Here is a 47,808-nt window from a genome sequence, read left to right on the forward strand (position 1 = left end):
CCTCCACTCCCCGACGCCACCACGCATACCGAGATCATCCCGCACCAATGATCACGAACGCAGGCGGGTTGCCGGTTACTGAGACACGCTCCTAGCCCGCAGCCTCTTCTTCCTGTGCGAAGTCTTCCTGTACGAACCGCAGAACGCCCCACATACTGTGCTCATCGGGGACGCCCTGCGGTCCGTTCGCTACGCAGGCCCCCAACTCCTTGCGCAGCGCACCCGCGTCGACGCCTGAGCCGATGAGCACCAGCTGGGTGAGGCGCTGCGCACCGCGCGGCCAGGGCTCGGGGTAGAAGCGCAGAAAGCGGCCGACCGCATGCACGGCGTATCTGTTGCCCGCGTCGGCCGCGCCGAAGTCGACGAAACCCTTGATCCGGTAGAGCCCTTCGGGCCGGGAATCGAGGAAGTCCATCAGCCGGCGCGGGATCATGGGCTCCTGCGCGGTGAAGTCGGCGCTCTCGTAGGCGGCATGCAGATGGCCCGCGTGATCCTGACCGTCCGCATGGTCGTGGTCGTCCTCGCGCAGGTCCTCGAAGGAGAGCTGGCGCACCTTCTCGTCCTGCTCCGGACGCACGGCGGGGTCGAAGAGCACCTCCGGGTCGACCCGCCCGTACGCCGCGGTGATCACGGGCGTACCGCCGCCGATCTTGCCGAGCGTCCCGAGCACGCGCTCAAGACCGGACTGCTCCACCCGGTCCGCCTTGTTCAGGACGACCAGATCGGCGACCGCGAGGTGCCTGTCGATCTCGGGATGCCGCTCCCGGGTGGCGTCGAACTCGGCCGCGTCGACGACCTCGACGAGTCCCCCGTACACGATGCGCGGGTTGTCGCTGGCAAGCAGCATCCGTACGAGCTCCTGCGGCTCGGCCAGGCCGCTCGCCTCGATGACGATGACATCGATCCGGGCGGCGGGCCGGGTGAGCTTCTCCAGATAGTCGTCCAGCTCGCTCGCGTCGACGGCGCAGCACAGACAGCCGTTCCCGAGGGAGACGGTGGAGCCGACCTGCCCGGCGACGGTCATGGCGTCGATCTCGATGGAGCCGAAGTCATTGACGATCACGCCGATCCGGTTGCCCCGGTTACGCCGGAGCAGATGGTTGAGCAGGGTGGTCTTGCCCGATCCCAGAAATCCGGCGAGGACGACGACAGGGATCTGCGGCTTGATCAAGGCGGCACCTCTGGGGATTCTCAACTGCTGCGGCGGTCCCCAGGATATGGCGGCCGGCCGACGGCCCCCGCCCGCCCAGGGCCGTTGCCATGAGCGGGCGGGAGCGTACGGGCATCTGTGACGCATCACGGACGCATCAGGGAGGCATCAGGAGCGGTAGGCCTCCACTTCACTGAACTGCGCGGCCGGCCAACCGGTGTTGGCGGTTACCGTGAGCCGCAGATGACGGGTGGTCGTGCCTGCGGGGAGCATGACCGAGACGGCGTTGCCACTCGCCGGGTCGAAGCGGTAGCCCTTCGACGCCACCAGGGTGGAGTACGCCGAACCGTCCGTGCTGCCCAGCACCGACAGTGTCTGGGTCCGCGCCTGCCAGGCCGTGGGTGGGGGCAGTTTCAGCACCAGCCGGGTGACCCCGGTGGCCGCGCCGAGGTCGACCGTCAGCGACTGCGGGAAGGCGTTGTTGGTGCTCTCCCAGTACGAGTTGGCGTCGCCGTCGACCGCCTTGCCGGGCGTGTAGACGTCGACGGAGCCAGTCGCGGTGGCCGGGCGGCCCTTGGCGAGGTTCCGGGCCGGGTCGGGCGGCGGTGTGGTGCTGGGATCCGGCGACGGGCTCGGGTCCGTGCCGCCGCCGTAGTCGGGTGCCGGCCAGGGCCCGCAGTAGGTGGCCGGGAGCTTCTCGTTCCAGCCGGAGTTGCCCCCTCCCTGGGTGAGGTTCAGCTGGCTGCCGAGGCAGCTGTGGACGGGCTCGGTGAATCCGATGTGCTTAGCCGTGACATTGGTGAACGAGGCGACGGCGGGATCGTTGAACTGGAGGGCGAAGGTGCCGGTCCCGTCGATGTTCACCCGGTTGAAGTGGACACCCTTGGTGGTTCCTGAGACGAAGTGGATCGCCGCGTAGGAACTGTCGAGGATGTCGGTGTCGGTGACATTTATCGTCGCCTTGTCGATGGAACTGTTGCGGGAGTCGAACCAGATCGCGCCGATCGGGAAGGGCCAGCCGTAGTCGGTGTTCCCGGCGCGGATCGTGGTGTTGCGGGCGAGCGTGAAGGTGCCCGAGACATCGGTGCCCTGGCCGGGCGTGACGCCCGGGTAGCGATTGCCGACGTGCAGCCCGCCGCCGTTGGTCAGCGATTCGGCCACCACATTGTCGGTGACCGAGATGTCCTTGCCGCCGTAGATCGCGATGTTGTTCGCGAGGATCGGCAGCACCACGGTGTTCTTGGTGAACGTATTGCCGACATTGGGCTTTGTGTCGGCCCACATCGCGAGGCCGTCGTCGCCCAGATTGCGCAGGAAGGTGTTCTCCACCGAGGAATTGGTCACTCCCCAGTGGAAGTTGACCCCGTCGGCGGTCTGGTCGAGGATCCGGCTGTTCTTGATGTGGAAGTTGTCCATCGGGCCGTCCATCCAGGCCCCGACCTTGGTGTGCTGCATCCAGACGTTGTCGACGACCGAGTCGCTCATGGCTCCGCCGATGGCGTTGACCTGGTCCTCGTCGACGCGCTCGGCAATCTCGCCAATGATCGCGAAGTCCTTCACCGTGACATTGCGGCTCGGCCCCCCGGCCTCGTGCGGGCGGATCTCACCGCTGTAGCCGCCGCCGGACACGTACTTGCCGTAGATCCCCGCGGCCCGCTTACGGTCGGTGGGGTGCCTGCCCGTCAGCACGCTGTACCAGGGGCCGGCGCCGCGCAGGGTCACCCGGTCGACCACGACATGGTCGGTGAGCTTGAAGGTGCCCTGCGGGATGTACACCTCCTTGGCCTGTGCCTGGCCGGCGTCGACGGCCCGCTGGAAGGCTGCGGTCGAGTCCGCGGCCCCGCTCGGGTCCGCCCCGTAGTCCGTCACGGAGAGCGAGCCGGCGGGGCGGCCGACCGGGGCGGCGACCTGCTCGAAGTCGGCGAGGTCCACCGCCGCCCAGGGCGTAGCACCGGTGGACGCCAGGGTGATCCTTACCTTCGATCCGGCGGGCAGGGTGCGGCCGAAGAGCGTTCTGGTCTCGTCGTAGAAGTGGTGCGGCTTGTCGCCCGGTGCGTTGGTGAAGGGGTAACTGCCGTAGAACCAGCTGTACTTCGAGGTGAAGTCGAGGTCCTTCAGCTTGGCGCCGTCGAGCCTGAGCTCGACCGGGGCGCTGATGCCCGTGCCGGCCGCGTTGTCCGGGACGGCGTAGCGCACGGTCATCGCGTTGGCCGGCTGGGTCAGCGTGAACTCGACGTACTCCCCTGCCGCGTCGAGGCGTACCGCCCGTCGGCCCGAGGCCTCGGAGGGCAGTGTGGTGTACGTACGGTCGGGGCCGATGACCGAGCCGCTGGTGACAGCGGTCTCCGCCTCCAGTTCGGTGAAGGGGACCGTGGCACCGCGCCCCTCGACGGCCAGCGGGGACAATGCCTGCCCGGCCGCGGCGGCCGGGGCTGAATCGGTCACGGCGGCGGCCGTACCCAGCGAGACGGCGCAGGCCAGTGCGGCCAGCAGGGCGATTAGTCGGCCACGTGGTGCGGCAGGTGCGCCAGGTGCGGCTCTTGTTGCGCTCATGACACTCAGACCTCCTGAGGTGGGGGGATCGATGACCGGCGGCGCCGGCCGCGGCGTCAGCTCCGCAGCCAGGCCGCCGTGTCCTGGGGGAGCCGGCCCTCGTCGTCCAGGGGGCCGCTCGTCAGCAGGACGCTTGTGTGGCCGGGGAGTTCGGCAGGTTCCCCGGCGAGATTGACCACGCAGATCAGGCCGTCGGTACGGGTGAAGGCCAGGACCCCTTGGGCGGACGGCAGCCATCCCAGCGGTCCGTCGCCGAACCCGGGCTCGGCGCGGCGGATGCGCAGCGCCTGCCGGTAGAGGGTCAGCATCGAGGTGGGATCCGTGGCCTGCCGGTCGGCGGCGTACGAGGCCCAGCCGCCGGGCTGCGGCAGCCAAGGCTCCGTGTCCGAGCCGAACCCGTAGTACGGCGCGTCCGCGGCCCACGGAAGTGGCACCCGGCAGCCGTCGCGTCCGGGGTCCACGCCCTGGGAGCGGAAGTGCATCGGGTCCTGGATGCGGTCGAGCGGAATGTCCGCCTCGGGCAGCCCGAGTTCTTCGCCCTGGAACAGATAGATGCTGCCGGGCAGGGCAAGCGAGAGCAGGGCCGCGGCCCTGGCGCGCCGGGTGCCGACGGCCAGGTCGGTGGGGGTGCCGAAGCGCTTCTTCGCGAAGTCGAAGCCGGTGTCTTCGTCCCGCCCGTAGCGGGTGACCGTCCGTGTCACGTCATGGTTGCAGAGCACCCAGGTCGCGGGGGCGCCAACGGGGGCGTGGTACGCGAGCGTGGTGTCAATGGATGCGTGCAGCTCCGCGGCGTCCCAAGGGCGGGCCAGGAAGTCGAAGTTGAAAGCGGTGTGCAGCTCGTCGGGGCGCAGGTAGCGGGAGAACCGGTCCGGGTCGGGCACCCACAGCTCGCCGATGAGCACCCCGCCGTACTCGTCGGCGACGGCCCGCCAGTCGCGGTAGATCTCGTGCAGCTCGTCGCGGTCGACGTAGGGGGTCGTGTCGTCCTGGTCGGCGTCCGGCAGCGCTGGGTCCTTGGCGCACAGCGCCGCCGAGTCGATCCGTACACCCGCCGCGCCGCGCTCGAACCAGAAGCGCAGCACGTCCTCGTGCTCCCTGCGTACGACCGGGTGGTTCCAGTTGAGGTCGGGCTGCTCCGGCGTGAACAGGTGCAGGTACCACTCCCCGTCGGAGACCCGGGTCCAGGTCTCCCCCGCGAACTGCGACGGCCAGTTGTTGGGCGGCAGTTCGCCCCCGTCACCACGCCCGGGACGGAAGTGGAACAGCTCGCGCTCGGGGCTGCCGGTTCCCGCGGCGAGGGCCGCCCTGAACCACACATGCTGGTGGGAGACGTGGTTCGGGACGATGTCGACGATGGTGCGGATGCCCAGTTCGCGGGCCTCGCCGATGAGCTTCTCGGCCTCGACGAGGGTGCCGAAGGCCGGGTCGACGGTGCGGTAGTCGGCCACGTCATAGCCGCCGTCCGCCATCGGCGAGAGGTACCACGGGTTGAACCAGATCGCGTCGATGCCCAGTTCGGCAAGGTGGGGCAGCCGGGCTCGCACCCCGGCGAGATCGCCGGTGCCGTCACCGTCGCCGTCGGCGAAGCTCCGTACGTACACCTGGTAGATGGCGGCGCTGCGCCACCAGTCGTCCGCTTGATCCGAATGAGGGGCTGCCACGTGACGGTCCTTTCGGGCAGGGTGGGACTCCGCCGCCGGCCCGGACAGCGGGGCGCCGGAGAGAGGCCGGCGGCGGAGGCGTGAGGCATGAGCGGTGCGTCGGGCCGTCGGGCGGCGCTCGAGGAAACTGGCCCCTTGGGAGCCGGCCCCTGAGGCGTCAGCCCTTGAGGCCGCCCGCGGTGAGACCGCTCATGATGTTGCGCTGGAAGATCAGGAAGATCAGCAGCGTCGGTACGGACGCGATGGCGAGCGCGGCGATCAGCACGTTCTCGGGCACGCCGTTCGCGAGGGAGTAGATACCGACATTGAGTGTCTGCTTGGCCGGATCGGGCAGGGTGAGCATCGGCCAGAGGAAGTCCTTCCAGACGCCGACGACCGCGAAGATGGAGACGACGCCCAGGATCGGCCGGGAGATCGGCAGCACCACGGACCACAGGGTCCGCACACGGGAGGCCCCGTCGATGGAGGCGGCATCGAGGAGTTCGCGCGGGATCGAGTCGAAGAACCGCTTCAGCAGGAAGATGTTGAAGGCGTTGGTGACGGACGGAAGCCAGATCGCCCAGGGTGAGTTGAGCAGATTGCGCTCCACGATCGGGACGTCGAGCACGGTCAGGTACTGCGGCACGACCAGGACGGTGGCCGGAATCATCAGCGTGACCAGCATCATCGCGAGGATGGCCTTGCCGAACACCGGCCGCAGCTTGGAGAGCGAGTAGGCCGCGGCGACGTCGAGGACCAGTTGGAAAGCGAGCGCCCCGAATGCGTAGTAGAGCGTGTTGAACAGCAGCCGGGACAGGTCCATCACGTCCCAGGCCCGGGAGTAGTTCTCCGGGTGGACCGTTTCGGGCACGAACGTCGGCGGTGACTGGACGATCTCCTGAGTGGTCTTGAGCCCGCCGGAGACCATCCAGTAGAGCGGGCCGAGGAAGACCAGCGTGAAGAGGCCGACCACCAGGGCGAAGACGACCCAGTAGAGGAACTTCCCACGCGGTCTGGCGAGTTGGGCCGGTGAGATGAGTGTGCGTGTACTGCTCATGTCCGTCTCCTCCGTCCTACTCGTCCTCGCTGCCGCGGCTGAGCCGTACGTACGCCGCGGAGAACACCGCGAGCAGTACGAGCAGGACCAGGCCGAGCGCGGCCGCGCTCCCGTAGTTGTTGAAGTTGAAGGCGTACTGGTAGATGAGGTAGACGACGGTCGTCGTGGAGCCCTCCGGGCCTGCGCCGCCCGCGAGCAGGAACGGCTCGGTGAAGACCTGCATCGTGGCGATGATCTGCATCAGCAGCATCAGCGAGAGGATCAGCCGGGTCTGTGGGATGGTGACGTACCAGATCTTGCGCAGCACTCCCGCGCCGTCGAGTTCCGCCGCCTCGTAGAGCTCCCCCGGTATGCCCTGTAGCGCGGCGAGGTAGATCAGCGTCGCGCCGCCCATGTTCATCCAGGTGGCGGCAATGACGACGGAGAGCATGGCGGTGTCGGGGTCCTGGAGCCACTGCTGCTGCGGGAGGTGCAGCAGTTCCAGGATCCGGTTGAACAGTCCGTATCCGGGGTCGTACAGATACTTGAAGAGCAGTACGGATGCGACCGGCGGGAGCATCACGGGCAGATACACCAGCAGTCGCAAGTAGCCCTGGGCGTGCCGGAATTCATTGAGGACCAGCGCCACGACGAACGGGACGGCGAAGCCGAGGAGCAGCGCGAGGCCGGTGAACAGCAGCGTGTTGCGCCAGGCCTGCCAGAAGGCCGGATCGTTGAAGACGGTGGTGAGGTTGGACCAGCCGGCCCAGGTGGTCTGTCCGCCCTCGGTCTTCTGGAAGGCCAGGATGAACTCCCTGACCATCGGATACCAGGAGAAGAACGAGAAGCAGAGCACGGCGCCGATCAGAAAGCCGTGCGCCGACAGATTGCGGCGCAGGGCCCGTACGAACGCCTCCCTCGATGCGTTCGTACGGAGCCTGGCGCCGTGCCCTGGGGGCGGTGCGGCCTTGCGTGGGGAGAGCGTGGGGGCCGACATCTGCTACTGGTTCGCCAGGATCTGGTTGACCTGCGTCTCCGCGGTGGAGAGCAGCCCCGCCACGTCCGCGTTCTTGTTGGTCAGGACTGCCGACATCACGTTGTCCAGGACCTTGTAGATCTCCTGGGCCTTGGGCGGCTCGGCCTTGCCCTTGACGGGGTTGTCCATGTAGGCCTTGAAGTTCTCGACCGGCATGGTGGCGCTGGCCGCGCGCGCCGCGTCGTCCTTGGTCTTGCTGGCGTTCAGCCAGAAGTTCGGCTGCGGGACGCCGACGGGGAGACCGTCGGCCTTGGTACGGGCCCAGTCGAACTGGCCCTTGCCCACGGTGAGGTTCTTGAAGTTCAGCCAGGCAACAGCGGCCTTGATCTTGTCCGGGGATATCCCCTTCTTGATCATGTAGCCGTTGCCGCCGAAGAGGGTGTTCTTCTCGCCGGGGATCGGTCCCATGCCGAAGTTCTCGTACTTGGCGCCGAGTTGCTGGACCATGTACGCGATGTCGTCGGGCGCGGCGAGGAACATCCCGAGCTTGTCGCTGGCGATCTGCTTCTGCAGGTCACCCCACTTGAGCAGCTGGGTCTTGCCCATGCTGTCGTCCTGCCAGCGCATGGCGTGGAGGTTCTCGGCGACCTGCGTGCCCAGGTCATTGTTGAAGGCGGCCTTCTTGCCGCTCGCGTCAACGATGTCCCCGCCGAGGCCGTACATGGTGGCGGTGAAGTGCCAACCGCCGGTGTTCCCTGCGCTGTACTCGCCGTAGCCCGCGATTCCACTGCCGAGTCCGGCGATCTTCTTGGCGGCCGCGCGGACCTCTTCCCAGGTCCTCGGCGGGTTGTCGGGGTCGAGTCCGGCCTGTTCGAAAAGCTTGCGGTTGATCAGGAGGCCCATGGAGTAGTTGCTGGTGGGGAGGCCGTAGAGCTTGCCGTCGTGCTTGAGGGAGTTCATGACGTCGGGGTCGATGTCCGCCATCGCCGGGACGGTCTTGGCGTTCACGTACGCGGAGATGTCCTCGGCGCCCGCATTGTCCAGCACCTGCTGAAGATCGGTGAAGTACGTATAGAACACGTCGGGCTGGGACTTGGCCTTCAGCATCGCGGTGAAGCGCGGCGGCTCAAGACACTGGCCGGGCGTCGAACGTCCCGCGATCTTGATGTTCGGGTAGGTCTTGTTGAACTCCTTGACGTCCTCGTTCCACTCCCTGAGCTCCGCGGCCTTGGCGGCCGGCGGCATGCAGTCGATCGTGAGCGTCAGCTTGGTCTTCGGGTCCAGCGGCGCTGACGGGTCGGAAGAGCCGCCGCCGGAGCCCTCGTCGTTGTTGCCGCTGCTGCTCGTGCCACAGGCGGCCAGGGCGGTGAGGGCGAGCGCGGAGACGAGGGCGGTCGCGGTGCAACGACCGGTACGGCGAGTACGACGGAACCAAGCACTTGTCATCGGTGGTCCCCTTCGGGCAAGAGCGTGGACGACCCGCGGCTGACACGCAGCGGGGGCGCGGCACACTCAACCACCGGCGACAGGAGGACGCAATATCTCGCGCCGATTTCGTAAATGTTTGACAGTCGCTGCACGCCGGGGGCGACAACCGGCGCCGGGCGGGGCCAGGGCCGACGCGGGGCGGGCGCGGCGCTAGCGCGGAGCCTGGGCCGTGGAGCCGCGCACCACCAACTCCGGCTCGAAGAGCAGCTCGCCGGGCGGGACCTCGCCACCCTGGATCTGCGCGCAGAGCAGCTCCACCGCGGCCCGCCCCATCGCCTCGATGGGCTGGCGAACGGTGGTCAGCGGCGGCTCGGTGCAGTTCATGAAGGCGGAGTCGTCGTAGCCGACGACCGACACGTCGCCGGGGACGGACAGACCGCGCCGGCGTGCCGCTCGTACCGCTCCAAGAGCGAGCGGATCGCTGGCGCAAATGAACCCGGTGACACCCCGGTCGAGCAGTCGAGTGGCCGCCGCCTGCCCGCCTTCCAGCGAGAACATGGAGCGCTCGATGCGTTCGTCGGGCAGCTCACGGCCGGCCGACTTCGCGGCCGCGTGGGCCGCCGCGAGCTTGCGGCGGGACGGCACATGGTCGGGCGGGCCGAGGACCAGGCCGATGCGTTCATGGCCGAGCGAGACCAGATGCCGCCAGGCCTGCTCCACCGCCACGGCGTCGTCGCAGGCGATGCAGGGGAAGTCGAGATTCTCGATGGAGGCGTTGATCAGCACCACCGGAATCTTGCGTTCGGCAAGCTGCCTGTAGTGGTCGTGCGGGGCGTCCGCCTGCGCGAAGAGCCCTCCCGCGAATACGACCCCGGACACCTGCTGCTGCAGCAGCAGCTCGACGTAGTCCGCCTCCGAGACGCCGCCCTTGGTCTGGGTGCAAAGCACGGGGGTCAGCCCCTGCTGCGCCAGCGCCCCGCCGATCACCTCGGCGAACGCCGGGAAAATCGGATTCTGCAACTCCGGAAGGACCAGACCGACCAGTCGCGCCCGCTCGCCGCGCAGCTGGGTCGGGCGCTCGTAGCCGAGCACGTCCAGGGCTGTCAGCACGGACTGCCGGGTGGCCTCGGAGACTCCCGGCTTACCGTTGAGCACCCGGCTGACCGTGGCCTCGCTGACCCCTACCTTCTTCGCCACCTGAGCAAGTCGTCGCGTCATACACGCAAGACTAGCGCAAGCCTTGCAAGCGGCTTGCGCTAGTCCGCGCTTATGGCGGCAAGTCGCCTAGGGGTTGATATTGATCTTGAAGGTGGAGGTCGTGTTCTTCACGTCCTGCACGTTGTTGCTGAACCTCAGACCGTTGAAGGTGACCTCACCGACCGCGGGCCCCTGGCCCGCCTCCGGCATCTCGTTCGCCCAGAGCCCGAAGCCGGACTTGGCGTCGTACGCGTCCCCGCTCTTGCGAGCGCCGGAGATCGAGATGTCGCTGAGGATCGTGTCCTTGATCGGGTACTGCGGCTGTCCTCCCACGTAGTTGGTCTGGAACATGATTCCGCTGTACGTCGGATCCACGATGTCGACGTTGTTCACCCGGATCCCCTGGAACACCTTCGAGGCCGAGAAGAGCCAGATCCCGGGGAAGGTCTGGGATCCCCAGAAGTGCCCGCCGGCCCGGACGATCGACACGTTCTCGACCGTCGTCGGCTCGGTCCCGAAACCGTTCATCGGATAGCCGAAGTCCAGCGAGCTGATGGTGATCCCGGAGTAGACGAGCGTGTCCGCGATATGGATGTTGCGGAAGGTGTTGTTGTAGCCGCCGTAGACGGCGATGCCTGCCGCACGCCAGGTGAGGATCGACGTCAGATTCTCGTAGACGTTGTTCTTCATGTCCGCGCCCCCGGCGTCGATCGCCGAGAAGAGCGCGAAGCTGTCGTCCCCGGTGGCCCGCGCCTCGTTGTTGGTCACGAGGTTGTCCGTCGACCCGTTGGTCATGTTGATGCCGTCGGCGAACATATTGCGGATACGGGAGTTCTTGATGGTGATCTTGTCGGTGTTCGCGCCCCAGTAGAGGCACACCATGTGCTCGTTCCAGATGTTGTCGATCACGATGTCCGAGACATTCGAGAAATCGAACACCTTGCCCGGACCGTCGATGCGCGAGGTGTAGTTCCCGAAGTACGCGAAGTTCGCGAACGACGAACCCTTCGCGGACGCCTCCGCGCGGAAGCCGACATCGGTGTTGTCCTGTGTCGACGGCGCGTTGAACCGGGTGTACCAGGGCCCGGCGCCGACCACCTTCACGGCCTTGCCGTACACCTGGAACTTGCTGGACGTCTGGTAGTCACCGGCCGGCAGATAGACGCCGACCAACGCGCCGGTCGTGTCCATCCGCACCTTGTCCAGGGCGTTCTGGACGTCCTGGTGAGAGAACCCGGCCGGCACGGTGTACGTCGCCGGATCGGGGTTGGCGATGGGCGCGACCTGCTCCAGGCTCACGAAGTCGATCGCGTACCTGGAGCTGTTGGCCGCGTCCTTCTGCAGCTTGATCTTGCTCCCCGCCGGGACGGAATCGCCCAGCATGATGTGCGCCTCGTCGTAGATATGGCGCGGGGCGCCGGATCCCGGAGAGTTCCCGGGACTGGCCTCCGCCCCGTACAGCCAGGCGTACTTGGAGGTAAGGTCGATCGCCTTGCGGAAAGCGCCGTTGACGTAGACGTTGAGCGTCGAGTCGATGCCTCCGCCGCCCGGCGAATCCGGGATGGAGAACCGCGTCACCAGGGTGTTGGTGCTGGCCCTGGCCGTGAACTCCACATAGTTACCGGTGTTGTTGAGGGTGACGGCCTTGCGGCCCGACGCCTCGCCCGCGACGTCGCCGACGGTCCGGTTCGGTCCGACGACCTCTGCGCCGCCGCCCGCCGCGCCGTCCTCCGCCTCGTACATGTCGTACGGCATATTGGCACCACGGCCGACGAAGAGCGCCTGGGTGCTGGTGTTGTTCTCGCGCTTGACCGGCAGTTCATTGGCGTCGTCCGCGATGACGACCCTGACGGTGTACGAACCATTCGCGGCCGTCCAGCTGCCGAGGTGCACCGGCGTGGTGGTGGCGCCCGCGGCGATGATTCCGCTGTGCGCACCGGTCAGGGTCTTGATCGTCGCTCCCTTGGAGTCGATCAGGGAGAGGGTCAGACCGTGGCTGCCGCCCGCGGACGGCTGTGTGCCCTGGTTCTTGACGGCCACGGAGAAGGTGACGCTGTCGCCGTTGGCCGGGGCCGACGGCGAGGTGCTGACCGCGGCGGCGACCAGGTCCGAGCTGGCGACCGGCTTCACCACTAGTGAAGTGGCGCTGGTGTAGGTGTTGTTGGTCTCGTTCTGCTCGATGACGGCGTTCGCCTCGTCGGCGACGGCGCTGAGCTGGTACGTGCCCGCGTCACGCGCCCCGATCGTCGCGCTGACGGTCGCCTGTGCCCCGGCGGCCAGAGCGCCGACCTGCGCCGTGGCGACCTTGGTGCCGCCGAGCCGGAGCGCGACCGCGCTCGCGGCGGAGGCGTCGGGTCCGCTGTTGCGTACGGTGGCTGCCAGGGTGATCGGGTCCGACTCGACGGGCGCTGCGGGCGACGCCGTCAGACCGGTGACCTCCAGATCGGGGTTGGGCGCCGGAACGCCCAGGACCTGGAACTCCGCCACCTGGCCCGCGGTCGCACCGGTGTTGGAGGTGAACTTCAGCTGTACGTCGGCGACTCGCGCCTCGACCGGGACGGTGACCGCGTTGCCGCTCGCCGGATTGAAGGTGTAGTCCTTCGCCGCGGCCAGGCTGGTGAAGCCTTGCGCGCTCTGCTCGCGGCCGAGCACCTGGATGTTCTGCGTACGGGCGCCCCAGCTGCTGTCCGGATTGAGCTTGACGACCACGCTGCTCAGGTCGGCGTTGGCGCCCAGCTTCACGGTGAGGGTGCCCGGGTAACTGCCCGCGGCGCCCTCCCAGTAGGTCGTCAGACTGTTGTCGTTGGCGTTCTCCGCGACAAAGGTGTGGATCACGGAGGAGGCGCTGATCGGCTTGCCGACCGCGAGGTTGGATGCCGAGCCCGTGGATCCGTTGCGGGTCACTGTGTTGCTGTTGCCGGACTCGTTCCCGGCGGCGTCCTTGGCGCGTACGAAGTACGAGACCGTCGCGCTCGCGGGCTGCGTGTCCGTATACGTCGTGAGATTGCCCGCCACGCTCTTGCGCAGCGTGTTGTTGGCGTAGATGTCGTACCCGGCGATGCCGGTGTTGTCCGAGGACGCGCCCCAGGTCAGCTTGATCTGGCCGGCGGCGGGCTCGGTGAAGGCGAGAGAGGCGGGTGTGGTGGGCGCCTGGGTGTCGCCGGTGTCTCCCTTGCGGGTCACGGTGTTGCTGTTGGCCGACTGGTTCCCGGCCGCGTCCTTCGCGCGTACGAAGTACGCCACCGTGGCGCTCGTGGGCTGCATGTCCGTGTACGTCGTGACGTTCCCGGCGACGCTGGTGCGCAGTTCGTTGTTGGCGTAGATGTCGTAGCCCGTGACGGCGGTGTTGTCGGTGGACGCGTCCCAGGTCAGCTTGATCTGGCCGGTGGCCGGCTCGGTGAAGGCGAGCGCCGTGGGAGCCGTAGGGGGCTGGGTGTCGCCGGTCGCCGGGCCATAGATCTCGAATTCGGAGACCTGGGCGGCTGCCCGGCCGGTGTTGGCGGTGACCAGGACCCGCACGTACCGCGTGGTGGCGGCGTCGAAGGAGATCGTCACCGACTGGCCGCCGGCCGCGTTGAACTCGTACGCCTCGGACGCGGTCAGATCGGTGAAGTCTGTGCCGCCCGGGCTGCCCTGGATCTGCAGGGTCTGCGTTCTGCCTGCCCAGCCGTCGGGCAGGCGCAGGACGACCCGGTCGATGCGGACGGAGGAGCCCAGGTCGGCCTGAATCCACTGCGGGAGATCGCCGTTACGGCTCTCCCAGTAGCTGGCCCGGTTGCCGTCGTTGGCGCCCGCGGCCGTGTAGACCTCGGTGTGGCTGCTGGCCGTCAGAGTCTTGCCGCGGGCGAGATTGACGGAGGACTCACCGGCCGCGTGGACTTCGAGTTCGGACAACTGGGCTGCCTGCCAGCCGGTGTTGGCCGTGATGTGCACGCGCACGAACCGAGTCTGGGCGGCCGGGAAGGCGATGGCCACCGTATTGGCCTGGCCAGGGCTGAAGGTGTACGCGGCCGAGGTCTTCAGGGTCGTGAAGCTGGTGCCGTCGGCGCTGCCCTGGACGGAGAGGGTCTGCTGCCTGCTCTCCCACCCGGCGGGGAGCTTGAGGACCACTTCGTCGATCCGGCTGGTGCTGCCGAGGTCGGCCTGCACCCATTGGGGGAAGCTCGTACCGGCGCTCTGCCAGTACGTCGCCTGGTTTGTGTCGGTGATGTTGCGGGCGACGTACTCGCTGTGGGCGCTGCTCGCCGCCGCGGGACGGCCCGCGGCGATGTTGGGGCCGTCTGCCGCCGATGCGGTGAGTGACGGCCAGGCGATCATCAGAAGACTGGCGGTGATCACGGCGGAGAGCACCCGCCAACTCCAGCGTTGCGGTCTCATATGTCCCCGATCTTCGGCCCCGTGCGCTGACGCAACGAAGCGCGGCTCTGTCGGCGTACCTGTGCGACTGGCGTTTGTGCACTGTCGGACTGAGTCTTTTGCACGTGGCGGTCAGAGAGTTGCAGAGTTATGCCAAGTCGTCTACTGCCATGACCGCGCCAAGTGGCCGGCGCTCGCTCGCCCGGAACCCCGGAATCCGGCGGCACCAGCGGCTTTACCGCCGACTTCCAAGAAAACGTAAGTAGACTGCAAAATGCGCAAGTCATTTGCGCAGAAATGGAAGTTTCGGAAAGGCCGCTCGGCCATCTACCGTTCCTAGGCATGAGCCCCGTTCCGACCACCCCCGCCCGGCGTCGGCGGTTCGGCTGGCCGCAGCGGGTTTTCTCCCAGGTCCTGCTGATGCAGCTGGCCATCGCCACTGGTGTCACTGTGCTGGCCACCGGTCTCTTCCTCGCGCCGCTCAGCGCCCAGCTCGACGATCAAGCGATGCGCCGGGCGCTCGCCATCGCCGAGACCACCGCGTCCCCGGAGGTCGCCGACGAGCTGCTCGGCTCACGGCCAACGGCCGCCGGTTCGGTACAGGCCGAGGCCGAGCGGATCCGAGAGGCCACCGGCGCCGAGTACGTCGTGATCATGGACAGGCGCGGGGTGCGCTGGTCCCACACCGCCCCCCAGGAGATCGGCCGCGTCGTCTCCACCGACCCCAGCGAGGCGCTGGCGGGCAATGAGGTGATGGAGATCGACAGCGGAACGCTCGGCCGTTCCGCCCGCGGAAAGGTGCCGCTGCGCGACGACGGCGGCAGGATCGTCGGCGCGGTGTCGGTCGGCATCGAGTACGACAGCGTTCGCGCCCGGCTGCTGGCCGCGATCCCCGGGCTGCTCGCGTACGCCGGCGGGGCACTGGCCGTCGGGGCCCTGGCCGCCTATCTGATCTCCCGCAGGCTCCAGCGGCAGACGCATGACCTGGCCTTCTCCGACATCTCCGCGCTGCTGGCGGAGCGCGAGGCGATGCTGCACGGCATCCGGGAAGGGGTCGTGGCCCTCGACAGGTCGGGCCGGATCCGGCTGATGAACGACGAGGCGCAGCGGCTGCTCGGCCTCGGCCACGAGGCGATGGGGCGGCCGCTCGACGAGGTGCTGGGCGAGGGCAGAACCACCGACGTACTGGCGGGCCGGGTCACCGGCGAGGACCTGCTGACCGTACGGGGCAGCCGGGTGCTGATCGCCAACCGGATGCCGACCAACGACGGCGGCGCCGTCGCCACCCTGCGCGACCGCACCGAGCTTGAGCAGCTCGGCCGCGAGCTGGACTCGACCCTGGGACTGATCGACGCCCTGCGCGCACAGGACCACGAGCACGCCAACCGGCTGCACACCCTGCTCGGACTCCTCGAACTGGAGATGCACGAGGAGGCGGTGGAGTTCGTCACCGAGGTGGTCGGCGTGCACCGGGCCACCGCCGAGCAGGTCACCGAGAAGATCCATGATCCGCTGCTGGCCGCACTGCTGGTGGGCAAGGCGACGGTAGCGGCGGAGCGCGGCGTCTCGCTGCGCATCGCGCCGGGGACGCTGCTGCCCGACCGGCTGGTGGACCCGCGCGGTCTTGTCACGGTCGTCGGCAACCTCGTCGACAACGCGCTGGACGCGGCCGCCGGTTCGCAGGACCCGCGGATCGAGGTCGAGCTGCGGGCCGAGGGCCGTACGGCCGTCCTGCGGATCGCGGACAGCGGCCCCGGAGTCCCGTCCGAACAGCGGGAGTTGATCTTCACCGAGGGCTGGTCCACCAAGGAACTCCCGGCCCATGGCAAGCGCGGACTCGGCCTGGCGCTGGTGCGCAGGCTGGCGGAACGGCAGGGCGGCAGCGCACGGGTGCGCGAAGCGCCGGGCGGCGGCGCCGAGTTCACCGTCGTACTCCCCGAAGCGCTGACCGAGCCGGGGCTGGCCGCTGTCGTGGAGGCACGATGATCGACGTACTGGTGGTGGACGACGACATCCGGGTCGCGGAGATCAATGCGGCCTATGTGTCCAAGGTGCCCGGCTTCCAAGTCTGCGCGAAGGCCTACTCGGCGGCCGAGGCGCTCGCCCGGATCGCCGACAGCCCGGTGGACCTGATCCTGCTCGACCACTATCTGCCGGACGGGAACGGGCTCGCGGTCGTACGGGAGCTGCGCAGGCTGGGCCACCAGACCGATGTGATCATGGTGACCGCGGCCCGGGATGTGGCCACTGTCCAGGCGGCGATGCGCCATGGCGCGCTCCAGTACCTGGTGAAACCGTTCAACTTCGCGGGCCTGCGCGCCAAGTTGGAGGCATATGCCTCGCTCCGCCGCACTCTGGAGGGCGGCGGCGAGGCGGAGCAGGCCGAGGTGGACCGGATCTTCGGCGCACTGTCGGCCGGCTCGATCGCCCCGGACCTGCCCAAGGGCCACTCGCCGACGACCGCCGAGCTGGTGCGGCAGGTGCTGCTGGCCGCCGAGGGACCGCTGTCCACCCAGGAGATCGCGGAGCGCGCGGGGGTGAGCCGGCAAACGGCGCAGCGCTATCTGAAGCTGCTGGAGCGGGCGAGCCGGGTGCAACTGAGCCTGAAGTACGGCGAGACGGGCCGCCCGGAACACCGGTACCTCTGGTCGGCGAGCATCTGATTTCAAGCCCGTCCGCGGGCGGCTTTCGGCCGGCCGCGAGCTTCAGACCGCTCCCGCACCCGTGAGCGCCCGCACCTCCGTCTCCGCGTACTTCGCCCCATCCGGCGGCTCCGTAGAGGTGACGGTGCCGAACCAGCCCGCCAGGAAGCCCAGCGGGATGGAGACCAGCCCCGGGTTCTGCAACGGGAAGACATGGAAATCCACCCCCGGGAAGAGCGCCTCCGGGCTGCCCGTCACGACCGGCGAGAACACCACAAGCAGCACCGCCGGAATCAGCCCGCCGTACACCGACCACACCGCGCCGCGCGTGGTGAAGTTCCGCCAGAACAGCGAGTAGAGCAGTACGGGCAGATTGGCGGAGGCGGCGACCGCAAAGGCCAGGCCCACCAGGAACGCGACGTTCAGATCGCGGGCGAGCAGGGCGAGCGCAATGGCGGCCGCCCCGATGCCGACAGCGGCCACCCGGGCGACCGCGACCTCGCTGCGCTGCTTGGAGTGGCGGCGCTTGAGTGAGGCGTACAGATCGTGGGCTACCGAGGCCGAGGAGGCGAGGGTGATACCGGCGACGACGGCGAGGATCGTCGCGAAGGCCACGGCCGCGACCACCGCGAAGAGAACCGTGCCGCCGGTCGATCCGGCGCCCCCGCCAAGATTGAGGGAGAGCAACGGAACCGCCGTGTTCCCGGCGGCGTTCGACGCGCGTACCACATCGGAACCCACCACCGCGGCCGCGCCGAAGCCGAGCACGATCGTCATCAGATAGAAGCTGCCGATGAGGCCGATCGACCAGACGACCGAGCGGCGGGCGGCCCGCGCGGTCGGCACGGTGTAGAAGCGGGACAGGATGTGCGGCAGCCCCGCCGTGCCCAGGACGAGCGCCAGGCCGAGGCTGATGAAGTCGAGGCGCGCGGTCCAGTTCCCGCCGTACTTGAGGCCGGGCGAGAGGAAGTCCTTGCCGTGGCCGCTCCGTTCGGCGGCGGAGTTCAGCAGCTGGTTGAAGTCACCGTGGAAGCGTGTCAGTACGAGCACGGTCATCGCGATCGCGCCCGCCATCAGCAGCACGGCCTTCACGATCTGGATCCAGGTGGTGGCTCGCATCCCTCCCAACGACACATAGATCACCATCAGTGCACCCACGCCGATCACGGTCCACGAGCGCGCGGCTTCGCTCGTACCGCCCAGCAGCAGCGCGACGAGGCTACCGGCCCCCACCATCTGTGCCACCAGATAGAGAACGGATACGGCAACCGAAGAAGTTCCCGCCGCAATGCGGACCGGGCGCTCGCTCATCCTCGATGCGACGACGTCGGCGAGGGTGAAGCGGCCGCAGTTGCGCACCAGTTCGGCGACGAGGAGCAGGACGAGGAGCCAAGCGACCAGGAAGCCGACGGAGTAAAGCATTCCGTCGTAGCCGTAGAGGGCGATGAGGCCGGAGATGCCGAGGAACGATGCGGCGGACATGTAGTCGCCGGCGATGGCAAACCCGTTCTCCATGGGGGAGAAAAGCCGACCGCCCGCGTAGAACTCCTCTGCGGAACCACGCCTGTTGCGGCTCACCCAGGTCGTAATGGCGAGGGTGAGCGCGATGAACGCACTGAAGAGCAGCAGCGCCAGAGTCTGGTGGTCGCCGCTCAACGCTCGTGCCCCCGCGTCGTCTCCTGTGCTCTCGCCTGCTCCTGGGCCCTTGCCTGCTCCTGTGCTTTCGTCTGCTCCTGCACCCTTGTCTGATCGAACACGGCCCAGCGCAGATCGAGCGCGGCCCGGTCCCGGCGCAGCCGCGCATGGCGGGCATACGCCCAGGTCAGCAGGAAGGTGGTGAGGAACTGTCCGAGCCCGGCGACCATCGCCACATTCACCGCGCCCGCCACCGGCCGGGCCATCAGCCCGGGAGCCGTGGTGGCCGTGACGACATACGCCAAGTACCAGGTGAGAAAGGCGAGCGCGGCGGGGACGACGAACCTCCTATAGCGGCCGCGCACCTCCTGGAAGGCGGCGCTGCGCTGCACTTCAAGATAGATGTCGGCCGCGCACGGCCCGGCGCCCTTCCGGTCCGCGGACTGCGGCGGCAGGACGGGCGCGGGGGCGCCTGTGCCGTCCAGCTCGCCCCAGCCGGAGGCCAGCGCGTCGTACCACGGGTCGTCGAACCGTACCCCCGCGGCGTCCCGCCCTTCCTGCTTCTCCACCGATCAACTCTCCTTGTCGGCGAACCGTTTCGGCCGCGTGTACAAGGATGGACAGAGCAGGAAGATCCCGGACGCATCTCCCGCCGGTCTTCACCCCATCAGGTGATCCCCGACCCGGGTGGCTGCGCGAGGCCTTCCCGGTAGGCGTACCGCACCGCACGAGCTGCACGGAGAGGCTGTGCCCGAAATCCACAGCACCGCCGAGGGAACGTCCGCCCCGGCGGCGTACGCGCCAGCCCCCACCGCCGCGACTGCTGCGAGCAGTCCCGAGCGAGGGCAGCAGCCGGTTGGCCAGGGTCGTCTCGTGGGAGCCGAGCATTGCCACGGTTCAGAAGAGCAGGCCGAGCGGCGGAAGCACCGCCCGCCAGCCGTGGAGGGCCCAATGCGTACGCGCTGAAGACGGCCCACGCCGCCATGGAGGCCAGCAGGGCGATGTCGAGGGCGGTGCGGACGCGCGGTACCCCCAACCGGGACAGCGCTTCCCGCGTGGGCCACGCGGTCCACTGGCTGCTGGGCGCGTCGGGACCTCCTCCGTCGCCCTCGATGCTACGGAGTGGGACCCTGGCCCGGGATCAGGGGCGGAGCCGACGGCTCCACCCCTGAGTGGGCGGGGACGTTGTCAGGCGTCGATCCGCGAGCGGTCCAGCGTCGCGGCGGAGCTGGTGATGAACTCCTTGCGGGGCGCGACCTCATTGCCCATGAGCAGGTCGAAGACCTGCTCGGAGGTGTCCAGGTCGCCGATGTTGATCCGGCGCAGGGTGCGGTGGCGCGGGTCCATCGTGGTCTCCGCGAGCTGATCGGCGTCCATCTCGCCGAGGCCCTTGTAGCGCTGGATGGCGTCCTTGAAGCGGACCCCCTTGCGCTGGAACTCCAGCAGCGTCTGGCGCAGCTCGCTGTCGGAGTACGTGTACACGTACTTGTCCTGGCCCTTCTTGGGCTGGACAAGCTCGATCCGGTGCAGCGGCGGCACGGCGGCGAAGACCCGGCCCGCCTCGACCATGGGCCGCATGTAGCGCTGGAACAGAGTCAGCAGCAGAATGCGGATGTGGGCGCCGTCGACATCGGCGTCCACCAGCAGAACGATCTTGCCGTAGCGCGCCGCGTCGATGTCGAAGGTCCGCCCCGACCCGGCCCCTATGACCTGGATGATCGCGCCGCACTCGGCGTTCTTCAGCATGTCCGAGACGGACGCCTTCTGTACGTTGAGGATCTTTCCGCGGATCGGCAGCAGCGCCTGGAACTCGCTGTTCCGGGCGAGCTTGGCTGTGCCGAGCGCGGAGTCCCCCTCGACGATGAAGAGCTCGCTGCGCTCCACGTCGTCGCTGCGGCAGTCGGCGAGCTTGGCGGGCAGCGAGGAGGTCTCCAGGGCCGTCTTCCTGCGCTGCGCCTCCTTGTGCTGGCGGGCCGCGATACGCGTACGGGCGGCGGCCACGGCCTTCTCCAGCACCGCGCGGGCCTGCGCCTTGGCGTCCCGCTTGGTGGAGGTCAAGAACGCCTTGAGCTCCTTGGCGACGACACTGGCCACGATCCTGTTGGCCGCCGAGGTGCCCAGCACCTCCTTGGTCTGACCCTCGAACTGCGGCTCCGCCAGCCGGACCGTGACGACCGCGGTGAGGCCCTCCAGGGCGTCGTCCTTGACGATGTCGTCCTCGGCGACGCGCAGCAGCTTGGCGGAGCGCAGCACCTCGTTCACCGTCTTGGTGAGGGAGCGCTCGAAGCCGGTCACATGGGTGCCGCCCTTGGGGGTGGCGATGATGTTCACGAAGGACTTGACAGTGGTGTCGTATCCCGTGCCCCAGCGCAGGGCGATGTCGACGCCGAGCTCCCGGGTGACCTCGGTGGGGGTCATGTGGCCGCGGTCGTCGAGGACCGGGACGGTCTCCTTGAAGGTGCCCTGCCCGGTCAGCCGTACGACGTCGCAGACGGCCTTGTCCTGGGCGAGGTATTCGCAGAACTCGCTGATACCGCCGTCGAAGCGGAAGATCTCCTCGCTCTTCCCCTCACCCTCCAGGTCCCGCTCGTCGCGCACCACGATGGTCAGGCCGGGCACCAGGAAGGCGGTCTGGCGGGCGCGCTGGTGGAGGTTCTCCAGGGAGAGCTTGGCGTCCTTGAGGAAGATCTGCCGGTCCGCCCAGTACCGCACGCGCGTGCCGGTACGGGTCTTGGGCACGCGCTTGCCCTTGAGCAGCCCGTTCGCCGGGTCGAAGGGGGCGTCCGGGCCCGACTCGGTGAAGATACCGGGGACCCCGCGCCGGAAGCTGATCAGGTGGGTCGAGCCGCCGCGATCCACCTCGACGTCGAGGCGGGCGGAGAGGGCGTTGACGACGGAGGCGCCCACGCCGTGCAGCCCGCCGGACGCGGCGTACGAACCGCCGCCGAACTTGCCGCCGGCGTGCAGCTTGGTCATCACGACCTCGACGCCGGAGAGGCCGGTCTTGGGCTCGACATCGACGGGGATACCCCGGCCGTTGTCCTTGACCTCGACGGATCCGTCTTCGTGCAGGATCACCTCGATGTGGTCGCAGTGGCCCCCGAGGGCCTCGTCGACAGAGTTGTCGATGATCTCCCAGAGGCAGTGCATCAGACCGCGGCTGTCGGTGGACCCGATGTACATTCCGGGGCGCTTGCGGACCGCCTCGAGCCCCTCGAGTACGAGCAGGTGCCGCGCGGTGTAGTTGGAACCGTCACGGTCTGCGGTCAGCACCGCTGTGGACGGCACGGACGTTTCGGCGGTCACGCGGTTCGCTCCTCGCTGAATTTCAGATGTGGCCCAGTGGGGTATAGGCCCGGCGTCGGTCGCTCGGTCAGAGGGTACAGAGGCCTGGTAGAGCCGATGTAACGCCACCCTCGTGATTTCTCATGCTAGTCCAGCCTCGCATACATGTTCGATCCCTCGATGGAGTGACGTGCACATCACGTTCCCTTCCAGGCATGAACCATTTAGGCTCCGGGCACGTCCTCATGAACAACCGGCAACCCAGCCGGGAGGGCCAAACGAGACAAGCAACGCGAAATCCGTAGAGCGAAGCAATACGGCTCATTCGCCGCCAACCGCCAGCAGACAGCCACCTCGAGAAGAAGTTTCGAGGAAAAGCCCCGAGCGGGAACGTTTTCGGGCTGGTTGGATGTTGACCCTGGTACGACAGCTCGTCGAGCTAGAGAAGAGGCGACGTGACTACTGTTCTGACCCCCGCGAGCCCGCTGACGGCCGCTGATCGGTGCGACCGCTGCGGCGCCCAGGCGTACCTGCGTGTCGTCCTGACCAGCGGCGGTGAACTGCTCTTCTGCGCCCACCACGGGCGCAAGTTCGAGCCGGAACTCAAGAAGATCGCCGCGGAAATACAGGATGAGACCGACCGACTCACGGCCGTGCCGGCCGCTGTTGGTGAAGAGGAACACTGACACCTCGCATCCGACTGACGAGCCAAGGGCCGGTCACCAGGACCGGCCGACGGGCGGCTACCCCTGAGTACCAGGGGCGGCCGCCCGCTCTCATACGGTGACCGCGGCGGTGGTGGCTGAGGCGTCTTGCGGCCCTCAGTCGCCGACGTGAGACCTCATGCCTCAGTTCGGCTGCCGGACCACGGCCGAGATCCGCGTATACACCCCCGGGCTCTTCGCCTGCCCGCAGCCGCTGCCCCACGAGACGAGGCCGATGAGCTTCCCGCGGGCCACCAGCGGCCCTCCGCTGTCCCCCTGACAGGCGTCCCGCCCGCCCTTGGCGTCTCCTGCGCAGAGCATCGTGGACGCCACGTAGCGCGCGCTCAGGCCGCCCGGATAGGCCTGTTCGCAGGCCTGGTCCGGCAGGACCGTCACCTGGGCGGCGTGGAGGGAGGTCGGATAGCTGCCGTCCCCTTTCGTGTCGCCCCAGCCGTAGACGGTGGCGCTCGTCCCCGGCTGGTAGGCCGGGTCTCCGGGGCCCGCCAGACCGATCACTTGGGAGGCGGGCAGCGCCTTGGCCAGCGTCAGCACCGCCAGGTCCGCGTTGTTCGTCGTGGGGCTGTACTGCGGCGCGACCTCGGTGCCACTGACCGCGATCTCCTGGCCTCCCGCGCCGACCAGCTCCGAGCGCCCGGACAGAACGCGCAGGTCGCGGATCTCGCTCACATCCTGGCCGAGGACGGCCCGGTTCAGGCAGTGAGCGGCGGTCAGCACCTTCGTCGGCGCCACCACGACACCTCCGCAGAACTGACCGGCGCGCGTACCCCCGAACCGGTGGCGGCTGGCCAGCGCAACGACCCATGGGCTGTCGGCGACACGTGCCGGATAGCCGCCCACGACCACTCCGTCCGCGGCGGCTGGTACGGGCGATGTCACTGGCGCCACTGCCACCGCGGTAATCAGGGCCAGTGCCCCGGTCAGGGCTCGAGTGAGGGAACGACGCATAAGGGCCTCCTGACTCAGCGTGCAACAAGTCCACACTCAGAGTCAGCCAGCAGACCACAGCCCGCACCCGGGCACACACGATGCGCGCACGCGTGTCCACGCAGGGCGCACGACGAAGGGCCCGCTCCCCTGACGGGGATGCGGGCCCTTCGTCGACGTACGACCGCGACCTAGTCGAGGTAGTCGCGCAGAACCTGCGAACGCGACGGGTGACGCAGCTTCGACATGGTCTTGGACTCGATCTGCCGGATGCGCTCACGCGTCACGCCGTAGACCTTGCCGATCTCGTCCAGGGTCTTCGGCTGGCCGTCCGTGAGACCGAAGCGCATGGAGACCACGCCCGCCTCACGCTCGGACAGGGTGTCGAGCACCGAGTGCAGCTGCTCCTGCAGCAGCGTGAAGCTGACCGCGTCGGCCGGGACGACCGCCTCGGAGTCCTCGATCAGGTCACCGAACTCGCTGTCGCCGTCCTCACCGAGGGGGGTGTGCAGCGAGATCGGCTCACGGCCGTACTTCTGGACCTCGATGACCTTCTCGGGGGTCATGTCGAGCTCCTTGGCCAGCTCCTCCGGGGTGGGCTCACGGCCCAGGTCCTGGAGCATCTGGCGCTGCACGCGCGCGAGCTTGTTGATGACCTCGACCATGTGCACCGGGATACGGATGGTGCGGGCCTGGTCGGCCATGGCGCGGGTGATCGCCTGACGGATCCACCAGGTGGCATACGTGGAGAACTTGTAGCCCTTGGTGTAGTCGAACTTCTCGACCGCGCGGATCAGACCGAGGTTGCCCTCCTGGATCAGGTCCAGGAAGAGCATGCCACGGCCGGTGTATCGCTTGGCCAACGAGACGACCAGGCGGAGGTTGGCCTCCAGCAGGTGATTCTTGGCGCGGCGGCCGTCCTCGGCGATGATCTCCAGTTCGCGCTTGAGCTTCGGCGCGAGCTTGTCGGAGTTCGCCAGCTTGTCCTCGGCGAACAGACCCGCCTCGATGCGCTTGGCGAGCTCCACCTCCTGCTCTGCGTTGAGGAGGGGGACCTTGCCGATCTGCTTGAGGTAGTCCTTGACCGGGTCGGCGGTGGCGCCGGCGACGGCGACCTGCTGCGCAGGCGCGTCGTCCTCGTCGTCGTCGGAGAGAACGAAGCCCTTGTTCTCGCCCTCGGCCTCTTCTTCCTCACCCTTGCCACCGGGCTGGACCTCATCGAGCAGCTCTTCGCCCTCGGCTGCCTCGTCGGCGTCCTTCTTGCCCGTGGCCTTCTTGGCCACGGTCTTCTTGGCGGCGGTCTTCTTGGCCGCCGTCTTCTTGGCTGCCGTCTTCTTGGCGGCAGCCTTCTTGGCAGGCGCGGTTGCCTCGACCTCGTCGGCCGGGACGTCGACGGTCTCGGCCGTCGACGCCGCGGTGGCCGCGACGGTCTTCGCCGTGGCGGTCTTGGCCGCGACAGTCTTGGTGGCGGTGCGCTTTGCCGGGCTCTTCGCTGCGACGCTCTTGCGGGCGCGCTTCGGCGACTCCGCGGCACTGACCATCAGCGTCACACCCTCTTCCTCGAGGATCTGGTTGAGGCTGCGCAGAACATTCTTCCACTGGGTTGGCGGAATCTGGTCAGCCTCGAAGGCCCGACGCACGTCATCGCCGGCGATCTGCCCATCAGCCTTTCCCCGCTCGATGAGCGCCATCACAGACTCGGACTCGGCGATCTCCGGCGGGAGCGTACGGGATGTGCTGGCCGACACGAACAACCTCTCGGAACGATGGAAACGGCTTCCGGCCCCGCCCATGATCGGGCCGGAGCCGACGACCACCAGGCTGCGGATGTGCCGGTGGCGCGGGCTGAGCCTCGGATTTGCACAGCGCCCTGACTGGCGGCTGTATTCCCTCCTCGGCTGTCACCTCTTAGGTCATCGCACTGTTTCGAGGAGTGTTACGCCCAATCCACGTGGCCCGAGTCACACCTCATTTACGACGAAACGACCAGAGGGGGCGTTCACCACACAATCGTGCCGCCGGACCCCCATGGATCCGGCGACACGCGATGCGTACGCCTCCATACTCCTGACCGCGCCCTGCGGTCAGTGCTCGCGCGGCGCGGGCACGACCCGCTCCACCTCCGGGTGAACGGTGAGGAGTTGACGCATGGCCGACTCCGCGGCGTGCGAGTCGCCGGTGGCGAGGGTGTCGACGATCCGCGCGTGGTGGGTCAGGGAGACCTCGGTGGGGCGGTCACAGCCGGTGACCGGGCCGCCGGAGACCTGGAGGGCCGCGGAGACGATGCCCGAGAGGTGCTCCAGCATGCGGTTGCCCGCGAGCTGGATCAGCAGGGAGTGGAACTCCGCGTCGGCCCGCGAGAAGGTGATCCCGTCACCCTGAGCGAGCGCATGGCTCATGATCTCGACCATGTCGGTGAGCCGCTGCTGGACGTCCTCACGGCCGTGGCCTGCGGCGAGGCGGGCGGCGAGCGGCTCGATGGTCCAGCGCAGCTCGCTCAGCTCCCGGCGCTGGTCATCACGCTGCGGACCGAAGGCGCGCCACTCGATGATGTCGGGGTCCAGCAGATTCCAGTCGCTGACCGGACGGACCCGGGTGCCGACATTGGGGCGGGCGCTGACCAGGCCCTTGGCCTCGAGGACGCGCAGCGACTCCCGGACGACGGTGCGGGAGACCTCGAAGCGCTGGCCGATCTCCTCAGGGACGAGCGGGCGGTCGGCTCCGAGGTCTCCGGAGACGATCATCTGGCCAAGTTGCTGGACGAGTTGGCCGTGCAGTCCGCGGCCGCGGCTGCCTGCTGTACGGCGGCCGACCCGGCCCAACTCGGCGTCGGAGCCGTCCCATGAGGGAGGGCCGACGCGGTCGGCGCCGGGCGACTCCACGTAGGGGTATCGGTCGAGTTCGCCCGGGCCGGCGAGGCCGGACTCGGCGGGGCGGGCGGCGGTCATCATGGTGTGCGCAAGGGTACTCACGCATCCTTTGTCGGCTTGGGTTCAGCGGCCCTTGAGGTCTTTGGTGAAAAGCACACGAAAGGGTGATCGGCGCTGGCCTCACAATTGACGCCTTATCGGAAAGAAGCGCGCGTACTCAAGGGAGTTGTGAGCAGTTCGCCGAGACCCGGTCGATCATGATCGCCAACGGGCGCTACGACGAAGGCCCGTGAACAGATACGCGCAGATCAGGGCCGACAACGACAACGTCATTGCCGCGCCGAAAGGTTGGGCTAGGAGACTCCCCCCGGCCGCCAGCCAGTCGTCCGCCTGCAGCGGCAGCTGCACCCAGGCCAGGTCGCGCAGCCTGTCCGGGAGTCCGACGATCGAACGGACTGACGGAGAGATGAGCGCCGTCTGTACGAGGGGGGCGATGAGGACCGGTACGGCGAGTACGGCGGCCACTCCAGCGGCCGTGACCCGGAAGACCCCGGCGGCGAGCAGCCCCGCCCAGGCGCAGCCCACCGCGAGCCCACCCCAACTGGCGGCCAGGCCGGGCCAGTTCCGCAGGACTTGGGTCAAATCGCTTCCGTACACGAGGCGGAGGGCCTGGACGTCGGCCGCCACGGTGAGGAACGCGAGCAACAGAGCGGCCATGGCGGTCACCGCGAGCTTGGCCAGCAGGAGGCCGAGACGGCGGGGCACGGTGCCGCGGGCGGCGGCGAGCGCGGGGTAGCGGTACTCCTCGCCGAAGGAGAGCGCCCCGAGCAGTCCGGCGCCGAAGGCCGCGGGCGGCAGCGGAAGGAACTCGGGCCAGGCGGCGAGCGCGGTCGGGAGGGGGGTGGAGCCGGTGCGGGCGAGCAGGACGCACAGGGCGGCGGAGGCGACGAGCACGGCTGCCGCGATGAGGAGGGCGGTACGGACCCCGAGGAGGCGGCGTAGTTCGTACCGCAGGGGCCAAAGGGGGCTGCGTGCGGGACACGGCTGGCGCCGGACCGGGGGTGGGCACGGGGGCGGATGGGGGTCGGGGTGTTGCGTGGCTCGGGGGGCGGGCTGGGCGGAGGGCTTCTCGGCGTCGGCGTCAGGGGCGGGCGAGGCGGAGGCGGACGGGGCCGGGACCGGCGCGGAGGCGGACGGGGCGGGAGCGGACGGGGCGGGAGCGGACGGGGCGGGGGCCGACGCGGTGGCAGGGGCCGGCGCGGGGCCCGTGTCACCGACCTCCTCGGTGAGCCGGTAGACGAGTACGCCGTGCCGGAAGGCGGTTTCGCCGATCTCGGCGCAGCTGCTGCCGTAGACGGAGAGGAGGCTGCCACTCTCGGCGACAACCTCGACGGAGCGCCGGGCGGCGCGCGCCTCCCGGGTGACGGCGGCGGCCAGGCGGGCGGCGTGCGGGGTACGGACTGCGACGCGGGGGCGGAGCCTGGTGCGGGAGAAGGCTGCTGCGTCCTGGTCGGCGACGAGGCGGCCCGCATCGAGGGTGACGACGCGGTCGGCGAGGCGCGCGGCCTCCTTGGGGTCGTTGGTGGTGCAGAGGACGGTGCCGCCGCGGGTGGCGTGGGCGCGCAGCAGTCCGTACAGCCAGCTGTTCTCGCGGGGCGAGAGGCCCTTCGCGGGCTCGTCGAGGATGAGCGTCTGCGGGTCACCCAGCAGCGCCGAGGCGAGCCCGAGCCTGCGGTCCATGCCGAGCGAGAGCGTGCCGAGACGCCGGCCGCCGAGGCCGGTGAGACCGACGACTGCGAGCAGCTCGTCGGCGCGGGAGGCAGGCACTCCGGCGGCGGCGCAGAGCATCCGGAGCTGGCCCCGGGCGGTCCGTGCCGGATGGCCCGGCACGTCGCCGAGTAGCACTCCCACCTCGCGGGCGGGGTGGGCGATGCGGTGGAGCGGGTTGCCGCGGAAGTAGGTGATGCCCCGGCCGGACTCGAGTTCGAGCATCAGCCGCAGCACTGTCGTCTTGCCGGCGCCGTCGGCTCCGACGAGCGCCGTGACACCGCCAGGCCGGGCCTCAAAGGTGAGGTCGTCGACGGCGGGCGGGAGGTCTCGGCGGGGGGTGCTGGTCAGTCCGATGGCCTGGAGCATCGCTTCTCTCGCGGAAGGTGAGACCGCTCGGCGGCAGGGCAGGTACCCAGCAAGATAACGCGACATTTCCGACTTTTCGCGCAACGGCCAGGGCCCGGGTGTCAGCCCTCGCCGACGTTCGGCCCGGAGCCCGGTCCAAACGCGAGGGCGGGGTTCGACCGGGCTCGGGCCGGACAGTGCGGCCGAGCTTGCCCGGGGCCGCGCCGGCTTCGGTCAGACTTCCGGGCGCAGCATCGGCGGGTTCAACAAGGTCGCGCCGCCGGCCCTGAACAGCTGCGCGGGCCGGCCGCCCTGGCGGGTGGTCGTGCCGCCCGCGGGCACCAGGAACCCAGGGGTGCCGGTGACCTTGCGGTGGAAGTTGCGGGGGTCGAGCGCCACGCCCCACACAGCCTCGTACACCCGTCGCAGCTCGCCGACCGTGAACTCCGGTGGGCAGAACGCGGTGGCCAGCGAGGAGTACTCGATCTTGGAGCGGGCCCGTTCGACGCCGTCCGCCAGGATCCGCACATGGTCGAAGGCAAGGGGGGCGGCCTGCTCACCCTCGCGGCCGAACCCGTGCTCCTGGCCCAGGAGATCCTCGACAGATGCCCACCGCGCGCTGTTCGCGTCACCGCCCGCTCGGGGCGCGGGAAGGTCGGGCGCGAGCACCAGATGGGCGACGCTGACGACTCGCATACGGGGGTCCCGCTTGGGGTCGCCGTACGTGGCCAGCTGCTCGAGATGCGCGCCGTTTCCCGGTGCCGGGGAAGCCGGATCGTGCACGCACAGCCCGGTCTCCTCGGCGAGCTCGCGCGCTGCTGCCGCCGCCAGATCCTCGTCAGCCCTGACGAAGCCACCGGGCAGCGCCCACCGGCCCTGGAACGGCGGCTCTCCGCGGCGTACCACCAGCGCACAGAGCGCATGACGACGCACGGTGAGCACGACCAGGTCGACGGTGACAGCAAAGGGCGGAAAGCCCGACGGGTCGTAGGGCGACATGCCGTGATCATAGTCGTCTGCCTGACGATAAACACTCCCTTCGCCACCTCCCGCAACTGTTTCTTCACCCACTCCCCCGCCCCGCCACCCACCCCACTCACACCCCCAACTGGAGGCCGTCGGCGGCCTCCTCCACCATCCCCAGGCCCAGCCTGCTGACCCGTACAGCAAACGGCTCTCCCGCGACCCACAGCCCGGAGATCTGTACAGCACCGAGGGGGGCACAGCGCAGTGGGTGCAGGGCGACCGTACGGCCAGGGGCGTCGGGGCGAATGCCGACGAGGGTCGTCAGAAGCTGGATTCCGGCGGCCGCGGCCAGGGCCGACGGGCGGCAGGCAGCCGGGTGCGGCACCGGAACGCCGTCCGCCGTCCGCTGCTCCCCCGCGTACATCTCGGGCAGCCGGTACCCGAAGGCCTCGGCTGCGTCGAGGACCCCTCGCAACAAGGCCACAGCCTCCTTCTCGTACCCGGCGGCTGCCAGCCCCGTGACCGCGACGACCGTGTCGTGCACCCGGACGGCTCCGGCGCGGTGGCCGAACGGGTTGTGTCCCGGCTCCTTGGCCCCCAGGCTGCGCAGGCCCCAGCCGGAGTCCAGTGCGGGGCCGCCGAGCAGCCTGGCCAGCTGCCCGGTCTGCGCCCTGTCCAGTAGCCCGGGGGCGTACCGACCGCCGCCGAGCAGTCCGGTGTCGAGAAGGTGTGCGGCACCACCGCCCAGGTGAGGCACGGGCCGACCGCCGGCCAGCCGCCCCGCCGCGGGACGGCCACCCGCTCTGTCGTCCATCCAGAATTCCTCCCGGAAACGGTGGCGCAGTTCGCTTGCCCACTCGCGCCAGGCGTCGGCTCCCGGACGGCCGTAGGCCTCCAGCAGATCGGCGCCCAGCAGTGCGGCACGATGGGCATGGGCCTGGGTCTCGGCGCGCTGGACTCCGGACGGTCCGGGCTCGGACAGGATTCCGTCGTCGCCCGCGGCCTGCCGCAGCCAGTGCAGACACCGCTCCGCCACCGGCAGCAGCCCCACCAGCTCCTGCTCGGGCAGTCCCCAGCGCCACGCCTCGGCAAGGAGCACGGGGAACGCGAGGGTCGCCTCGACGCCCGTACAACTCGGCGGCAGATGCGGGCCCGCATCCCTCATCGGGCCGGGGACGCGCCCGAAGTCCGGTCCCGGACCCAGAAGTTGGGTGCGGGCGAACGTACGCAGGGTGGCCGAGGCAAGCCGGGTGGAGAGCGGCAGCGCCATGCGTGCGGCCCACAGCGCTTCGGCGGGTGCCGGCCCGCAACGCCAGGGCACCCCGGCGGCCAGACACACATCGGCGGATCCCCCGGGGTCCCGCAGCAGCAGCGCCCTGAGGTCGCCCAGGCCGGCCCTGAGCAGTGCCTGCAGCCTGGGGTCGTCCCCCTCCGCCCGCGCCTCGGGCAGGGTATGACTGCTTGTCCGGCCGGACGACCGGGCCGGGCGGTCGGAGCGGAGGCGCAACTCGATCGTGTGGGAGGCGCCGGGTGCAAGCTCCACCTCCCAGCGCAGCATTCCCGCGGAGGCGAGAGCGTCCTTCGGGGGCGGATCCGCGGTGACCACGACATGGGCGCCCTGGCCGGCGGACCAGCGCATGCCCGAGTCATGGACGCTGGCGCGCAGTTCAGGGCCGGGCCGTCCCGCCGCGACCGCGCCCAGGCCCGCGAGATCGGTACCGAGCGCGATCTCCACCGGGAGCCTGAGGGGTCTCCCCGCAGCGCTGCGCAACGTGATCCGTTCCGTGCCGTCGGCGTCCCGCGAGCGCTCCACCCAGACCTTCGGATCGGGTCCGGTGTCGGCGGGCGTGCGCACCGCCGCGATGAATCTGGCCCGGTCGGCGGAGACCAATCTGCCCTGCACCGCGACCGGTTCGCACCCCGCGACCCGCAACTGGCATCGGGAGAGCAGCCGTCGACCCGACTGGTAGACGCCTTCGAGCCCCGTCCCGGTGAGCTGGCCGTGCTCGGGAGAGATCGCCAGGCACGGCAGGTCGGCGCAGATGAGCATGGTGTGCACCGGCGGCAGATCACCGGGCCGTCCGGCTGCGGGCGGCGCCGAACCGGTGCCGGAGCTCTGTCCCGTCTGTGGCAGGTGAGGCGGGCGAGGGGCGGTGATGGCCATGAGGATTCTGCTGTGCCTTCCGTGCGCTCCGGACAGCCGCTGCGAAAAATACGACGGCACGGGTCGTACGACTCCGCCACAACGGTGAACGGCGACACGGGCGCCCAGGTCACGGCCGTCATCGCCCGCTCCTGGTGCCACGTTGCCCGCTGCGCCTGCTTCCCCTGCTGCGGTTCCCCGACACCGACTTTTCGGGACGCGTCCCGGCAGGCGGCAGACCCTTCTTGCCTGCGGGCGGACGGACCTGCTGAGAACGCGGGCGGCGCGGGCGCCCGCCTGCCCCGCGGGCAGCGGCGGACGCCCCCGAGCCGTGCTCCTTGCGCAGACAGCTGCGCAGAGCCTCCGGATCCAGTCCCTCGTTGCAGGCCTGGTGCAGCAGGCGGGCGAAGACATACTCCGGGTCGACGCGCAGGGCGCGTCCTAGAGCGACTCTCGCGCCGGGTTCGTCGCCGGTGGACCAGGCGACCCAGCCGGCGAGCGTGAGTGGTGCGGCGGCGTGCTCGCAGTAGGGGCCGACGCAACGGCGGGACAGCGCCCGCCAGAGCCGCAGCGCGGGATCCGCGTCCGCTCCCTCCATCCATTCCGCGGCCCGGTCCCGGGTGTCCCGGTCCTGTAGCCCGAGGATCACGGCGGCGGCCTCGTCGTGAGTGATGAGCCGGTCGTCCGCAGCATCCGTCTCGGCCCAGTTCCCGGACCGAAGGGTCTCCGCGATGCGTTTCATCAGTCGGCGGGCCAGCGCGAGAGTCTCCGCGGCGACCTGTTGACGCCCCTCTCCGTCCAGGACCCTGGGCACCAGCGCGGCGCCCGCGGTGTCCAGCGCCTTCTCCTGGTCGGCCGCGGACGGAGTGGCCATCGGCTCGAGCCGCGCCTCCATCTGCCGCAGGGTTCCGCGTACTTGGATGCCGGCGTATGCGGCTGCCGCGGCCATCACCGAGGTGCCGGGCAGAGCCAGGGCACTGCCTTCGGGCGGACAGCAGCGCGAGTCGGGGCAGCAGTATGACCAGAAGCGGCCGTCGGAAATGCAGAGCGCCTCATGGACGGGTACGTCGAAGGTGCCGCAGGCGGTCCTCAGCCGTTGTGCGAGGGGGCGCAGCCGCTCCATGACCCGGTGGCTGGTCTCGCCTTCAGCTGGGTCCTGGCAGAGGAAGACGACGATGCCGTCGGGGCGGGAGCCGCGGCGTTCGCTGCCTTCGATCAGGCACTCCGCGAGCTGCTGGGCCACGGGCGACCATTCGCGCGGCGAGCGCGGAATGCCGAGCCGCAGCCGCCCGCCGAAGCGGCCGCGGGTGCCGTGCAGCGCGACGAGCACAATCGAATCGTTCGGATGGAAGCCCATCATGTACGGGAGGGCGTCGGCCAGTTCGGCTGGGCCGCGCAGGGTGATCTGTTGCTCGTCGGCCGGACCGGTGGGTTCGTGGTGCCTGTTCATGGCACGACCGTCTCGCGGCGGCCATGGCTCCGCGACCCCTGTGGATAACGTTATCCACAGGCTGGCGGGCTCATTCGCGCAATGTCGGCGGCATCGGGTTGCATGGGGGCATGACCAACGCAGACGTGGCAGATCCCGCAGACCTCAGGGCTTCGGCCGATTCCGTACTCGCCCGCCTCGTCTCGGACACCACGGGCAGCGGCCCGACCATGATCGTCTCGCCCCTGCTGGCGCTCATGCGCAACCAGGTGGAGGCCGCGGCCCGGGCCGGCATCCGTGCCCGGACCATCAATTCCTCCAACACGGAGGACTGGGACACGGTCCCGTCTTCATCAGCGGCAGCAGCAGAGGAGACAGCTTCCCGTCCTCATCGATCAGACCGCAGTCCAGCAGCTCCTTCCGGGCCTCCGCGAACTCGTCGGGCACCTCGTCCCCTGCCGCCAGCTCGGAGAGCACGATCACATGCTCGTCGGCCAGCCGGAAGCGGGACCGGGAAATGTCGAACGAAGGCATACACACTCACTTGGTAGTCGCTCAGGACTGGGACTCGGCCCAGAAGTTGAAGATTCTTGAGAAGCCCGCCCGTACGGCGCCGTGCCGCGTGAGCACGGACCGGTCGACTCCGGAGAAGAGAGCCGCGAGGGAGACGTCGGCGGGCAGGACCCGGCCCGCCGCCTGCACGGTTACTTTCCTGCCTCTTCCGAGGCCTGACTGCCGCACCGTGATGACGACACCGGGGTCTTCGGCGTCGGGCTGCCGGGACAGCTTGTACGCCCGGCGGTTGATCGCCGTGAGCCTGTACGCGTCGCCCAGATACGTCATGTGCAGGGAGCGCCCCCGGTGCGTCTGCGCCCACCGGTTCCGGCTCATCCGCACGAGCCCGTCGCCCACCCGGAGCGTCGCGCGGTTAAGGGTCGGCATCGACACGACGTCCGTGTGCACGCCACACCTCTCGAACGTGGCCGTGGGGATCAAACCACCGTGCACAGCCGTGACGATCGCGTTCGGCACGTGCCGACCCGCCGGGTACACCACTCGGATGTCGCCGAGCTCCGGAGAATTGCCCTGCCAGCCGAACTTCGTGCGCCCGGCGGGCTGTTTCTCCTTCCAGTACGCGAGCGTGAACGGGCTGATGGTCGTGTGCATGTCTTTCCCTCGCTAGTCGAACGGGTTGAGGGCGCTGCCCAGCTTCTTCACCCCGTCGGCGATACCGTCCCCGATATCCGAGGCCTTGTCGCCCATCCCATCCCCGGCCCTTCTCGATTCCGTCGCCGATGGCCTCGTGGTTGTCCCAGATCAGGCAGCCGGCGTACCCCACGCCTGTGCCGATCGCCAGGCCGGCCGTGACCGGGTTGGGCGCCACGGTCAGCGCGGTCATCGACGCGCTGAACGCCGTTCCGCTGAGGTCTGTGGCGAACTTCGAGGTGATCACGGCCCGGAATGACCGGCATCGCTCGGCCAGCGGCCACCCGGGCGCCTACGCGATGCGGGAGATCGTGAACGCGATCCTCTACCAGAGCCGGACAGGCTGCCAGTAGGCCCACCTCCCGCACGACCTGCCGCCGAGGAGCGCGACGTGCTACTACTTCGCCGCCTGACGCTACGACGCGACCGACCAGGTTGTCCATGAACTCCTGCGCTGCCAGGTCCGTGAGAAGGCCCGCCAATGAGAGGACCCGACCCTGGTGGTGCTGGACACGCAGAGTGTCCGCGTCGCTGCCGGGGCCCCCGCCTCCACGACCGGCCGGGACGCCGCGGAACGAGTGTCGGGCCGCAAGTGGGGCCTGGCCGTGGACATGCTCGGCCTGGTCATCGCCGTCACCGTCCTTGGCGCGAGCGCGCACGACAACGCCGCGGGCGTCGCCCTGCTGGACCAGGTCGCCGAGAACGCCCGCGCAACTGTCCGCAAGGCCCTGGTCGGCCAGGGCTTCAAGAACCAGGTCGCCCTGCACGGCAACCGCCTGGACATCAGTGAGCACAGGCGTCGTCAGCTGGGTCGAGCGCCAGCTCAACCTCTGGAACGTGGCCATCACCCGGGCACGCAGCCACCTCATCGTGGTGGGGGACGCCACCTACTGGCGGCCCCGGAAGAGCATCGCTACCGACCTGCTGGCGGCAGCCGACGAGACCGTCCAGACTCGTGGTGACGTCGCCCCAACTGAACTGCTCAAGCGGCTCTACCAGGAACTGTCCAAGGAACCGGACAGCAGCGTCACGCTCGGCCAGCGGGTCAACGGACATCCCGTAGACGCAATCGTGCAGAAACCCGGCGGCAGGCCGACCGCGGTGCTCCTCGACGCGGGCCCTGAAGACGGCACGAAGCGGCACGTCACCTACGGCTGAAGCTGCGGCACACCAAGCTCGTGAGCAGCGGCCAGGACGGTGGCGACGCGGTGCGCTACGCCGCATGGAAGCTATACGACCTCGCCGAAAGCTGAGACGCCCTTGGTGTCGCGGGGCTCCGTCACTCGGGCAGACGGACCGACCCACTGGGCGCGTTCTCGGCCAGCAGCGGGCGCCCCAGGCCCGCCCGGTAGAACGCTGCACTTTGACCGGGATACGCACCTTGAGGTCAATGCCAGTGCGGGAATCCCCCTCGTCCGCATCCGGCGCGGCTCAACCAGGTTCAGGCCCTGCCAGGGGTAATGGGGGGAGGTGGCGCGCGCCCACCACCGCAGAGGCAACTTCTTTGGCCTCACCCGCAAAATGGAGAAGCTCAGCCTGCCGCGGCGAGAACCAACGGAAGAACTTGTTCGCTGCCTGCCTGGCGGAGTAGGCGGGCAGCGACTGCGAGGGTCCAGCCGGAGTCGGTGTAGTCGTCCACGAGCAGGACGGGGCCGGGGGAACTGGCCAGCGCACCAGCGAGGTCCTCAGGGACGGTGAAGGTGCCGGACAGCGCCCTGACGCGTTGGGCGGAGTTGCTGCGGCGTACCGCGTGCACGCCGCTCGGCCCGGTGTACGCCAGGGCACCCAGAAAGGGGAGGCGGCCGACGGTCGCAATTTCCTGGGCGAGGGATCCGACCAGTTGCGGGCGGGCCCGGGACGGCACAGCGACGACTCCCACCGGCCGGGCAGAGGCGTCTGGGGCATTCGACGCCCAGCCGCCCGGAGAGCGCGCCCAATCGGCGAGGACCGCCACCGCGGCCTGCAGGACATCGTCGGGCACCGGCCCATCGGGCGCGTTCTCAGCCAACAGCGGGCGCAGCCGGTTGCCCCAGCCAATGTCCGAGAGCCGCCCCAGGGCACGCCCGGTGGAGCACTGCTCTTTGGCCGGGATACGCCCCTTGAGGCCGATGCCCAGTGCGGGCATCCCCGTCGGCCACATCCGGCGCGGCTCAACCTCCACCCCCGGGCGATCCAGTTCCTTCGCCGCCCCCGTCAACGCCTCCGCCGAAACAGAGGAATCGACCCAGGCTCCCTCGCAGTTGTCGCAACGGCCGCACGGGGCCGCCCCCTCGTCGTCCAACTGCTGGCGCAGGAACTCCATCCGGCACTGGGACGTGCTCACGTAATCGCGCATGGCCTGCTGCTCGGCCGCCCGCTGCTTGGCCACCCACGCGTACCGCTCAGCCTCGTACACCCACTCGGTCCCCGTGGCCGACCAGCCGCCCTTCACCCGCTTAACCGCGCCGTCGACATCCAGCACCTTCAGCATCGTCTCCAGCCGGCTGCGCCGAAGATCCACCGCCGCCTCCAGCGCCGGCACGGACAGCGGCCGTCCCGCACCGGCAAGAGCCGAGAGGGTCTGTCGAACCTGCGCCTCGGGCGGGAAGGCGGTATCGGCGAAGTAGCGCCAGATGGCCTCGTCCTCCTTGCCCGGCAGCAGCAGCACATCGGCGTGGGCCACACCGCGCCCCGCACGCCCCACCTGCTGGTAGTAGGCGATCGGCGAGGACGGCGAGCCGAGATGGACCACAAAGCCCAAGTCCGGCTTGTCGTAGCCCATGCCCAGCGCCGAAGTCGCGACCAGCGCCTTGACCCGGTTCTCCTGCAGGTCAACCTCGGCCTGCAACCGGTCAGCGTTCTCCGTCTTTCCGGTGTACGAGGCCACGCGGAAGCCGCGCTGCCGCAGGAAGGCGGTGGCCTCCTCGGCTGCCGCGACGGTGAGGGTGTAAATGATCCCCGAGCCCTGCAGCTCGTCCAGGTGCTCGGCGAGCCAGGCCAGGCGGTGCGCGGCGTCCGGCAGCTGGACCACACCCAGCCGCAGACTTTCCCTCTCAAGCGGGCCGCGCAGCACCAGGGCCTCGCCGGCACCGGTACCCAACTGCTCAGCCACATCCGCAGTGACCCGCGCGTTGGCGGTCGCGGTGGTGGCCAGCACCGGCACACCGGCGGGCAGCTCCGCCAGCATCGCCCGCAGCCGACGGTAGTCGGGGCGGAAGTCGTGGCCCCAGTCGGAGATACAGTGCGCCTCGTCGACCACCAGGAGACCGGTCGTGGCCGCAAGCTTGGGAAGCACCTGCTCGCGAAAATCCACAGAATTAAGGCGTTCCGGACTTACGAGGAGAACGTCGGTCTCGCCGCGCTCGACTTCCTCATAGATGGTGTCCCACTCCTCCGGGTTGGCCGAGTTGATGGTGTGCGCCCGGATACCGGCCCGTGCCGCCGACTCGACCTGGTTGCGCATCAGCGCCAGCAGCGGCGAGATGATCACCGTGGGGCCGGAGCCACGTCGGCGCAGCAGAGCGGTGGCAACGAAGTACACCGCCGACTTGCCCCAGCCGGTGCGCTGCACCACCAGCGCACGCTGGCGCTCCTCCACCAGAGCCGCCACCGCCTGCCACTGGTCCTCCCGCAGCCGCGCCGAACCCCCCGGGGCACCGACGAGCTCAGCGAGGATGGCATCGGCTTCGGTGCGGAGCTCCAGGTTGTCCATGCCCCCCATGCAACCCGATGGCGAGGACAATAAGCCACTTCACTCAACGTCACTACCTGCTCGCGAACGGTCCACCGACCACGCGCCGACCTAGGATGTCCAGGACGGAGCGCTCAGCCACGACCATCCTCGGTAGGCGCGTTTGTGCAATCAGGGGCTCCAACTCCGCCTGGAATTGAATGCCTTCCCAGTTCTGCAGCCCGGAGCGGCTCAACAACCCCGACTTCCGTGACCAAGTGCTGCCCAAGCTGGCCGCCGCCACCGGACTGCTGGTGGTGGACGAGGCACACTGCATCTCCGACTGGGGCCATGACTTCCGGCCGGACTACCGACGGCTGCGCACGATGCTGGCGGAGCTGCCGGCGGGAGTACCGGTGCTCGCCACCACCGCGACGGCCAATGCCCGCGTGACAGCGGACGTCGCTGAGCAGCTGGGCACGGGAGCGGGCACGGACGCCCTCGTACTGCGTGGCCCGCTGGATCGGGAGAGCCTCAGCCTGAGCGTGCTTCAGCTCCCCGATGCCGCGACCCGGCCGGCCTGGCTGGCCGATCACCTCGGTGAGCTGCCCGGCTCCGGGATCGTCTACACCCTGACTGTCGCTGCGGCCGAGGAGGTGACCGCGTATCTCCGGCAGTGCGGCCACACCGTGTCTTCGTACACCGGCCGCACGGAGAACGCCGACCGGCAGCAGGCCGAGGAAGATCTGCTGGCCAACCGTGTCAAGGCCCTGGTCGCCATGTCCGCGCTGGGCATGGGCTTCGACAAGCCCGATCTCGGATTCGTCGTGCACTTGGGCTCGCCCTCGTCCCCCATCGCCTACTACCAGCAGGTGGGCCGCGCGGCCCGTGGCGTGAAGCACGCGGAAGTGCTGCTGCTGCCGGGTCGGGAGGACGAGGCGATCTGGCAGTACTTCGCCTCGGTGGCCTTCCCGCCCGAGGAACTGGTGCGGCGCACCCTCGACGTACTGGCCCATGCGGGCAGGCCGCTTTCCCTGCCCGCGTTGGAGCCGCTGGTCGAGCTGCGGCGTACACGGCTGGAAACCATGCTCAAGGTCCTGGACGTGGACGGCGCGGTGCGCCGGGTGAAGGGCGGCTGGACCACCACGGGTCGGCCCTGGTCGTATGACGCCGAGCGGTATGTGTGGGTGGCGCGGCAGCGGGAGTCCGAGCAGCAGGCGATGCGCGACTACGCGCGGTCGACGAGTTGCCGGATGGAGTTCCTGCGGCGACAGCTGGACGACGAGGAAGCCGCTCCGTGCGGGCGCTGCGACAACTGCTCGGGAGCCCGGTTCAGCGACAAGGTCCCCGATGCGGCCCTGGATGCCGCGCGCGGGGAGCTGGGCAGGCCGGGTGTAGAAGTGGAGCCCCGCAAGATGTGACCGACCGGGCTGGCAGCGGTGGGGTCAGTCTCAAGGGCCGGATCCCTGAGGGGGAGCAGCCCTCCGCGGGCCGCGCGCTGGGCAGGCTGTCCGACATCGGCTGGGGCAACAGGCTCCGCCCGATGCTCGCGGCGCAGGCGCCGGACGGTCCAGTTCCGGACGATGTGGTGAAGGCGGTGGTGACCGTCCTCGCCGACTGGGCCAAGGGCCCAGGCGGATGGGCGTCCGGCGCTCCGGACGCGCCGCCCCGGCCGGTCGGTGTGGTCACCGTCGCCTCGCGCAGCAGGCCCCAGCTGGTCGGATCTCTCGGCGCCCGGATCGCCGAGGTCGGCCGGATACCCCTCCTGGGCACCGTGGAGTACGCAGCTGAGGCCATGGACTCCGGGATCTCGCGCACCAACAGCGCGCAGCGGGTGCGTGCCCTGCATGAGGCGTTCATCGTCCCGCCCCGGTTGGCCGAGGAGCTGGTCTCGGCCGACGGACCTGTCCTGCTGGTGGACGATCTTTCGGACAGTGGCTGGACCCTCGCTGTGGCGGCGAGGCTGCTGCGCAGGTCTGGTGCGAGGGCGGTGTTTCCGCTGGTCCTCGCGGTTCAGACGCGACATGAGGGGTCGCCGGGGGCACAACTGGGCAGGGATATGGCAGGGATATGAGCCCCATACCCGCCGATTCCCGTCGGTGCCGCCAAATTGCTCGTTGCCGCATGCTCACGCGGCAGGAAGAATTGAAGGGCTCCCCGCGCGGCCCGTTCGCGGTCCGGAAGGGCCGTGCCGCGGTGGGCCCCACTCGACCCTGCCCGCGCTGTCGGCGCGTATGCGAAGGGAGGACCGTGACCTTCGGATTCGCTCCGTCCGCAGCCACTTCACTTGCGACGTCGGCCAATTCCGTCAGCCGGCTCGCCAGGATGCTCGAGCCCGCCGAGTGGGCGGCGGCCGGTATACCGCTGCTGCGCAACCCCCGCGAGGTTGTCAGCGGATTGCACACCCGGCACCGGCCGACACCGGCGACGGCCGTCGTCGCCGTGCTCGACCACGAGGAGCGGCTCGCTGCCAGCGCGTCGTTCCCCCGGCGATCCGCGCCCGTCGACGGCTGGGAGTTCCGCAACGTGCTGCTGGCCCATCTGCGCCGGGTCATCCCGCACGACCTGCGCCGCCGCACGCCGGTGCGTACCGCCGTGCTGCTCTACTGCCGCGAGGGCGACGAGCGCTGGACGGAGGAGGACGGAGCGTGGATGTGGGGACTGCGGGATGCGTGCACCCTGCACGGGCTGCGCTGCGGTGCGTACATCACGCTGACGCGCGGCGGATGGCAGGTGCTGGGCGAGGGCCGAGGTGGCCGACGGCCCAACTCCACCTCGTTGCCGGGCGACCTCGCCGACACCGTGACCGACATCGAACCGATGCCGCTGCGCACCGCGAGTGGCGCGGCCGAAGCACTTCGGCGCGCGGCGGCCCGCTGAGGGTGCCACCTTCCGGCTGCCCACGAAGGGGCAGCCGTCCGGTAATGGCCGTACGGCGACGACTCAGACGCCCCTGCCGAGCACGGTGTTGATCCGCTGGGGATCGCCACACACGATCAGCAGCGCGGTCGCCTTCGCGAGGGCCGCGGGCAGTGCGCGGGCGGCTGCGTCGTCGGCGCCTCCGTTGACCGCGACGACCACCACGGGACGGGCCGAGGCCCGGCCCACCGCAGCGGCGTCCGCGTAGAAGACGTCGTCGTGAGCGTCGTGCTGGCCCCAGTAGGCGGCCTCGCCGAAGGACAGCTCGTGCGCGGCCCACGGGTGCTGTTCACCGGTGGTGAGCACCAGGACGTCGCCCGGAGCTCGGCCGGAGTCGAGCAGCAGGTCGACCGCCTCGCCGGCGGCTTCGAGCGCGCCGTCCGCCGGGGCGGGGATCAGTTGGATCTGCGGCGTTGAGGGCTTTCCCGGCCGGGAAGCCTGCGGCTGCCCGGCAGAGTGATGCGTACGCGGGGTCGGCGGCGCGGGCCTGGCGGAGCCGGGACCCGGGTGTCCGGGACGCGGCGAGGCCGCGGAACGCGGACCGGGTACGGGACGGGGGGTCGGCGCGGTGCGGCCTGCGGCCGGCGTGGCACGGGGACCCTGGGCACTCTCGTGAATCTGAGGCTCCTCGGGGATGAGAGGCATGAGTGGATGTCTATCAAATGCCGGTGAAGAGGGCATCGGCGGGTGGGTACAAAAGTGCGACTGGCCTGCTGGGAGGGCGGGTTCAGAATTCGAAGCCGAGCTGGCCCCCGCTTTCCAGTGCGGCCGCCTCCGCGGAGATGCGGACCTTCTTGAGGTGCCGCCACTGGGGCAGCGCGTCGAGATAGGCCCAGGAGAGCCGGTGGTAGGGCGTAGGGCCCAGCACCCTCAGCGCGGCCTTGTGCACGGGCGAGGGGTAGCCGGCGTTGTCGTCGAAGCCGAAGTCGGCGAACTCCCCCCGCAGTTCGGCCATCATCGCGTCCCGGTGCACCTTGGCGATCACCGAGGCGGCCGCGACCGCGACGCAGGACTGGTCCCCCTTGATGACCGTACGGACCTGCCAAGGGGATCCCAGGTAGTTGTGCTTGCCGTCGAGGATGACCGCGTCCGGACGAATCGGCAGCGCGTCCAGCGCCCGAACTGCGGCAAGCCGCAGCGCCGCGGTCATCCCCAGTTCGTCGATCTCCTCCGGCGAGGCGTGTCCCAGGGCGTGCGCCGTGACCCACTTCTCCAGCAGCACGGCCAATTCCGTACGGCGCTTGGGGGCGATGAGCTTGGAGTCGGTGAGCCCTTCGGGCGGTCTGCGCAGGCCGGTGACCGCCGCGCACACAGTGACCGGACCAGCCCACGCCCCGCGTCCGACCTCGTCGACACCAGCGATGATCTTGGCGCCGGTGGTGGCTCGGATCGAGCGCTCGACTGTGTGTGTGGGTGGTTCGTACGGCATGGCGCCAGCAAGGTTACGCCGCCCGACCCTGCCCGCGACACCCGGTTCCCCTCAACGGCTCCGCCCGGGCTCCCCGTCGGCTCCCAAACGGCTCCGTGCCCGCGGTCAGCCGTTGCGCGGGCGTAGCAGCGGCACCATCACCTGATCGATCATGTCGGCGATGTCACCGTCGGACAATTCGCTGCCGCACACCTTCGAGCGGTACATCATCAGGCCCGGAATCACGTCGAAGACCAGGTCACCGGTGGCGTCTGGGCGCACGTCGCCACGCGTGACTCCACGGCGCACCACCTCACGGAAGAGCCGGTTGGACGGCTCGATGACCCCTCGCGCGATCACCCCGTGGAACCGATCGGCCGCGGCAATGTCGCACTCGTAAAGCACTGAACGCAGGGCAAAGCCGGACCTGGAGTACATCGCGTCCCGCACCCGCAAGCAGAGCTGAAAGAGGTCCTCGCGGACGCTCCCGTAGTCGGTGGCCACGTCCAGTGTCGGCAGTCCGGCCTGCAGGGCGTCCGCGACGAGGTCCTCCTTCGAGGGCCATCGCCGGTAGACGGCGGCCTTCCCGGTCTGGGCCCCGGCCGCGACGCCCTCCATGGTGAGCCCGCTCCAGCCGACCGTACTCAACTGCTCCAGAGCGGCGTCGAGGATCGCGCGTTCCAGCACGGGTCCTCGACGGCGCAGCGAGACCGGGGGCGTCTCAGCGGCGGCAGTCCAGCGCGAATTGACCATCTTCTTCTCTCCGTTGGGCCGTACTGACCGAGCGGCGGGCGAAGGAACCGATCACTCCGCTGCGGATGTTCGCCGACCGCAACCGCTCAGGCACGTATCTGATCATGATGAGCCTCGCCGCGGCGATGTTCGGCATGTTCTTCTTCATCGTCCTGTTCGTGCAGAACGTGCTGGGCTACAGCCCCATAACCTCCGGTCTCGCGTTCCTCCCGGTCACGGTGATGATCGTGACCGCAGCCGGGATCTCCTCGAAGCTGCTGCCGGTACTCGGGCCCAAGCCGTTCCTGACGGCGGGCGCGGTGCTCACCGGGGGCGGCATGGCGTGGCTGACCATGCTGGACCCGGGCAGCTCGTATCCGGGCGGGGTGCTGGGGCCGATGCTGCTCTTCGGATTCGGCATGGGTCTGGTCTTCGTGACGGCGACGCTCACGTCGGTCTCGGGCGTCGCGCAACACGAATCGGGTGCGGCCTCCAGCCTGCTCAACGCCACACAGATGGTCGGCGGTTCCCTGGGACTGTCGATTCTCATGACCGTCTTCAGCACCGCCAGCCGCGAGGAGGCCGAGCGTCAACTGCCCTCGTTCCTCGCGGACTCGACGCCCGCGCAGAAGGAGGTCTTCGCGAAGACGCACGAGCTGCCGCCGCCCTGGGGGCATCAGGTGCTGGCCGACGGCATCGCGACGGCGTTCTGGGCGGGGGTGGGTCTGGTCGGACTCGCCGTGCTGACCGCGGTGTTCGTCATCCGGGTCCGCAAGAGCGACCTGGAGGCGCTCAGCGGCTCGGCAGGCGCGGGCGGCCACGCCGCCTAGGGCTGCCGCCCGGGCGGTCGCCTGAAGCGCCTCCTTCCGGAGCCGGGGTACAGGCAGGCCCTCTCCCTGCCGGCCCGCGCGCGTGCCGGCAGGGAGAGCGGCAGGCCGGCTGCGGGAACAACCCGGCGGCGGCTCAGCGGGCCTGTTCCGGCACCCAGTCAGGGAGGGCTTCGGTCTGCTCCAGCCAGTCCGCCGGGGGCCGCCCCGACTTGCCCGCGGCGACCACGCCGCAAGCAATCGCGCACGTGGTGTCCACATCGCCCCCGACCTGCGCGGTCGTCCAGAACGCGCGCTCGAAGTCGCCTAGCGAGCGGGCCGCGGACCACAGCGCGAACGGCACGGTGTCATGCGCACTCGTGCGCCGGCCGTTGCCGAGAACGGCGGCGACGGTCCCCGCATCGCCATAGTCGAGCATGTCCCGCGCCCGGCGAAGACCCGCACCCACCGCGCTGCGCGGTACGAGCGCGACGACACCGTCGAGCAGTTCCTCGGGTCCGGGCGGCCCGGCCGGATTCGCGGCGAGCGCGGCGGCGGCCGCCACGGCCATGGCGCCGACCACCGCCTCACGGTGCTGGTGCGTGGTGTAGGAGGAGATCTCGGCCTGGTGGGTGGCCTGCTCCGGATCGGAGGCATACCAGGCGCCGAGCGGCGCGATACGCATCGCGGAGCCGTTGCCCCACGAGCCCTGGCCGTCGAAGAGCTCGGAGGCCAGCTCGCGCCAGTCGCCGCCCTCCCTGATCAGCCGAAGCATCCGGTTGACGGCGGGGCCGTAGCCACGGTCGAAGTCGTGGTGCTCGGCGAAGGACCTGGCGAGCGCGTCCTGGTCCACCCGGCCGTGCGCCGCGAGCACAGTCAGCACCGAGCAGGCCATCTCGGTGTCGTCGGTCCACTGCCAGGGGCCTGGCGGCAGCTCCCGCCGCTTGAGCAGTGGATAGTTCGAGGGGACAAAAAACTGGGAGCCCAGGGCGTCTCCCACGGACAGTCCGCGCAGGCTGTCCAGGGTGCGTTCGAAACGCCGGTCGCGAGAGGAGTCAGCGGTCATCTTCCTGCCACTCTATCCGGTGACGCCGTACGGCTCGGGTGTGCGCCAGCGCTCGAAAGGCCGGTCAAGCGTGTAGCGGCCGTCCTCGCCGAGCTGCAGTATCCGGGTCTCGGCGTTGCCCGGGTTGGACAGTGATTCGAACTCCGCGACCGACCAGTGGAACCAACGCATGCAGAAGAGCCGCATGGTCAGTCCGTGCGTCACCAGGAGTACGTTCGGCGGGTGGTCCGGCGCCTCGAAGCTGCGGTACAGGCTCTCCAGGAACGCCCCGACCCGGTCGTACACATCCGCTCCCGACTCGCCCTGGGCGAAGCGGTAGAAGAAGTGGCCATAGGCGTCCCGGTAGGCCTTCTGCAACCGTACGTCGTCCCTGTCCTGCCAGTTCCCCCAGTCCTGCTCGCGCAGCCGCGGCTCCTCCCTGACGCGCACCAGCTCGGGATCTAGGCCGAATGCGCGGAAGGTCTCATGGGTGCGGCGGTAGGGCGATACGTAGACGCTGACGCGCTCGCGTCCGAAAAGCTCACGCAGCCGCACGCCCGTCTCCTCGGCCTGGGCCCAGCCGGTGCTGGTCAGCGCCAGCGCATGGTCGGGCTCGCGTTCGTACACGGTGTCATCGGCGTTTCCCTCCGACTCGCCGTGCCGGACGAGGACGATGCGTCGCGGTCGTGCCATGGCACGACAGTAGATCGGCCCGGGCTCGGCCGAGCAGCCGGGCCGAGTCCATCCGGCGTATCCGGGCGGGAACGGCGGCGCCGGCGGCGGGCTGTCGGCGGCGGAGCAGGCGGTCCGTGCGTGGGTGTGGCGGGCCGGCCGGTGGCACGGCAGCAGCAAGCAAGCGGTCGGTCGACCGCCCGCTGCACCGACGATCAGCTGCGCCTCCACCGGCCGCGCCCGGGGCTTCAGACCGTCCAGGACGGGTCGAGCTGCACCACATCACCGGCCAGCGCCGCGACATCCGCCTCGGTCTGCGCGCGCAGCAGCAGCCGCTCCACCCGCTCCCTGCGGTACTTCCCGTGCTCGGCGGCCGACTGCCACATCGACATCACCAGGAACTCGCTCCCCGGCGCCTCCCCGAACACCCCGCGCACCATCCCGGGCGACCCGGCCATCGCCGGGTTCCACACCTTTTCCTGCATCAGCGAGTAGTGCTCGACCCGGTCCTCCCGCACCCTGCAGTGCGCGACCCGCACCACGTCGGCGTCCGTGAACCGAGGCTCGAACCCGGTCTTCACATCGAAGCGGTAGTCGAACAGTTTGACCTGTATGTCCTTGTACGTCCCCGACTGCCCGGACGCCAGCCGGTCGTGGGAGCGCGCCATGAACGAGTCGTAGAACGCCCGGCTCTCCCAGAAGGCGAAGACATGGGCGACATGCGGCCGCCCTTTGCTCCACCCACCGCCCTGGCCCCGGAATCCCGGCTCACCCAGCAGCCCCGCCCACTTCCGCTGTCCCCGCTCGAACCCACGACGGTCCACCACAGTGCAGCGAATCCACTTGACCAGCACCGCGCCATCGTACGGCGCGGAACGTGGCCCCGGTCACGCTCCGGCAGAGTGCACTCGTACCAACTCGGCCGAATCCCCGGCGTCCAGTTCGATCCCGAACACCTCTTCCAACACGGACGTCATTTCGCCCGCCGCGATCCTGCGCCGCTCGCTCGTGCCGTCTGGGCGTAAGACGGTCAGTTCGCCACGTACAAGGGCGCGACGCACCTGGGGACCAGACTGCTGGGCCACCACCTGGCCGACAAACCGCGACTGCGGATGCGTCGCGCTCCAACACGGCGGCAAACAGGGCGTTCTGCTCGTAGCAGTAACCGCCACGCCGCCGGCCGACGAGCTTCGCCTACAGACTCTTCAGATCCAGCGGCACCTGGCGCCCGAGCGCCACCTCAAGATTCTCGAAGGGAATCGAGGCGACATGCGCCCGCTGCAGCCCACGCAGCGTCTCCAGGTCCGGCGCGATGGCGCCCTGGTATCCGATTCGCGCCAGGTACGCGTCCAGATCGAGTTCTTCACCGCTCCACGTCATGATCCCTACCCCCGCGAAGTAGGCCGGCGGCCCGAACGGCCCCCAGCCTGCACAATGATCGTCACGACGGCGCTGTGCACCAACCCTTTGCTCTATCGCCGGTCGCACAGAAGTCGTACGACACCATCCGCCGCTGCACATTCCGCACTGAGCGGACGCCGGACCCGTGGCGCGAACCGGTGATACGAACCCCGTGGTGCGGGAGGGTGAGCGTGGCAGCATGGTCAACCGACTTAGAAAACCCGGCAGTTACGGGGAAGGGGAATCCGGTGAGCAGTCTCAGCAAGGGGATCCGGAAGGCCGAGGTAACGCTCAAGTGGGATCCGAGCCCTCTGGGCGAGTCGCCCCACGACCTCGACATCGTCGCCGCGACGTACAAGGCGGACGCCCCGACCGGAGAACCGGCGTACGTCGTCCACTTCGACAGCCGGTCGCCCGACGGCACCATCATCCTGACCCGGGACAGCAAGACCGGTCAGGGCTTCGGCTCCGACGAGGTCATGACGCTTGAGTTCGACCGGCTGGCGGCCACGTACGGGCGCGTCGTCGTGGGCGTGGTCATCCAGCAGCGCGACGGACGAAAGGTGTTCGGCGACATAGCGAACCCCCTCGTGCGGGTCCTGGAGGGACACACAGAGCTGGGGAAGAACGACTTCACCAGCGTGGCTGGAGCCACCGCCGCGGTCGTCGGCGGCTTCACCAAGGGCGAGGCAGGCGACTGGGGATACCAAGAGACGGTCCGCGGATTCGACGCCGATCCGCAGTCGTTCATCGCGCTGATGGGCAACAGTACTTACTGAGAGGACCCCGCTCCGGGTCGCGGCAGGCTCGGACATCCGGACGGCCGGGTGACGCCGTTCCAGAGCGGCCGGGTCACGGGACGTGGGCGGCTGACCGTCGTACCCGGCGGCACCTATGACC

The 47,808-nt window shown here is 69.4% G+C and carries 34 protein-coding genes and 5 pseudogenes; 10 read left to right on the forward strand and 29 right to left on the reverse strand.

The window, feature by feature from the left end; genetic code table 11:
* Positions 1 to 91: 91 nt before the first annotated feature.
* The 8 genes from ACWDO5_RS18050 to ACWDO5_RS18085 all read right to left on the reverse strand — a co-directional run bounded on the left by ACWDO5_RS18050 (position 92) and on the right by ACWDO5_RS18085 (position 14,357).
* A complete protein-coding gene (locus tag ACWDO5_RS18050) occupies positions 92 to 1,171 on the reverse strand; it encodes a CobW family GTP-binding protein (protein WP_450531308.1) in 1,080 nt (359 codons plus the stop codon).
* 147 nt (positions 1,172 to 1,318) lie between these two features.
* On the reverse strand, positions 1,319 to 3,703 hold the full coding sequence (locus tag ACWDO5_RS18055; RefSeq protein ID WP_450531309.1) for a discoidin domain-containing protein: 2,385 nt from the start codon (positions 3,701 to 3,703) through the stop codon (positions 1,319 to 1,321).
* Between the two features lie 56 nt (positions 3,704 to 3,759).
* A complete protein-coding gene (locus ACWDO5_RS18060; RefSeq protein WP_450531310.1) occupies positions 3,760 to 5,364 on the reverse strand; it encodes a glycoside hydrolase family 13 protein in 1,605 nt (534 codons plus the stop codon).
* Positions 5,365 to 5,521: 157 nt separating this feature from the next.
* A complete protein-coding gene (locus tag ACWDO5_RS18065; RefSeq protein ID WP_450531311.1) occupies positions 5,522 to 6,400 on the reverse strand; it encodes a carbohydrate ABC transporter permease in 879 nt (292 codons plus the stop codon).
* Between the two features lie 16 nt (positions 6,401 to 6,416).
* On the reverse strand, positions 6,417 to 7,376 hold the full coding sequence (locus ACWDO5_RS18070) for a carbohydrate ABC transporter permease (protein WP_450531312.1): 960 nt from the start codon (positions 7,374 to 7,376) through the stop codon (positions 6,417 to 6,419).
* A 3-nt stretch (positions 7,377 to 7,379) separates the two neighbouring features.
* Positions 7,380 to 8,801 (reverse strand): extracellular solute-binding protein, encoded by a 1,422-nt coding sequence (locus ACWDO5_RS18075; protein WP_450531313.1) that lies wholly within the window; start codon positions 8,799 to 8,801, stop codon positions 7,380 to 7,382.
* Between the two features lie 192 nt (positions 8,802 to 8,993).
* Positions 8,994 to 10,001, reverse strand: coding sequence for a LacI family DNA-binding transcriptional regulator (locus ACWDO5_RS18080; protein ID WP_450531314.1), 1,008 nt, complete (start codon positions 9,999 to 10,001; stop codon positions 8,994 to 8,996).
* Between the two features lie 66 nt (positions 10,002 to 10,067).
* On the reverse strand, positions 10,068 to 14,357 hold the full coding sequence (locus ACWDO5_RS18085; protein ID WP_450531315.1) for a discoidin domain-containing protein: 4,290 nt from the start codon (positions 14,355 to 14,357) through the stop codon (positions 10,068 to 10,070).
* A gap of 321 nt (positions 14,358 to 14,678) precedes the next feature.
* On the opposite strand from ACWDO5_RS18085, the gene ACWDO5_RS18090 reads away from it, so the two are divergent.
* The gene (locus ACWDO5_RS18090) at positions 14,679 to 16,322 is read left to right on the forward strand and encodes an ATP-binding protein (protein WP_450531316.1); all 1,644 of its coding nucleotides are present in this window, start codon (positions 14,679 to 14,681) and stop codon (positions 16,320 to 16,322) included.
* A complete protein-coding gene (locus tag ACWDO5_RS18095; protein WP_450531317.1) occupies positions 16,319 to 16,999 on the forward strand; it encodes a DUF7342 family protein in 681 nt (226 codons plus the stop codon). Before ACWDO5_RS18090 ends, ACWDO5_RS18095 begins: the two co-directional genes overlap by 4 nt.
* Positions 17,000 to 17,041: 42 nt before the next feature.
* Here the strand turns inward: ACWDO5_RS18095 and ACWDO5_RS18100 are convergent, their stop codons facing one another.
* The 3 genes from ACWDO5_RS18100 to ACWDO5_RS18110 all read right to left on the reverse strand — a co-directional run bounded on the left by ACWDO5_RS18100 (position 17,042) and on the right by ACWDO5_RS18110 (position 21,919).
* Positions 17,042 to 18,634, reverse strand: coding sequence for a solute symporter family protein (locus ACWDO5_RS18100; protein WP_450531318.1), 1,593 nt, complete (start codon positions 18,632 to 18,634; stop codon positions 17,042 to 17,044).
* Positions 18,631 to 19,182: a DUF485 domain-containing protein gene (locus tag ACWDO5_RS18105; protein ID WP_450531319.1), complete on the reverse strand. Its 552-nt coding sequence runs from the start codon at positions 19,180 to 19,182 to the stop codon at positions 18,631 to 18,633. Before ACWDO5_RS18105 ends, ACWDO5_RS18100 begins: the two co-directional genes overlap by 4 nt.
* Before the next feature lie 619 nt (positions 19,183 to 19,801).
* Positions 19,802 to 21,919, reverse strand: coding sequence for a DNA gyrase/topoisomerase IV subunit B (locus ACWDO5_RS18110; protein ID WP_450531320.1), 2,118 nt, complete (start codon positions 21,917 to 21,919; stop codon positions 19,802 to 19,804).
* 434 nt (positions 21,920 to 22,353) lie between these two features.
* Here ACWDO5_RS18110 and ACWDO5_RS18115 point away from each other — a divergent pair, with 434 nt between their 5' ends.
* Complete coding sequence (locus ACWDO5_RS18115) at positions 22,354 to 22,584, forward strand: DUF7455 domain-containing protein (protein ID WP_307660675.1); 231 nt, start codon at positions 22,354 to 22,356, stop codon at positions 22,582 to 22,584.
* Between the two features lie 162 nt (positions 22,585 to 22,746).
* Here ACWDO5_RS18115 and ACWDO5_RS18120 read toward each other — a convergent pair whose 3' ends face one another.
* The 7 genes from ACWDO5_RS18120 to ACWDO5_RS18150 form a co-directional block, all read right to left on the reverse strand.
* A complete protein-coding gene (locus tag ACWDO5_RS18120) occupies positions 22,747 to 23,568 on the reverse strand; it encodes a serine protease (protein WP_450531321.1) in 822 nt (273 codons plus the stop codon).
* Positions 23,569 to 23,738: 170 nt separating this feature from the next.
* Entirely contained in the window at positions 23,739 to 25,295 is a 1,557-nt protein-coding gene (locus tag ACWDO5_RS18125) for an RNA polymerase sigma factor (protein ID WP_450531322.1), read from the reverse strand.
* Between the two features lie 336 nt (positions 25,296 to 25,631).
* On the reverse strand, positions 25,632 to 26,519 hold the full coding sequence (locus tag ACWDO5_RS18130) for a FadR/GntR family transcriptional regulator (protein ID WP_450531323.1): 888 nt from the start codon (positions 26,517 to 26,519) through the stop codon (positions 25,632 to 25,634).
* 153 nt (positions 26,520 to 26,672) lie between these two features.
* Positions 26,673 to 28,553, reverse strand: coding sequence for an ATP-binding cassette domain-containing protein (locus tag ACWDO5_RS18135; RefSeq protein WP_450531324.1), 1,881 nt, complete (start codon positions 28,551 to 28,553; stop codon positions 26,673 to 26,675).
* A gap of 213 nt (positions 28,554 to 28,766) precedes the next feature.
* A complete protein-coding gene (locus ACWDO5_RS18140; RefSeq protein ID WP_450531325.1) occupies positions 28,767 to 29,531 on the reverse strand; it encodes an NUDIX hydrolase in 765 nt (254 codons plus the stop codon).
* 97 nt (positions 29,532 to 29,628) lie between these two features.
* On the reverse strand, positions 29,629 to 31,662 hold the full coding sequence (locus ACWDO5_RS18145; RefSeq protein ID WP_450531326.1) for a glycogen debranching N-terminal domain-containing protein: 2,034 nt from the start codon (positions 31,660 to 31,662) through the stop codon (positions 29,629 to 29,631).
* 118 nt (positions 31,663 to 31,780) lie between these two features.
* On the reverse strand, positions 31,781 to 33,091 hold the full coding sequence (locus ACWDO5_RS18150) for a DUF4192 domain-containing protein (protein ID WP_450531327.1): 1,311 nt from the start codon (positions 33,089 to 33,091) through the stop codon (positions 31,781 to 31,783).
* Positions 33,092 to 33,201: 110 nt separating this feature from the next.
* On the opposite strand from ACWDO5_RS18150, the pseudogene ACWDO5_RS18155 reads away from it, so the two are divergent.
* Positions 33,202 to 33,432 (forward strand): annotated as a pseudogene (locus ACWDO5_RS18155) (recombinase RecQ); the annotation flags it as partial.
* Here the strand turns inward: ACWDO5_RS18155 and ACWDO5_RS18160 are convergent.
* Entirely contained in the window at positions 33,380 to 33,604 is a 225-nt protein-coding gene (locus ACWDO5_RS18160) for a hypothetical protein (RefSeq protein ID WP_450531339.1), read from the reverse strand. The pseudogene ACWDO5_RS18155 and the gene ACWDO5_RS18160 overlap by 53 nt on opposite strands.
* A gap of 21 nt (positions 33,605 to 33,625) precedes the next feature.
* Positions 33,626 to 34,237, reverse strand: coding sequence for a hypothetical protein (locus tag ACWDO5_RS18165; RefSeq protein WP_450531328.1), 612 nt, complete (start codon positions 34,235 to 34,237; stop codon positions 33,626 to 33,628).
* Between the two features lie 278 nt (positions 34,238 to 34,515).
* Here ACWDO5_RS18165 and ACWDO5_RS18170 point away from each other — a divergent pair.
* Both ACWDO5_RS18170 and ACWDO5_RS18175 read left to right on the forward strand, forming a co-directional pair.
* Positions 34,516 to 35,061 (forward strand): annotated as a pseudogene (locus tag ACWDO5_RS18170) (transposase); the annotation flags it as partial.
* A 1-nt stretch (position 35,062) separates the two neighbouring features.
* Positions 35,063 to 35,434, forward strand: coding sequence for a hypothetical protein (locus tag ACWDO5_RS18175; protein WP_450531340.1), 372 nt, complete (start codon positions 35,063 to 35,065; stop codon positions 35,432 to 35,434).
* 373 nt (positions 35,435 to 35,807) lie between these two features.
* On the opposite strand, the gene ACWDO5_RS18180 is transcribed toward ACWDO5_RS18175, so the two are convergent.
* Positions 35,808 to 37,967 (reverse strand): RecQ family ATP-dependent DNA helicase, encoded by a 2,160-nt coding sequence (locus ACWDO5_RS18180; RefSeq protein ID WP_450531329.1) that lies wholly within the window; start codon positions 37,965 to 37,967, stop codon positions 35,808 to 35,810.
* A gap of 197 nt (positions 37,968 to 38,164) precedes the next feature.
* Here ACWDO5_RS18180 and ACWDO5_RS18185 point away from each other — a divergent pair.
* Both ACWDO5_RS18185 and ACWDO5_RS18190 read left to right on the forward strand, forming a co-directional pair.
* Positions 38,165 to 39,999: pseudogene (locus ACWDO5_RS18185) on the forward strand (helicase-related protein); the annotation flags it as partial.
* A 176-nt stretch (positions 40,000 to 40,175) separates the two neighbouring features.
* The gene (locus tag ACWDO5_RS18190; protein WP_450531330.1) at positions 40,176 to 40,805 is read left to right on the forward strand and encodes a hypothetical protein; all 630 of its coding nucleotides are present in this window, start codon (positions 40,176 to 40,178) and stop codon (positions 40,803 to 40,805) included.
* A 63-nt stretch (positions 40,806 to 40,868) separates the two neighbouring features.
* On the opposite strand, the gene ACWDO5_RS18195 is transcribed toward ACWDO5_RS18190, so the two are convergent.
* The 3 genes from ACWDO5_RS18195 to ACWDO5_RS18205 form a co-directional block, all read right to left on the reverse strand.
* On the reverse strand, positions 40,869 to 41,489 hold the full coding sequence (locus ACWDO5_RS18195) for a hypothetical protein (RefSeq protein WP_450531331.1): 621 nt from the start codon (positions 41,487 to 41,489) through the stop codon (positions 40,869 to 40,871).
* A gap of 82 nt (positions 41,490 to 41,571) precedes the next feature.
* A complete protein-coding gene (locus ACWDO5_RS18200; protein ID WP_450531332.1) occupies positions 41,572 to 42,273 on the reverse strand; it encodes a ribonuclease HII in 702 nt (233 codons plus the stop codon).
* Between the two features lie 105 nt (positions 42,274 to 42,378).
* Positions 42,379 to 43,005 carry a TetR/AcrR family transcriptional regulator gene (locus tag ACWDO5_RS18205; protein ID WP_450531333.1) on the reverse strand — a complete coding sequence of 209 codons (627 nt, stop codon included), beginning with the start codon at positions 43,003 to 43,005 and terminating at the stop codon, positions 42,379 to 42,381.
* A 23-nt stretch (positions 43,006 to 43,028) separates the two neighbouring features.
* Between ACWDO5_RS18205 and ACWDO5_RS18210 the strand changes: the two are divergent.
* Positions 43,029 to 43,814 (forward strand): annotated as a pseudogene (locus tag ACWDO5_RS18210) (MFS transporter); the annotation flags it as partial.
* Between the two features lie 133 nt (positions 43,815 to 43,947).
* On the opposite strand, the gene ACWDO5_RS18215 reads toward ACWDO5_RS18210, so the two are convergent.
* The 5 genes and pseudogenes from ACWDO5_RS18215 to ACWDO5_RS18235 all read right to left on the reverse strand — a co-directional run.
* Positions 43,948 to 44,856 carry an ADP-ribosylglycohydrolase family protein gene (locus ACWDO5_RS18215; protein WP_450531334.1) on the reverse strand — a complete coding sequence of 303 codons (909 nt, stop codon included), beginning with the start codon at positions 44,854 to 44,856 and terminating at the stop codon, positions 43,948 to 43,950.
* 12 nt (positions 44,857 to 44,868) lie between these two features.
* Positions 44,869 to 45,528: a histidine phosphatase family protein gene (locus ACWDO5_RS18220; RefSeq protein ID WP_450531335.1), complete on the reverse strand. Its 660-nt coding sequence runs from the start codon at positions 45,526 to 45,528 to the stop codon at positions 44,869 to 44,871.
* A 227-nt stretch (positions 45,529 to 45,755) separates the two neighbouring features.
* Positions 45,756 to 46,361, reverse strand: coding sequence for a YdbC family protein (locus ACWDO5_RS18225; protein ID WP_450531336.1), 606 nt, complete (start codon positions 46,359 to 46,361; stop codon positions 45,756 to 45,758).
* A gap of 33 nt (positions 46,362 to 46,394) precedes the next feature.
* Positions 46,395 to 46,679 carry an arylamine N-acetyltransferase gene (locus ACWDO5_RS18230; RefSeq protein ID WP_450531337.1) on the reverse strand — a complete coding sequence of 95 codons (285 nt, stop codon included), beginning with the start codon at positions 46,677 to 46,679 and terminating at the stop codon, positions 46,395 to 46,397.
* 10 nt (positions 46,680 to 46,689) lie between these two features.
* Positions 46,690 to 47,109 (reverse strand): annotated as a pseudogene (locus ACWDO5_RS18235) (arylamine N-acetyltransferase); the annotation flags it as partial.
* A 47-nt stretch (positions 47,110 to 47,156) separates the two neighbouring features.
* Between ACWDO5_RS18235 and ACWDO5_RS18240 the strand changes: the two are divergent.
* Entirely contained in the window at positions 47,157 to 47,687 is a 531-nt protein-coding gene (locus ACWDO5_RS18240; RefSeq protein ID WP_450531338.1) for a TerD family protein, read from the forward strand.
* Positions 47,688 to 47,808: the final 121 nt, after the last annotated feature.

It is taken from the genome of Streptomyces sp. NPDC000880, assembly GCF_053599675.1.

What these genes read in the sequence shown, in the direction of transcription:
- ACWDO5_RS18055 (WP_450531309.1), bottom strand. Translation starts at nt 3,703, where the DNA reads ATGAGCGCAACAAGAGCCGCACCTGGCGCACCTGCCGCACCACGTGGC.
- ACWDO5_RS18065 (WP_450531311.1), bottom strand. Translation starts at nt 6,400, where the DNA reads ATGAGCAGTACACGCACACTCATCTCACCGGCCCAACTCGCCAGACCG.
- ACWDO5_RS18070 (WP_450531312.1), bottom strand. Translation starts at nt 7,376, where the DNA reads ATGTCGGCCCCCACGCTCTCCCCACGCAAGGCCGCACCGCCCCCAGGG.
- ACWDO5_RS18075 (WP_450531313.1), bottom strand. Translation starts at nt 8,801, where the DNA reads ATGACAAGTGCTTGGTTCCGTCGTACTCGCCGTACCGGTCGTTGCACC.
- ACWDO5_RS18080 (WP_450531314.1), bottom strand. Translation starts at nt 10,001, where the DNA reads ATGACGCGACGACTTGCTCAGGTGGCGAAGAAGGTAGGGGTCAGCGAG.
- ACWDO5_RS18085 (WP_450531315.1), bottom strand. Translation starts at nt 14,357, where the DNA reads ATGAGACCGCAACGCTGGAGTTGGCGGGTGCTCTCCGCCGTGATCACC.
- ACWDO5_RS18090 (WP_450531316.1), top strand. Translation starts at nt 14,679, where the DNA reads ATGAGCCCCGTTCCGACCACCCCCGCCCGGCGTCGGCGGTTCGGCTGG.
- ACWDO5_RS18095 (WP_450531317.1), top strand. Translation starts at nt 16,319, where the DNA reads ATGATCGACGTACTGGTGGTGGACGACGACATCCGGGTCGCGGAGATC.
- ACWDO5_RS18120 (WP_450531321.1), bottom strand. Translation starts at nt 23,568, where the DNA reads ATGCGTCGTTCCCTCACTCGAGCCCTGACCGGGGCACTGGCCCTGATT.
- ACWDO5_RS18135 (WP_450531324.1), bottom strand. Translation starts at nt 28,553, where the DNA reads ATGCTCCAGGCCATCGGACTGACCAGCACCCCCCGCCGAGACCTCCCG.
- ACWDO5_RS18140 (WP_450531325.1), bottom strand. Translation starts at nt 29,531, where the DNA reads ATGTCGCCCTACGACCCGTCGGGCTTTCCGCCCTTTGCTGTCACCGTC.
- ACWDO5_RS18145 (WP_450531326.1), bottom strand. Translation starts at nt 31,662, where the DNA reads ATGGCCATCACCGCCCCTCGCCCGCCTCACCTGCCACAGACGGGACAG.
- ACWDO5_RS18150 (WP_450531327.1), bottom strand. Translation starts at nt 33,091, where the DNA reads ATGAACAGGCACCACGAACCCACCGGTCCGGCCGACGAGCAACAGATC.
- ACWDO5_RS18160 (WP_450531339.1), bottom strand. Translation starts at nt 33,604, where the DNA reads ATGCCTTCGTTCGACATTTCCCGGTCCCGCTTCCGGCTGGCCGACGAG.
- ACWDO5_RS18165 (WP_450531328.1), bottom strand. Translation starts at nt 34,237, where the DNA reads ATGCACACGACCATCAGCCCGTTCACGCTCGCGTACTGGAAGGAGAAA.
- ACWDO5_RS18180 (WP_450531329.1), bottom strand. Translation starts at nt 37,967, where the DNA reads ATGGACAACCTGGAGCTCCGCACCGAAGCCGATGCCATCCTCGCTGAG.
- ACWDO5_RS18195 (WP_450531331.1), bottom strand. Translation starts at nt 41,489, where the DNA reads ATGCCTCTCATCCCCGAGGAGCCTCAGATTCACGAGAGTGCCCAGGGT.
- ACWDO5_RS18200 (WP_450531332.1), bottom strand. Translation starts at nt 42,273, where the DNA reads ATGCCGTACGAACCACCCACACACACAGTCGAGCGCTCGATCCGAGCC.
- ACWDO5_RS18205 (WP_450531333.1), bottom strand. Translation starts at nt 43,005, where the DNA reads ATGGTCAATTCGCGCTGGACTGCCGCCGCTGAGACGCCCCCGGTCTCG.
- ACWDO5_RS18215 (WP_450531334.1), bottom strand. Translation starts at nt 44,856, where the DNA reads ATGACCGCTGACTCCTCTCGCGACCGGCGTTTCGAACGCACCCTGGAC.
- ACWDO5_RS18220 (WP_450531335.1), bottom strand. Translation starts at nt 45,528, where the DNA reads ATGGCACGACCGCGACGCATCGTCCTCGTCCGGCACGGCGAGTCGGAG.